The sequence below is a fragment of the Candidatus Limnocylindrales bacterium genome, assembly GCA_035559535.1.
Classification (GTDB): Bacteria; Moduliflexota; Moduliflexia; order Moduliflexales; family JAUQPW01; genus JAUQPW01.
Genome location: DATMBG010000037.1, coordinates 1 through 57,671 on the forward strand (window position 1 = coordinate 1; position 57,671 = coordinate 57,671).

Here is a 57,671-nt window from a genome sequence, read left to right on the forward strand (position 1 = left end):
TTTTCATTTCAGGGGATTAATAACTGGTTTAGCTATCTTGCTGGTTGAGTAGCGAAATGCATTGAATCTCCTTCGTGAGGGCAAGCTCCCTCTTTTTGCAAGGTGGGTCAACCGGGACGGTTGACCTACTAACCGTTTTGAGCCCATCCTCCCAAATCGAAAAATGTGGGTAAAGATAAGACACAGGAGAGGGGGAGCGAGGGGGTGAGGGGGCGCCTGATTGAGCAGGAGAGGATAAACTAGACGTGGAAAGTTATTTTATTCTGGGGCTGATACTGAGCGCAGCTATTGGGTTCTCTCTCGGATTGATTGGAGGAGGTGGCTCGATTATCACGGTACCTGTTCTCGTTTATGTCCTGGGTGTTGAAGCCCATCAAGCGGTTGGAATGTCCCTTGCGGTTGTTGGATCAACTAGCCTTATTGGAGCCATGTTTCACTATCGGCGAGGTACCGTGGATCTAAAAACTGGAACCTTCTTTGGTGGGTCAGGAATACTGAGCGCTTACTTCGGATCCCACCTGACACATTTTCTCTCTCCGGCCGTTTTACTCCTCTCATTCGCGGGGCTTATGCTTCTTATCGCAATACTCATGCTAACTAGAAAACAGACCGGTGAAGGGGAAACAAACAACAAAAATAAAAGTGCTTTAAAGGCTGTAGTTACAGGTTCAGGTGTTGGATTTCTAACAGGTTTCCTCGGCGTAGGTGGGGGTTTTCTTATTGTACCGGCCCTGATGCTGTTTGGTGGACTTTCAATGAGGCATGCCATAGGCACATCTCTGATGGTTATTAGCATCAACTGTGTTGCCGGATTGTTCGGACATCTCTCTTATGGGGGCTTCGACTTTTACCTGACTTTTCTGGTAACCTTGCTTGCTGCAATGGGCACCCTCCTGGGAACTGTTCTTTCCCATAGAACCTCTCCAACCTATTTAAGAAAAGGCTTTGCTGTATTTGTGATAATGGTTGCCTTCTTTTTAATCACAAAGAACTATACGGCTCTGTTTTAAACGGCCTTTTATAAAAGGGTTTATTTCCGAGAGCAAAAATCACAAAGGAACTTTGACTTCTTTTTAGATGGATAATTTAAAGCCTCGAGGGAAGTTTCTCTTCCCTTATACTCCCTTTCTTTGTTAGAAATATAGCAGGGTTCTGAAGCCCTCGTGGGGCTGCAATAACCTACCTCCTTCCAAAATGCAGGATTGGCTCTAAACGCTTTAAACAAACAAAGCACAAATCCTTTTTTCTTGTGGAAAGATTCCTGATGTAAGGAACCTCCTTCAAGTAAGGTTTAGCCTCTCAGAAGAGAAAGCTGTAATAGCCTTGAAACAGGGCAATGGTGTGGAACTGCTCTCTTTCTAACCTCAGCTTTCCATTTTGGAGATTTGGTATATTACTTGCTATTTACTGATAAATAGAGGGAAAAAACAATATCACCACCCCTACAAGTCAGATGAATTAAGATTATGACCAACGCACGAATTCTGATAGTCGAGGATAACGCTATCATAGCAAGGTATCTGGGGAGTATGCTATCCAGAGCAAATTATGAAGTTGTTGGAATAGTTCCATCTGGAGAGGAGGCCATTGAAAAAGCCATAGAAACCCATCCAGATTTAGTATTGATGGATATTACCTTAGAAGGAAAGATGGACGGCATAGAGGCAGCCGAGCACATCTATGCCCGTTTTAATATTCCAATAATTTACATAACTTCCCTTGAAGACTCCTCTACGATCCGACGTATAAAAGCCTCCCAAGCTTTTGGATATATTTCTAAGCCAACTAAGGATACCGAATTACTTACAGCTATTGAAATGGCTCTCCACAGGCTTAAAACTGGCACAAATTGTTAGTCAATGAGAAAACCTCAAAGTATTTTTCTCTCTATTCTTCTCCCTTAGAAGGGGAGGTAGAGGAATAAAAAGGGGAAACCAGATTTTGATACCAGGCTTGTAATCTCAATTCCATCTGTATGAGGATGTTATATTAGAGCAACCCACCGGGTTGCTCTAGATTCTATAGAAAAATCGTACAAAGTTGTCCTTGCGGTTATACGGTATTTCCCTGTAGAAACCTTCCTGATCCTTAGGAATACTATCCAGAATGAAAAGCCTCTGGCTCAAACGAATTAAATTACTTCGGAACACACAAACAAACAAAATTCCTTTGAGCATATTCTTTTCCATTAAAAGGGACTAAACAGTTAAAAGTATCGGTGACATTCTTCCCGGGAACATAGCCCGAAGAGTACTTTCGTCTTCCCCTTTTTGCTGCCGTAGAGACGCCACAGACAAATAACTGAGCCGTAGCACCTGATTTACTTCCTTCAGCTCCTGCGTATACAGGATCCATCCCCTGCCTCGTACAGGTTGTATCACAGTTAGTCCCTTGAGGAGCAGGTATCCAGCTATAGTTAGCGGCCAGGATGGAATCGGTTACTATAAAAAGTCCTATTAAGAATAGGACTAGAGAATTGATTAAGATTTTTATTTTCATAGGTTGGGTTGATTTTGAAAAAGTAGAAATGAGTTTAGTCGGAAATAACTAAACTTCTTTCTACCTATCATCAGGTAATATTAGATTCCTAAACAAAATGGAGTACTCAAATTTTAATATACTTCGCAATTAATATACCACCTCTACGAGGTAGAACCTATCAGACTGATTTTCTTGGTTAGAAGAAACGTTTCTTTGATAGATTTAATCTTCTTTGATAAATAAGATCAAGTAAATTTAGTCTGAACCATAAAGTAATGGGGGAATTTGTCTTTTGTCTTAATTTCTGACATCCTTTGATATGTCTTATATAAAAAAGGTTTTTAACTTTATTGTAAGATTTTAAGACGAACAATATCTAACGCATAAATCGCAAATAACCGGTAACAGGTTTCTAATTTCTTATTTTCGACTCTCAATCTTCGATTTTAAAGACCTGGTATATGGATTGCCTTAGAAAAAGATTGGAATTAAGGACTCCGAGATGAGGAGTAAAAGTAAAAATTCTTACCAAGAAAGGAAGTGATTTTATGGAGGTTAATTATAAGGTCAATATCAATACCGCGGACGATAAAGAGCTTCTAAGTGTATTTAAAACTGAAGAGTTAGTCTGGGCAGTTAAATCTGGCCGTCCTTATAACAGTATTGAAGAACTTTATCGGGTAGAAGGGATTGACGAGGACCTCTTTGAGAAAATCCGAGATAGGATTATCGTGGAAGACTTCTCAGAGCAAGGTTTTATGGGGGTTGCCGATGTACGGGAAAGTGAAGAGTTGCAGGAAGGGGTTATTCCGGGATTTGATATGGAAGAGCCGGAGGAATTTACCGGAGCTAAGGACCTAAGGATTGCGGTGGGAGAGATCAACGACGAAGAAGCCGAGATGAAGGAAATGTTCAGGATTATAAAAGCACCTTCCGAATTGGAACGGCTGGAGGAAGAAGAAGAACTCCTAGCTGATCAAACTATAGAGGAAGAACGAGAAATAATTCCTGGCTATGAAGCTGAGACCAAGAAAATGCAAGAGGAATGGGACTCAGAGCAGAAAGAAGATAAAACCGGAGGAAACCACACTCCAGGAAGAAAATCTAAGGTTCGAGAAAAAAAGTCAGATAAAAAGCCTAAAGGATCCATTTCTAAAACTCATACAAATGATGAATCATAAGCTGTGAATATAAACTGATTCCTGACTCATGATTTATCGTTTCATGACTCATCATGTATCGATCAATTCTTGTACCACTTGATGGATCGACGTTGGCGGAACAAGCCTTACCGATAGCACGGGGTATTGTAAGCAGGATAGGGGCAGGAGCAAAACTTCAGTTGGTGTTGGTACACGTACCCACCCCCGCCCGGTATGCTGATGGGGTACTCATTTTCGATGAAACCCTGGAAACTCAAGTCAGGGAGCATGAACATAACTACCTGAATAATGTGATAAAAAAACTAGCATTAGGTCCAGAGGTTTCTGTCACAGCGGAAGTACTAAGTGGGAGGATTGGAAAAGTTGACGAAATACTCCATGACCATATTGTAAATACAGGTGTAAACCTGGTGGTGATGGCGACTCATGGGCATGGCCCACTGGCTCGTTTCTGGCTTGGTAGTGTCACGGATAAGCTGATACGCCAATCAGTAAAACCTATTTTACTGGTGCCTGTACGGGAAAAGACAGAAGAAACGCCAGACCTCACCCGTGAAGAGATCTTTCAGCACATACTGATTCCTCTTGATGGGTCAGCTTTTTCGGAACAAATACTGGAACATGTGGTAGGACTTGGTAAACTGATGGAGGCCGACTATACACTCTTACAGGTTGTGGAACCAGTGGTGCAGGTTGGTTATTCAATCAATGAAGAAATCATTCGACTAAACCAGATATTGCGGGAACATATCCAGACTGAAGCCCAAAAATACCTGGATAGTGTGGCCGAACGGTTACGAGTGTGGTCCCTTCAAGTTCAGACAAGAGTCATTATCGATCGGCATCCAGCAACAGCTATTCTTGAAGAAGCAAGCAGGCAGGGAATAGATTTGATAGCTATGGAAACACACGGTCGAGGTGGTTTAACTCGACTTCTTATAGGGAGTGTAGCTGATAAAGTATTACGGGGAACTTCTATACCGGTATTACTCCATCGTCCGCGCAGTGAGCCCTAAAATTCTGATTTTAAAGCTATCGGAGCATGGGTTTATTTCAAAAGGGACGATCACGCAGGATTGTTCTGGGTATATTATGTCTTCTCTTTGACAGATTGATTAAGTCCTAAAACTTAGGATTTATATTAAAGGAGTGTAGCCATGGCAGAAAATAACTCTACAACCCCCTCTTCTCCAAAAGAAATTAAGGAAGTTCCCTTGGGAACCCTTCCTCCTTTGAAGATGGAAAAAATCCCCCCATTTAAAGGGATTTTTGCTTATATCGGACCAGGCATTTTATGGGCGGCTTTGGCTCAAGGTTCTGGGGAACTTATCTGGTGGCCCTACTTAACCGCTAAGTATGGAGCTGCTTTTTTGGGTCTCCTGATCCCGGCCTCCTTACTTCAATACTGGGTTAATCTAGAAATCTGTAGATATACCGTTGCAACGGGGGAGACTCCGATGACAGGTTTTACGAGAATAAGTCGCCTGTATGCCTGGATTATGTGGGTCGGGATCTTTATTGAGAATGCGTGGCTGGGTGCCTATGCAACCGCCGGGGGCACTGCTCTGGCGGCTTTGACAGGATTTCCAGCAGGTTGGACAGCTCGGGGTCAGTCTTTATTTTGGGGTTATTTAACCATCAGTATCTATATCCTTGCAATGGTCTTGGGTCGAGTGGTCTATAATGTGATTGAGAAAATCTCGATGGTTGTTGTAGTTATTACAATGACCGGTATTGTTTTTGCCCTATTTCAACAAAAGGTCCTTGCTGTAACCTGGGATTTCTTCGCAGCTCTGATTCCCCATTTTACAATGCCCAGTAGCTTGCCAAACTGGGATCCCAAGGATCTGAATGTCTTGGTTACGAGCATTGCCTATGCAGGCGCTGGTGGTTTCGGTCAGTTGTTTATCGGCTACTGGATGCGGGATAAAGGAATCGGAATGGGAAAACTTATTGGACGTGTTACCTCGCCTATAACCGGGGAAGCTGAAACGATTCCTGCAACGGGGTATGTTTTTGCCGACACAGAGGAAAATAAACGAAATTATAAAGGCTGGGTTCATTATTTTAGTTTTGAAAATTTCATTGGGGTCTTCTTAAATCTCCTGACCACTATTATTATGTGTTGGCTCGCTTTTGCTCTCTTGTTACCGGAGGGTAAAGTCCCGAAGGGTTGGGAAATTGCAGTAGTTCAGTCGGCGTTCTTTGAGGTAGCCTGGGGTCCCATCGGTAAAGCCCTGTTCCTTATTGTTGCTGCAGCCTTCCTTTGCGATGCCTGGCTACAGAATACAGATGGTTTTTCTCGTGTTCAAGCCGATTTTTTCTACGCCAACATCCCGGGAGCTCAAAAGCTTCATTTTCGTACCTGGTATTACATCTTTCTGGGTATCTTCAGTGTAATAACGATGACCACCATGGTTATGGCACAACCTGGCGTCTTGATCACGATTCGAGGAGTTGCTTCATTTCTGGCTATGGGTCTCTTCTGTCCTGGACTTGTCTACCTTAATTATGTGATGTTACCGAGAGTTTTCCCTCAATGGATTAAACCTCATCCTATTACACGAATTCTTATGATTCTGGCTACCTCAGCTTATATTGTCATGGGAATTATGTACCTTTATTTGAACCGGGAACAGTTGATAGGGTTGTTCAGGTAGAAATGGAAGCCATTACAGCTCTCTTAAACCTGTCGAATACCCTATCCTTCCATCTATAGATGGGGTTTATTAATATCTGGCTATATTTCAAAAAGGGACCTGACCCCTGATTTCCTTCCCACGTCGGGGAAAGGTCCTGTTAGGTTATGCGTAATAATGCAAGTGGAGATAAAACGTGCCTGAAAAGCAATAGAAATGGTGAATAATATAAGATGTATCCATGAATCCGCTGCTAGCTATTTCAAGAGATGTTGCTTAAACCATTGAGCCGCCAGGCGAGCTACCTCCTCCAGGGCACCTGGTTCTTCAAACAAATGCGTAGCACCAGGTATAATGACTAATTGTTTTTCCGTTCTCAGGTACTCATAAGCTTTCTGATTGAGCTCAATGACAAGGTCATCGCAACCTCCAACGATCAACAAGGTAGGCGCTTGAACCCGATCAAGTATGGGAATTACAAGATCAGGACGACCTCCCCGTGATACTACAGCCCCAATTATGGGGCCTAGACTAGCAGCTGCTTGGAGAGCCGCCGCAGCCCCTGTACTGGCTCCAAAGTAGCCTATAGCAAGATCTTTTATTTGTGACTGCTCCTTTAACCAGTGGGTAATAATTTCCAGCCTCTTAGCCAGCAAGCTAATATCAAACCGTGTTTCGTAGGTCACATCTTCTTTTTCAGTTAGTAGATCAATCAGTAGAGTACCCAGCCCTTCTGCTCGCAATACTTTGGCGACAAAATTGTTTCTGGGACTATGTCGGCTACTGCCGCTACCATGGGCAAATACCACTATAGCTTGTGCCCCGGCAGGGATATCTAGCATACCTTCGAGTCCAACAGAATTTATAGGAATATAAACCAGATGCTCAAAATTGTTCCGAAACATAATTTACCTCTTGGTTATATAATACCAAATCTGATGGAGAATGTCGTATTCAAAATAAGGAGGGGTGACCGATCAGTCACCCCTCAAGGGGCTATGCGGCATATTCTATCAGAATTGATATTAAATATGTCTGAAAAGTACGACCTCTTTCCATAGAGAGTATTTAGTTTCAAGTATGAAAAGTCTATCTTATCCGGAGCGGACAAGATTTACATCGACTTATTAAATACTTTTCAGATATACTCCAATGTCATTGTTTTAGAAATACCTTCTGCAATTTTCTTTCCTTGATTTGAAGGTCCTTTGTTTCTTACTAACGAAGAGTTTTTAAAAGTTAACTTTTCTGTAATTTGTCTTAATTCCTGACAACCACGAATACGTTTGTAAACAAAGATCTTTTGCCATTATTGTAGGATTTTAGGACAATAAGATATCAGAAAGACTGAGGCCCATCTACCTGACCTCTCCTCTGTTCACTTTGAGCTCTTCGATAAGCTTGGAACAGGCTTTTAGGGGACGAATATTCCTCTGCTTATCAAGTCCTCTCTTGAGTTTATCGAAGGGGTTTAGTACAAACAGGGAATGTTTAGCTTATCCAGGATTAACTTTACAAGGTAACTAGCATGGGGATCGTACAGAAACAGCCGGGATAAATTGTTTGTAGGCTTTAAAGCTTGGTATATTAATTGCGTTACTTCCGTAATGAGGAGTTAAGACGAAGTTGATAAACTCAGAGGGGAAATTCCATGCCAGAAAAAATTTTAGAATCTTTTGAAATCCGCCGCCTGGAGATCCTGGATCCGAAAGGTGAGGTTGATGAGTCTCTAATGCCTTCCTTATCTGCCGATGAGATAAAGAAGATGTATGAACTAATGATTCTTTCCAGGACCTTTGACCAGCGTGCCATAGATCTTCAGAGGGAAGGGAGATTGGGTACCTACGCATCTATTTTGGGGCAGGAAGCGACTCAAGTGGGGAGTGCTTTCACTATCCAGAAATCCGACTGGATATTTCCGTCCTTTCGGGAAATGGGGGTTTACATGACGTTAGGTTATCCTATTCATCAGCTCTATCAGTACTGGGCGGGGGATGAAAGAGGCCTTAAGGCGCCCGAGGATCTAAACATCTTTCCTATTTGTGTTCCCATAGGAACTCAGATGCTCCATGCCGCAGGAGCTGCTATGGCTGCAAAATATAAGCGAGATCCCATAGTTGTGATAACTTACTTTGGAGATGGAGCTACTTCCGAGGGTGATTTTCACGAGGCTTTTAATATGGCTGGGGTCTTCAAACTACCGGTTGTTTTTATCTGTCAGAATAACCACTGGGCGATATCCTTGCCCAGGGAACGACAAACTGCTGCCAAAACCCTGGCTCAGAAAGCTTATGCCTACGGTTTTGAAGGCATCCAACTGGACGGAAATGATATCTTTGCAGTTTATAAAGGGACAAAAGACGCGATAGAGAAAGCCAGACGCGGTGAAGGTCCCGTCTTTATCGAATGTGTTACCTACCGAATGTCGAGTCATACCACGGCAGACGATGCCACAAGGTATCGATCTAAAGAAGAAGTTGAAATGTGGAAACTTAAAGACCCTATTTTGAGGTTGAAATTATTCATGGAGAGAAAAGGACTCTGGACGGAGCCTTACCAGAAAGAGATCGAAGAGAGATCCAGGCAGATCATCGATGAAGCCGTAAGGGTTGCAGAATCCGTAGAACCCCCCCATCCTGAGGATATGTTCACCTACACTTACGCGAAGCCTACGTTCCGACAACTCAAGCAAATGGAGGATTTCTGATATGCCGCAGTTAAATATGGTTCAAGCCATAAATCTGGCTTTAAAAGAGGAAATGATGCGGGATCCAGATGTGGTGATATTGGGCGAGGATGTTGGAAAAAATGGCGGCGTATTCCGTGTTACCGAAGGACTTTGGGAACAATTCGGCTCGGAACGGGTGATAGATACGCCTCTTGCAGAATCCGGTATTCTGGGAATATCCATTGGTATGGCCGCTTATGGATTAAAACCTGTTGCAGAGATCCAGTTCGTAGGATTCACCTATCCGGCCTTAGATCAGATTTTCTCACATGCCTCACGTATCCGTTCTCGTTCGAGAGGAAGATATACCTGCCCCTTAGTTATTCGAACCCCCTATGGAGGAGGTATCAAGGCTCCGGAACTCCATGAAGAGAGCCCGGAAGCCCTCTTTTGCCATATGCCGGGAATAAAGGTGGTAGTACCTTCAACCCCTTACCATGCAAAGGGGTTATTGGTTTCTTCGATACGAGATCCAGATCCTGTTCTGTTCCTGGAAGCCACCCGACTTTATCGTCTTATAAAAGAGGAGGTTCCGGAAGGGGACTATACCTTCCCCCTTGGAAAGGCAAGGATTGTTCGGGAAGGTAAAAATATCACCTTGGTTGCATGGGGAAGCATGCTTCATAAGGTTTTACAGGCTGTAGAAGGTTATGATGATGTTGAAGTGATCGATTTAATGACGCTTCATCCCTTTGATGAAGAAACTCTATTTAAATCAGCCAGAAAGACCGGAAGAGTCATCATCGTACACGAAGCTCCTAAAACTTGTGGGTTTGGTGCAGAACTATCGGCAACTTTGGCCGAGGAAGCTATGCTTTATCTAAAAGCTCCCATTCTACGGGTTACCGGTTATGATGTGGTCATGCCTTTGCCTAAGTTAGAAGATTTCTACTTGCCCACCGTACAACGGATTAGAAAGGCCATGGAAGACATCATAAAATATTAAAGGAGTGTGGAGAATGGCTTTTGAATTTGCGTTACCGGACTTAGGAGAAGGAATCACAGAAGGTGAGATCCGAGGGTGGCTGGTCAAAGAAGGGGATTTTGTTAAAGAGCACCAGCCTGTTTTGGAAATCGAAACGGATAAAGCAGTTGTGGAAGTTCCATCGCCTAAAGCAGGAAAAGTTTTGAAACTCAGTAGAAAAGAAGGTGAGGTCGTCCGGGTTGGGGAGGTTTTGATGATCCTTGGGAGAGAAGATGAGGTTATAGAAGCTGTTGAAGAATCTGTTTCCGTGGTAGGGGTACTTCCAGAAGGAGAAAAGGAAGTCCTCGCCGTTCCAGCCGTCAGGGCCCTGGCTAAAGAATTAGGCGTCAACCTAGAAACCCTTCAGGGTTCTGGTCCTGGGGGAAGTATTACGAGAGAAGATGTGATCCAGGCCTCCGAAAAGGCTAAAAAAATGGTCACAGACCTCTATGGGCCTGTGGAAGTAAGGCCAATTAAAGGGATAAGAAAAACCTTGATCAAAAACCTTCTAAAATCTAAGGGAACAACTGCTTATGTAACCAGCATGGACGAAGCCGATGTAACCGATTTGTGGAATCTTAGGGAAAAGGAAAAGGAGGTTCTTCTTAAAAAAGGTATTCATTTAACCTTTTTACCCTTTTTTATAAAAGCTGTACAACATGCCTTGATAGAACATCCTCTTTTTAATGCCTCCATAGATGAAGAAGAAGGAAAGATTATCCTCAAAAAATATTACCATATAGGTATTGCCGTAGATACTCCAGACGGATTAATGGTTCCTGTGATCAAAGAGGTAGATAAAAAGACGATCTTAATGCTGGCTGAAGAGATCCATAATCTGGGTGAGAAAGCCAGGCAGAGAAAGATCAGGCTGGAAGAAATGCGAGGCAGCACTTTTACCATAACGAACTATGGAAATTTAGGCGGAACCTTTGCAACCCCTATTATTAATTACCCTGATGTAGCTATTCTGGGTACCGGGAAGATCTCCGAGAAACCATGGGTAAAGGGGGGAGAGATTGTAATTCGGAAAATTCTACCCCTTTCCTTGACGTTTGATCATCGAATAACCGATGGAGCTGAAGCAGCAAGGTTTTTGACAAAGATAATCCGTTATCTTGAAGATCCAACATTGTTATTTATAGCAAGCGCATGAACCCCCTGGAATCTCTTTTTAACCCAAAATCCATTTCCCTTATTGGAGCAGCCCATACAGAGGCAAAATTCGGTGGGATTATACTGAAAAATCTGCTTCGATTCAAAGGTAAAGTTTATCCGGTTAATCCAAACTATACCCACCTGATGGGCCTGAAAGCTTATCCATCTGTGGAAGAGTTGCCTGAATCGGTTGATCTTTCTATTATCATAAGGCCAGCACTCGAGGTACCTGAGATTTTGAAGGCCCATAAGGACAAGGCGAAATGTGTTATTATTATAAGCTCTGGCTTTGCAGAAATCGGGGAGAAAGATCGTCAGGATGAGATCTTGCATATAGCCAGAGAACTCAACATTCGAATCCTCGGCCCTAACTGTATTGGTATCTACAACCCCTACCAGAGGTTGGATACCTTGTTCCTTTCCTATGAAAGATTAAAAAGGCCTAAAAAAGGGAATATAGCCGTAGTTTCTCAGAGTGGTGCGATTTTAAGTTGTCTCTTTGGAGCGATCCGAAAGGCGAATATAGGTTTATCCAGGGCTATCCATTACGGTAATGCAGTGGATATTGATGAATCAGATATCTATGAATACCTTGCCAATAATGATGAGACAAGGGTTGTGATCTCTTATATAGAATCGGTAAGAGAGGGAAGAAAATTTATAGATCGAGCCCGCCTATTATCCGAAAAGAAACCTTTGTTAATCCTCAAATCAGGAAAAAGTTCAAGAGGCCAGGTCGCAGCCTACTCCCATACGGGAAGACTTGCAGGACGATACGAAGTATTTCATTCCATTTTGAGACAATTCCACATAAAGGAAGTGGAAGATTTTGACGAACTGATGGACGCAGCCAAAGCCATTTCCTATCAAAAACCTTCTCCAGGTCAGCGTGTTCTTATTCTCACCAATGGAGGCGGTTCTGGAGTACTGGCGGCAGATGAGTGTATGCGGCAGAAGCTAGAGGTAACTCCCTTACCAGAGAAGAGCTTAAAAATCCTTAAACCCTTATTTCCTTCTTTCTGCGTACTCAACAATCCCCTAGATCTCACCGCCCATGCCCGAGATGAAGACTATCTGACCGCACTCCATGAACTCAAAGAGGATTATGATGGTTTTGTAGTTATTTCCCTAACAGGGGTTACTGGAATTACAGAAAGGTTTATAGACCTGTTAAAAGACTTTAAAATAAGTACACCTAAGCCCATCGTTTCCCATATCGCCTACGATAGTATATCCAGAAAATTAACCCTTCTTCTGGAAAAAATCGGAATACCCGTCTATCCGTCACCGGAAAGAGCTGTACGGGGATTAAAAGCACTTTTAAACCCATCACCATGCTAAAGGACTTTATCGAAAAAAATAAAGGTAAGATGGTCTTTTTGGAACACGAAGTGAAAAGACTCTTGAAAGAAGCAGGGATCTCTGTGCCAAAAGGTTTATTTGTAAGTAAAGAAAAGGCAGAACAGCTTTCCACGATAGTCGATCTCTCTTACCCCCTCGTAGCTAAGGTTTCCTCTACAAAGATCTCTTCAAAAAGTAATGTTCAGGGAGTACGAATCGGACTAAAGAATGCGTGTGAGTTGAAAAAAGCTGTTACAGAACTTCTTCAAATAAAGGACGCAGAAGGTGTTCTTCTAGAAGAAATGGCTCCCCAAGGACTTGAGGTTATTGTAGGTGGTATAGAGGATGAGCTATTTGGTCCTGTTGTTATGTTCGGCCTGGGAGGTATTTTTGTTGAATTGTTTAAAGATGTAGCCTTTGCTCTCGCACCTCTTACTGAAGAGGAAGCACTCTGGCTGATCCAGCAGGTTAAAGGTTATCAACTCCTGGAAGGCTATAGAGGAAGACCCTCTGTAGATAAAGATACGCTTTTAAAGATTATAGTTACCATTTCTACGTTTATAGCAACAGGCCTGATCAAGGAAATAGATTTGAATCCCATAGCCCTCTATCCAGAAGGGGCAATGGTTCTGGATGCAAAGATGTTAGTCAACGCTCAAATTGGAAATCTGAGACCTAATAATAGTAATACCAACTCTCCCTGAGACCCCCTGCAGGGGCAAGACCTGTCCCTGACGGAACAAATTAACGGAGCTCATGCGGATCTGTATTCCCCTCTTGGAAAACCTGAAAGCCTGACTGATATTCCATTAACTTTAACTCTTAACTCTTCGGCCTATCTCCTTTATCTGCTCTTCGTTCAAACAGATTTGGGCCATAGGATAAAGTATCTGCTCTTCTCTGCGGATATGGGATCTGAAGGAGTTAATGAATTCAAATAGAGGATATTGGAGTCCTGAAACCTTCTCTGGATCCCATAAGTTATCCTTCCAATGGCCGAATATGCCAAGTAATTGAAAACCACGCTCAAGGATTTCTCTGTGCTCATCCCGCATAATGGTCGTACATCTCCTATCGAATAGGTTGTCCTCCATGACCTGAAATAACGCCTGTTCCTCCTTATAAAAATGGGAGCGGATCTTGTTATGCAGGCAACGAGCCAGCTCCATCATCTCATCCAGTTCTTGTTCGTTCGGGGTAAAGCCTAAAGCCTTATCTTGAGTCTGTCGAAGAACCATCTCAACTCTATCTTGTAAAATATCGATGTCCCTGGTTATCTCTTCATGTTCAATCAATAAAACCTTTATAGGATTTAGATTCTCCATTACACCCTCCCATCGCTTTTTTAATCCTACCTTTTTTTCCTATCGGAAGACAAAATTACCAGTTCCCATCGCTGTAACCAATCGTCAGAGTTTAAAATACCGAAAGAATTTATCAATTTAGTACGGGAAAAAAGAACCATCCCCCTGCCCTCCCGGAGGGATTTAGTTTTAGTAAGGAAGACGTGTCGTAAGTCCCTCCCCTTTTTGAAGGGATGAGGTTACACTTACTAAACGGATATAGATACCGTCTAGGTTTTATATTAAACTTTATTATAGTGCTTTGTAAAGTTAATTCTATTTATGATGTGAGGTTTTACCGGTCGATTTTAATACAGCATGGCCCGTGTTTGCAAGGAATAGCAGCAAAGCAATTGCATTAAGCAGCCCACCCCACTGACGTCCCGGTAACCAGCCGGACAGATCCCCAATTACTCGCAAGAGTAGTGAAAAATGCAACAGAGCCAGGTGGAGGTAAAAGGCCAACCGAAAAGGTACGGGTAATCTTGTTATTGCAGGGAGGATGATGGGAGCATGACCGAAAATCATGGCAAAGACAAAACCGAGGAAGGTAGAGTGGAGTATGGCATCGTAATGCGGCCCGGCTACAACTCCGCCGAAGAGTAGGGCTAGCAGTCCGCTCACTCCCAGCCAGACGTAACCAGACAGCAGACATAGGGCAGTAAATCGGGTTAATCCGCTGTGATGTACGGTGCGCCGGGCGATGTCGTAGAACAGCAGCCATAACATCAGAGCAATCATCCCTATTCCTGCCAGACGGACTCCCATGTCATAGGTGATAGGGGTCAGGATAAGCCCGATCAGGAAGAGGCTGCCAGCTAACAGAAAAGCTCCCTGAATCCTTCGAGAAAGGAGAAGGAGGCGACTTAATTCCAGTCGCTCTCCAGCAATGGTTAATACCAGAAAGCCGATCCACCAGAAAACAATATGGTAAATCGGCCAGCCGATGAGCCACAAGATATTACCTGTCCACCAAACCAACGTCCCAAGTCCCGTAATAACTGTGAAGAGGGTGGGTTGGTGATAGATGATTTTCACAGAGGCAACTACCAGTCCTAAGCTGCCCAGGGTCATAAGTAAGGGGCCGGGTAAACCCGGTAATCCCATGATCAAGGCCAGGGCTCCTAAACCAGTCAGCAGGGGCGCTGCATAGACCCAACGATGCTTCAAGGCTACCGCCCGCTCTAAGCCAATAAGGGTTCCCAGGAATCCGGAAACCATCAAAGGACCATGGGCCGACAGTAAGGCAGGCTGCAGGAAAGGCAACTCCCAACCCAGACGTACTAATCCTGTCCCCAGTCCAACCAGCAGGGAGAATATCCCCAAGACCATGAGGGGAAAACGGGTACGATGGGGGGGTTCTGGAGAGACATGGCTTGTGGAGTCTCTACCCGTCAGAGGATTATATCTGTCCATGTCGGCTTTGCTTTTAATCGGAGAAGCGACTGGTGGGTCCTCCCCTCTCCTGTTGTACGACCAGATCTGATAGAGACTGTTGTATTCAAATGAGTAGGGGCGACCGGCCAGTCGCCCCTACTCTTCCATCAGAATGGGTATAAGCAGTTAGGGTAATCCTTCCAGATACGAGTTCAAAATCTAGTGAAGGGAACTGGCCTGTTGAGTTTTTTCGTCGATATTCTGAGCGCCTTCCGGTCCTAATCTATGAAATACTTCAAGATTCTCCGGCCCTTCGGCCATCAGGAAACCTACCAGACCCCGTTCTAACCGCGAGAGGGCGTGGTCCACTAAGATGTAACGTCCAGGAACTTCCAGTTTAAACTCTACCATGGCCGCCCCCCCGGGGGGTACCAGCGTTGTCTGCACATCGGTCAGGGGAGGAGCCGTGAGGGATGCCTGGTTATAAACCCGATCAAAGATTTCACCAATCACATGGAAGGACGAAGTAAAGTTGGGACCTCCGACGCCAAAGAAGATACGTACCGTCTCCCCTACCTTGGCTTGCATAGGATATTCCTTGGTGAGAGCTCCAACTGCTCCATTCAATACGAAGTATTCAGGCGTTTCCGCCAGGAGTTTCTCTACACTGAATTCTTGATACCCATGTTTTCCAAAGGGATTTTGAGTATAAATCTCACCCTGCATCACATAAAACTCACGATTCACTTCAGGTAAGCCACCTTCCGGTTCTACCAGGATAAGACCGTACATCCCATTGGCAATGTGATGGGCTACCATGGGGGTTGCACAGTGATAGACGTAAAGGCCTGGATTCATCGCTTTAAAAGTAAAGGCTTTCTCTGTATTGGGAGAAGCCTGTGTTACGGCTGCACCTCCGCCGGGGCCAGTCACTGCATGGAAATCTACCGAGTGGATCATTCGGCTATCTCCATGGTTTTTCAAATGGACTTCCACGGTATCGCCCACACGTACCCGTATAAAGGGGCCTGGAACCTTGCCATTGTAAGTCCAGTAGGTGTAGGTGGTACCCTCTGCCAACTGCCCCTTCAGCTCTATAGTTTCTAGATCTACCCGTACTGTCTGAGCAGGACGGGTTCCAATGGGAGGGGGTAAATCCGTGGGATTACGAACGACGCTTACCCCCGCAGGAGAAATGATTTCTCCGGCTTCTCCAACAACGATTTTACCTTCCATTCCAGCTTGCCGATGACCGGGTAATGAGCAAAAGTAGGGGAACTCTCCTTTCTTAGTCACCCGGAATGTAATTACACTACTGGCTCCTTTACGGGCAATCTCTTCAGACTTGGCATTAAAATCGGGAAAGGTAATATCATGTAAAACCCCATCCCCGTTAATCAAGGTAACCTGTACCACATTATCCAACATAACCGGCAGGGTGGGATTCACAACCCCATCAATAGCTCCTCCTACGCCGATAAAGACAAGTTTTTCCTCGGCAAGGCTCGTCTTCAATGTGAAGGTAACATTAGGTGTGTAAGAGGTAGGACTTTTCTCTGTAGCAGAAGTATTCTCCCCACTCCTGGAGGCAGAGTCTGCGGGTTGGGATACAGTTTTCACACCTGTATCCGCAGATCTCGGCAGCCCTAAGGCATGTTCGTGGATCCCAGTACTTGTAGTACCCTTCGTGTCAAGGGTGGAATCCGCCGACTTGGATAAAGTTTTTACCTCTCTATCTGAAGATTGTGCAGAAATGGGAATATTCGTATTACCGAGATTATAAAGAACAATAGCAGCCACCACAAAGGCAACAAGAACCCCCATGGCCAACAGTGAAAGAATCCGATCATACTTATTGGCGTTGTTCATATCTATCTCCCTCCTCATTTCAAATTTATCCATTTGAAAGATTTCTGCAACATATCTTATAACGCTCTTCAGGTATATTCTTCATAGCTGCAAAAATTGCTTCCCTCTCCGGATCAGAGAGGGATTTATCAATGGTGGGATAAAGAATATACTCCTCCTTTTGGTTATGCAAAGAAAGTACCGATAAAAGCATTTGCTCTTCTTCCTCACTATCAGGATCCTGCTTTTGAACCTTTTCATGAATCGCTTCTAAATGTTTTCTTATCTGCTCATGTTCTATCCGCATGACCCGGGTGGGACCACTGTAAGCCATACCGGTTTTTTGTTCAAACATGAGGAAAAGAATCTCCTCTTCCCAAACAATATGTCTTTGCAGGCCAAACTTAAATTCCTTGAAGAATTCTTTAGCTTTTGGATAATCCACCTTTTTAAGCCTTTGAAAATTTCTAAAAAGCTCATCTAAACGGTTATGGTCTTTTTCAAAGTAGGTCTTAATACTCTCTTCCATGATTATGATTCTCCTTTAGCTTGTATCCATAGCAAGACAGGCAAATAGGATCATCCTGCCTCTACTTCAACCAGCTTGTTGCTTGCCTGTTTGTTTATTTCCTGACTTACTTACCCTCATAGATAAAACTTATCCGACTTAATCTCACCAGAGTGAAAGGTCAGAAAGAGATACGGTATCGCTTTATCTTCCTATAAAGCGAGTCCCGGGAGATACCCAAGATCTCAGCCGCTTTGGATTTGTTTCCCCCGGCCACCCTTAAAGCCTGTTCAATGGCAAACTTCTCCACCTGTTCCAGGGAAAGCGCGGAAGTGCCATAAAGCGTAGCCTCTCTTGCCTGTTCAAAGTCTCCTTCCGATTTATGTTTCTTAAACATTGTTTTAATATCCTGCACCGTGAGATTCTCTTTTTTCTCCCCGGCTGTTGCTATAATTCCTTCCATCATGCTTTCCAATTCCCGGACATTGCCGTAAAACGGATAGTCTTGAAGAAGGCCGAATACTTCCTTTTCTATCCTTAACCGGTGTCCATATTTCTCTCCATATTTCCTTACAAACCTTTCCGCCAACAAGGGGATATCTTCCCTTCTCTCCCGCAAAGGGGGAATAACAATGGTCAACGTCGATATCCGATAATAAAGGTCTTCACGGAGGTACTGACCTTTAAGCTCCTCCACAGGTCGATTAGAAGCTGATAAAACCCGAACATCCACTTCTATTTCTCGGGTATCTCCAATGGCTCGCACTCTCCCATCCTGAAGTACTCGAAGCAACTTAACCTGAGCGTCTTTAGGCATCTCGCTGATCTCATCCAGAAATAGAGTCCCTCCGGTAGCCGATACAAAAAGTCCTTTATGATCCCGGATGGCCCCTGTAAAAGAACCCTTCTTGTATCCAAAAAGCTCGCTCTCAATCAACTCTTTAGGTAGGGCTCCACAATTGATTGGCACAAAGGGTTTATCCCTCCTCTGACTCCTGCGATGAATTGCCCTTGCCAAAATCTCTTTGCCGGTTCCGGTCTCACCGATTATCAGCACCGGGATGTCGGATTGGGAGGCTACCAAAGCCTTGTCAACAACCTCTCGCATCTTCCTAGAGATAGCAACGATTTCCTCAAACCCTGATATGCTATCCACCTGATCCTGAAGCTTGGCCACTTTCTCTCTCAATTCGCACATCTCCACAGCCCGTCCTACCTTTTTCAGAATCATATTCTTATCAAATGGCTTTAAGATGAAATCGTCGGCTCCCCGCTTTATGGCCTCAACAGCTGTCTGGATGGTGCCATATCCGGTCATGAGAATGACGGCTATGTCAGGGTCCACCTCCTTGAGCTTCTCCATGAGGGCAATGCCATCGATCAACGGCATCATGAGATCTACCAGTGCCAGACTGATAGTACCCCCGGTCTTAAGGATCTCAAGAGCCTCCCCTCCAGATAGAGCCACAGAAACACCGTATCCGTTCTTTTCGAAGAGGCTAGCAAGGGTCTCGACCATCTCTCTATCGTCATCAACAATTAAAATTTTAGGCAATTCCATTGATTTTACCCTCTAAGTTTTCATACTGGAAAAGTGGAAAACGGATACTAACCGTAGTCCCTTTTCCCTCTTTGCTAACCACTGTTATCGAACCATCATGTTCTCGGACAATGTTTTGAGCTATGGATAAACCCAGTCCGGTCCCCTTCCCGGACTCCTTAGTGGTATAAAATGGTTCAAAAATATGTGGAAGGTGTTTCTCGGGTATACCTATGCCGTTATCGGTTATGCTGATCTCAATCTGAGGGTTACCCTGAGCCTGGTGAAACCTGTTCTGAGCTAAGTCGAAGGATCTGTTTTGAGCAGGATCGAAGGAGGTTGAATTCACGAGCCTAGAGGCCACCCGAATTTCACCTCCATCAGGCATTGCGTCAATGGCATTCATGAGAATCGCTGACAGCAAAGCTTCAATCTGGCTTCGATCTGCCAGGATCCTCTTACCTCGCAACTCACTCTCATCCAAAATAACATTGACCTTTCTAACCTTTAAAGTGGGCTTGAAGAACGTAATCACAGAATCCACCAACTCTCTAAGTTCCGTGCTTTTTTTCTCCATGCTCGTTCTACGTGCAAACTGAAGGAGCTTTTGAACAAACTCCTGACAAAATTTTATTCCCCCTTCCAGCCTGTCAAGCTCCGGTTGTAGTAGCGGATCTTGAAATCTTTCCTTTATCATCTGGACTCTAAGAAGCATTGAAGTTAAAGGAGTATTTAAGTGGTGGGCGGTTCCAGCAGCCATCTTACCCATGGAGGTGAGTTTTTCCATTTCAATCAACCATTGTCGTAGCTTGATCTTCTCGCGGATATCTTTGGCTACTTCTATGAAATAAGGTTTGTGAGTCTGGGGATCATGGAAATACGAGAGGTTGATGCTTACATCTATTTCCTCCCCATTCCTTGCCAGTCTCTTAGTTTCAAGATCGTATACCTTTTCACCATTTTTGACCCTATCCATGAGCATCTTAAACTCTTCTTCCCTGCCCCTGGGTATCGTCTTTAACAACCTCCCAAGAACTTCCTTACGTCCATAACCGTAAAGTTTCTCTGCGGTTGGGTTCCACTCTATGATCCTTCTGTCTGGATTGAATAAAACTACTGCCTCGGCAGAGAGTACCAATAACGAACACGCCCCGCAGGTAGGAGCGAGTCTCGGCTCCTCAAACCTTCTTTTCATTCACTCTTATCTTCAGGCTGTACCAGGTCAAAACTGATTTTTAATCGTTCCAGTCCCCCGGCGAACTACTCTAATCCCCTTTATCAAGACCCTAAACCCAGCCTGCCTTTCCTCCTTCTAAAAGAATAACCTCTTCCTGTTCGCCCTTGGAAATGACTTTGATCCATGACTTTGATAGGAGAATATCGCAATGAATATGCCAGACTTTACAAAGTCTTGATATCTCCTTGCAAGATGCCATAGTGCAAATGATTATCAATATCCCATTAGGCTTAGGAAGAATATGTCGTACGCTTACCGAAAGGTAGGAATTCCAGGGGATTGTCTTAAAATCTTACAATATTAATCCAAACTTAATAATCATAAAGTTTATCTAATATCGTCCGAAGTTAAGACAAAAGACAGATTCTCTGAAGGACCCGCCGGGTCCTTCACTGGTTTCTACCGTTCAGGCTATCATCCATCTGAGCGGCCTTTTCCGGTCATTTACAATAAGATTACCCCAGCTACCGAAACGATTAAAAATTACAGGCGTGCCTTTTGCATACCCCAGAGGGTTAGGGTGACTGTCAACGTAGATTGCGGAAAAGGAGTTATTCAGGAAAATATCACAAAAGTGAAGAGATAACTTTATGGATTTTAATGATCGTCCCTTTACAGTGGTGTGGGAAACGACAAGGGCCTGTGATCTGGCCTGTCTTCATTGTCGAGCCGATGCGGTCGTCCAACGTAACCCTTTCGAACTTACAACCGAAGAAGCCTATCAACTCATCGGCATGATCAAGGAATTTAATCGGCCTTACCCCTTGTTCATTTTAACAGGAGGCGACCCCCTCAAACGGCCTGATATTTATGAAATTATTGCTTCGGCTACTCAGGAAGGTTTACGGGTTGCCATGACCCCTTCGGCAACTCCCCTGGTTACAAAGGATGTCATAAAACGCCTGGCTGAGGCTGGTCTAACTCGTCTTGCTTTGAGTCTGGATGGGAGTATGGCCGAAGTTCATGATGGATTCAGGGGTGTCTCCGGTTCTTTTGCCCATACCTTACATATCGTAGAATGGTGTCGAGAGTTTGGTATTGAAACCCAAATTCATACCACCGTTACCCGACATAGCCTGGAAGACCTACCTCGTATTGTAGATAGGATTGCCCCATGGGGTATCAAGCTATGGGCTTTGTTCTTCTTAATTGCGACCGGACGTGCCGCCCGTCCTGAAATTCGAAAGCTCAATATTCGTGCCAATGACTTTGAACGGGTCTTCAACTGGCTTTACGATTTGAGTAAATCTGCCCCCTATGATATCACCCCTCGGGAGGGATACCATTACCGGCGGGTCCTGTTACAAAGGCGAGCTCAGGAAATGGGTATACCCGTAGAGAGGCTCCTTAAACAAATCTCCCAAAAGCCCACTACGCCCGGGGAATTAGTGTCTGTCCTAAACCGACCTCAGATCCCTCGAGCCCCATTGGGGGTAAACGATGGAAAAGGAATTGTCTTCATCTCTCATACCGGAACTGTACAACCCAGTGGTTTTTTACCCCATGGGGGGGGTAATGTACGAAAAAACCCTCTGACTGAGATTTACCGTCACTCCCCCCTATTTACCCAAATCCGAGATTACTCTCAACTCAAAGGTAAGTGCGGAGTGTGTGAGTTCAAGGATATATGTGGAGGGAGTCGGGCCCGTGCCTATGCGGTAACAGGAGATTATATGCAAAGCGATCCTTATTGTATCTATCGCCCTCAAAAACCCAAAGAGAGTAATAATGGTTCCTTAATTAGGTCTGGTCAGCCTCGGTCGGGCTTTTAGAAAATGTTCTATTAACTGGATTGAAGAGGTCGCATAACCTGCTGGGAGGAGAATATCTTTCTCACCCCCTCATCCTTTCCCCTCCTGTAGATGGGGAGGATCTTGGTCAGATTTAATAGGATCAATGCCCGGTATTTGATGATTTTCTTACAAATTGTATGATTTTAAGACATATGATCTAAAATTGGTTGAAATAAACCAACGGTTTATTTCAACCAATTTATTTACCCTTCTTCTCCCCTCTCTTATCCCTTCATCTTCCCTCGTAGAGACCCCATGTAGAGCGTCTTTTAAACACTTCTCATCCCTTTCTGTTCTGCTGGTATGGTTGTTGCTTTTCAGAAGGGAGGGATTTGCCTGCTTCATCTATGAGTCGCATAGGGCTAAGAGCAAGTCTCCCTTCCAGACTCGAGTCGTTTAGGGATCTTAGCGGATCTCCCTTCCAGACCATAGTAGATGAGAAGCACGTTTACATTTAAAGTGCCGAAATTTTCTACCAAGCTACGTTATACAACCAGGTTATAACCTTACCATTAACCAAATTTGTAAGGGTGTTCTATGCGATTACCCTTAAACGGGGCAGTTCCATGTAACTGTACTCTGAAGGGCAAACAAGTGAGGTCTCAAAGATGAGGAAAAGTTTTTTTAATCCATGTATGCTATTTCTTCTGATTATGAGGATGGTTATGTTAGGGATGGAGCCCTTAAGGATTCAGGCAGTAGAAGCACCAAAAGAACCGACTAAACTGGAACCCGTTATCGTTACTTCGACACGAATCGAACAACCCCTGGTTAAAGTTCCCGCAGCGGTTGGAATTGTTGAAAAAGAGGATATTCAACTCGGTCAACAGACTGTGGGTTTAGAAGAATCTTTAGAAAAGATCCCAGGGCTCCTCTTTCAAAATCGGTTTAACTTTGCTCAGGATTTGCGAATTTCTATTCGGGGATTTGGAGCCCGGGCCGGATTCGGAATCCGTGGAATCAAGATCCTGTTAGATGGAATTCCAGAAACTTTACCTGACGGTCAGGGTAACCTGGATAGCATTGACCTGGGTTCGGCTGAACGGATCGAGGTTATTCGAGGTCCTGTTTCTTCCCTCTATGGAAATGCATCGGGAGGCGTAATTAGTGTCTTTACAGAAAGTGGACCGGAGCAACCGTTTCTAGAAAGTCGGGCCTCATTGGGAGAATTTGGCTTTCAACAATATCGATTGAAATCTGGAGGTGAGTGGGGGCCCATGAATTATTTGGTGAATTTAACCCGCCTGGAACTGGATGGATGGAGAGAGCATAGTGGAACGGAGAATACATTATTTAACAGTAAATTTCAGTTTACCCTTAACGAGGCTTCCAACTTAACAGCACTGGTTAATTTTGTTGATACGACTTCAGATAGCCCGGGCGGCCTGACCCAGGCTCAGGTTGACTCAGATCGCCGGCAGGCCAGTAGCCGTAATCTGCAATTTGATGCCGGAGAAGAAGTAAACCAGGAACGGGTAGGTATGGTCTACCGAAACCAGTTTACTCCAAACCATGAACTTACAGCCACTACCTATTATACTTCCCGATCTTTGGATAGTAACCTTCCATTTCAGAGCGGAGGGGCTGTAGATCTGGAACGATTTGTGGTGGGAGGGGGAGTCAAATACATTTACTCCCGTCAGATCTTCGGTAAACAAAATCGGCTGGTAGTTGGGATAGACCTGGAGCATCAAAATGACGATCGTCAGCGGTTTAACAATGACAATGGAAAGCGTGGCAGTTTAACCTTTGACCAAACCGAAAAGGTTAGTACGGTGGGACCCTTTGTCCAAAACGAGTTTAGTTTCCTGGAAAATCTGACTTTAACCTTAGGAGGCCGTTATGATCGGGTTCAATTTGAGGTGGACGATCATTTCCTGTCCGATGGGGACGACTCTGGGGATCGGACTCTGGATAAATTCAGTCCCAGGGTTGGGTTACTTTACAGTTGGTCTCCATCCTTCAATTTGTATGGAAACATCTCAACTACCTTTGAAACTCCAACTACCACAGAATTTGCCAACCCTTCAGGAGCCGGGGGGTTTAATCCGAACCTGGAACCGATGACCGCAGTCAATTACGAAGTAGGGGTTAAAGGGGACTTCAAAGGAAAGTTACGTTACGAACTGGCCGCGTTTACCGTTCGAGCTAAGGATGAACTGATTCCCTTTCAATTACCGGACTTTCCAGGTCGTACCTTTTATCAGAATGCAGGAAAATCGACACGGAATGGAATGGAATTAGGTCTCAAGGCAGAACTCCTTAAAGGTCTCACCCTCACCGGAGCTTATACCTATTCAGACTTCTTTTTCGAAGAATTTCAGACAGCAGAGGGGGTATTCGATGGCAATCGAATCCCGGGAATCCCTAGAAATCAGATATATGGAGAAATTGCTTATTTTCATCCTTCAGGGTTATACGGGGTTTGGAACGTTTTATTTGTAGATGAAGTTTTTGCAGACAATGCTAACACGGTAAAGAGTGATGCCTATACGCTTTCCGATTTACGCCTGGGATACACGAAGCACTCTGGGAATTGGGAGTTCTCTCCTTTTATTGGACTGAACAATTTATTTGATGAGGAATATAACGCCAATGTGATCATTAACGCCGGAGGGGGGAGGTTTTTCGAACCGGCACCGGGTTTCAACGTATATGGGGGAATCCAGCTAGGTTATTCTTTCTTCTAATTGTTTCAAACTATAGCTGACCCATTCCTGCTTATAAGGAGGCGAGAAATATGATGAGAAAGCTTGGTTATCTGGCAGTTATCCTGATTAGCTTAATCAGCTTACAATTATTCCAAAGCGCTCAAGGCGAAGAAGTAACCGATGACCGCTTATTAAATGCCTATCAGGATAAAAAAAATTGGCTCCTGTACGGGCGGGACTATGCGAATCAGCGATATAGTCCCCTCGATCAGATCCATGTCCATAATGTTAAAGACCTGACTCTCCGATGGATCTATCAGACAGGGAAGGTAGGATCTTTTCAGACCAATCCCCTGGTGGTGGATGGGGTGATGTATATTACCACCCCTTATAATCACGTTATTGCCTTAGATGCCCGAACCGGCAAGCAAATCTGGCGGTATGAGCATAAACTTCGCACGGAGAAGTTCTGTTGCGGACCTGCTAATCGGGGAGCTGCTGTAGGTTATGGGAAGGTATACATGGCGACCATCGATGCCCGATTGGTTGCCCTGGATCAAAAGACTGGTAAGGTCATATGGGATGTGGAAATCACATACCCTGGAGAGAGAAAGAGTGAGGTGCCAGAGCCCTTGCTGAGAGACAAAGAGTTACAGGGAGGAACCATTATAGGAGCTACAGGATACAGTGCCAATATAGCCCCTTTGGTCTATAAGGGGAAGGTCATTATAGGGACCACAGGTGCCGGCTATGGCTTACATCTCAAGCTCAAAGAAGGGGATCAAACTATCATTTCGGTGGGTGGGCTCTCAGGAGGAGATCACGGCTCTCGCGGTCTCATAGTTGCCTATGATGCCCAAAGCGGAAAGGAGATTTGGAGGTGGTATAGTGTTCCAGAAAAGGGCTGGGAAGGGGAGTGGCGAACTACAACACCGGATGGTTATGATCTCCACCGGGATATTGAAGCAGAAAAGGAAGCGTTTCCAAAATACCCGGATGCCTGGAAGGTGGGGGGAGGTTCCATCTGGTCGAGTCCTGTGGTAGATCCAGAATTGGGCCTGCTCTATGTGGGAACCGGAAACCCTTCTCCTCAGATGGATGACACAACCCGTCCTGGAGATAATCTTTATACCGTGAGCTTGGTAGCTCTGGATGTGGAAACGGGTTTACTCAAATGGTATTATCAGCAGGTCCCCCACGACCGTTGGGATTACGATGTAGCCAGTCCTCCTATATTGTTGGAGGTAACAATAAACGGACAAAAAATCAAGGCCGTTGGGCAGGCAAGTAAGCTAGGGTGGTTTTATATCCACGATCGACAGACGGGCAAGCTCTTGCTGAAATCAGAACCTTTTTTACCCCAAGAGAACTTGTTTGCTAAACCTACCCCCCAAGGGGTCCGCATTACACCCGCCGGTGCTGAAGGTGCCACCTGGTCCCCGGTGGCCTATAGTCCTCAAACGGAGGCGGTTTATATTTCTGCCGTCCGGATACCTTCCCGATTTATTTCCAGGACCCTAATACCTGAAGAAGGCAAACCCTGGAAAAGCTATACGTTCTTTATCCCTACTCAAGAGGAGCGCTCAGGTACCTTCACAGCCATTCATACTTCCACCGGGAAGATTCTGTGGCAGAAAAAAACCGAGCAACCTATGGTAGGTGGAGCTCTGGCAACGGCGGGTGGTTTGGTCTTTACGGGCGAAGGAAATGGATATTTTGACGCTTTTGATGCCAGGACCGGAGAGCTCCTCTGGAGGTTTCAGTGTGGGGCCGGTGTAAACGCTCCACCTATTTCCTATGAGATAGATGGAGTTCAATATATTGCTGTTGCCGCCGGAGGAAATACCCTTATGGGATCTCCCCTGGGGGATGATATCCTGGTTTTTGCCCTCCCGGAGAGGAATGAAAGGTAGGAGATCAGGAACCAGACCGAGATCGAAAAGATTCTGGAGTTGAGCCAGATGAGCTGTACCTGAGAATTAATGGCTTCTAGGGTTTTAGGAAGTAGGGTCTGGGATCCAGGGTCAAGTACCTTAGAGACCCTAAACCCTCAACTTTGGTAAGATGATGGACTTTATAATACACGGAAATGGTTTAATTGAATTGATCATAAAAGGCGGGATCTTAATGATTCCTATCGGGTTATGTTCTATCCTGGTTGTTGCCATTGTTCTTGAACGGATGTATCGATTTCACCGGGCCAGAAGTTATTCTGAGGATTTGGTTCCTAAACTGAGGGATTTAATCGCTGCGGATAAATTCGAAGAGGCTATAAGATTATGCCAAAAATCTCGAGGTATTGTAGCCCGGGTTCTTGAAGAGGTAATCCATAACCGTCACCGATCCGTTGAAGATATCGAAACAAGGATCTCAGTCCTCGGATCTTGGTACTTAAGAGACCTATCCCGGTACCTTCGAGGGCTGGAAGTTATTGGGAATATAACCCCGTTAATGGGCCTATTGGGAACCGTGTTTGGTATGATCAAAGCCTTTATGAAGGTAGCCGAGTTAAGCGAAAAGGTAAATCCCAGTGTTCTGGCGAGTGGTATCTGGGAGGCTTTGTTAACCACGGCTGCTGGCTTGATTGTAGCTATTCCAGCTTTACTGGCTTATCATTATTTTGAGGGAAGAGTTGATGAATATGCATTTCGTATGCAAAACTATAGCATGGACTTACTACAAACCTTGAAAGGACAGGAGTATGATCAAGTTTACCAGGAGAAAGCGGGTCGAAAACAGCCTGAATATGGCTCCTTTGATTGACATGGTATTCCTCTTGCTGATCTTTTTTCTTCTGACTTCCACTTTTATGCGCCTTGATCCGGGTCTGGAAGTAAACCTGCCAGAAGCTCAATCTTCCCATGTACAGGAAGCAGAAGAACCTGTTGTGATCTATTTGACCAAAGATAACCAATTATTTCTGAACGCTAAACCGATTTCCTGGGAGGATTTGAAGACGTATCTCCAGAAGAGCTTAGCCGATAAACCGAATAACGCTGTGGTCCTTAAAGCCGATGCAGGGGTACCTTTTGGGCTCTTCGTTAAAGTGATGGACATCTCGAGGCAAGCTGGTGTCTTGGATTTAACTGTTTCCACCCGTATTCCTCAGGGATTTCATTAATTCTTTTTTGGAGATTTGGTACAACTCCTATGAAAATTGCTCTGATTATCTCTATCCTGATTCACATAGGCGTTATCATCTTTTTAAATAGTCGGTCGTGGATTCCCGATCAGCAAAAACCTCCATCCCTTCAAATACGAGTTTCTCTAAGAAACGAAGAACAAAAAGGGGTCGGGGATAATAAAGAAGTCCAGATCCTTCCAAAACCCCTAGAAGTCGGGTCGAATCCACCCTCTTCTTTCCCCCGACCGCTCGATTTCGACTTCCCATCTGTTCCTCGACCTGAAGTAACCCATCCCTTTCAGGATAGGCAATTTGTTGAGGATACCCTCCAACCTGTCAAACCTGAATCCAGAGGTCAGAAGAGGGTTCCGGTTCTAGAAGAAGCCCCATTACCTCCAAAACCCCCGGAATTATCCAGGGTCCTGGAAAAACCGGATAGGTCAAATCAGACGATCCCAGAACCTCCGGTGAAACCGGAAATCTGGAAACCCGAACAGGTTCCCATGCCCCCCAAACCGATTCCAACGGTAAAAGAAATCGCTCCACAGGCAAAGAAGGCGGTAGTCAGGAACCTTAAACCGGCTCAAAAAGTGCAAAAACCCAGGCCAACAACAACTCCAAAACCGACTACGCCCGTTCCGCCTTTGTATAAACCGATTGAGCAAACCCTAACTCAAAAGGTAGAACAAAACATTCCTTCTGACAAGGAAGTTTCCAAAGAGGTGTCAACTTCTATCATTCAAACGCCACCCCAGGACTCCGGGTCAAAGATTCTAGAAACAATTCCTGGAGAGGGGGAAGATTATCTGCCCCCTGAACAGGTTGGTATGACCACCAGCCAGGTGGGTACGGATTTTCCTGTGCCTGCAGGTCAACCATCTGCTGAAACTAAACCAAAGGAACCCGCCTCCCCCGCAGATATGAAATTTGACTCGCTGACCGATCCTGTTCCACGCTATAATCCACGCCCTGAGTATCCCCGTGAGGCCAGAAGATTTGGATGGGAAGGAACCGTACTCTTAATCATACAGGTTCTTCCTGATGGAAACACCGGGAAAATCGAGATTAAAGAAAGCTCCGGATATTCAGTTCTGGATCAGGCAGCCGTACAGGCCATTCGCAGGTGGCGGTTTACACCAGCCCAGCGGCAAGGAATATCTGTTCCTGCTACCATAGAACTTCCTGTCATCTTCAAGTTGAACTAATAACCTGTGATTTCTGGATCGTAAGGGGCATTTACCTCATTGTTGTTTTTCCGATTTAATGGCATCACTGATCCACGTCAGGGCCCGTATGGTCGCGGGGAAACCCAGCGTTGTGACGGCCAGTACCGCAACGTGTTGAAGCTCTCTGGGCTCGATCCCAACGGCCAGAGCATTGCGCACAGCCGAATGTGTTGCACCCTCAAGCCCTGCACCAACGGCCAGGGCTAGTTTGACAAGGCGTCGGGTCTTCTCATCCAGGGGTCCTGCTTCGTGGCAGCGATCCCCTAGTTGCGTGAAAGCGTTCCACACATCGGCATAGTTATTCTTAAACTCTTCAACGGGTTGTGGTAGTTTATTTGACATAGCTTAGTTCCTCCTTATTCAGATTCAGGGCTACAGGAAAGGAAACGCTCCTTCTCCACACCCTGCAGCACGTTCACATAGTATATAGAAAGATTCATTATCCAGAAGGGAGCGTAGGAGTCCAGGAGTGTGGAAGACTCAACACTCTTACTCCTATCTCTATACTCTACTCTACTCTTTTCTATCTTTTCGCCATTTGTTCGTAAAAATGCCAGCGCTCTTTGACTGTTTCCTGAGCTTCAGCCAGTAACTTGGCGGCGACTTTGGGATCACTTTGCAACAGCATGCGGTAGCGGGCCTCATTGTAAATGTAATCCCTCAGGGGAATCTTCGGCTCTTTGCAATCCAGTTGAAGCGGGTTCTTGCCTTCCGCTTTCAAGGCCGGATTGTAGCGATAGAGGAGCCAGTAACCGGACTCAACCGCCAGTTTTTGCTGACTCATGCCCTTGCTCATATCAATGCCGTGAGCAATGCAGTGACTGTAGGCGACAATCAATGAAGGCCCTTCATAGGCCTCAGCTTCCAGGAAGGCCTTGACGGTCTGGGCATCGTTGGCACCCATGGCTACCTGAGCGACATAGATGTTACCGTAGCTTATAGCCATCAAGCCCAGGTCCTTCTTAGAACAGGTCTTGCCTCCCGCAGCGAATTTGGCCACCGCGCCCCGTGGGGTAGCTTTGGAGGCCTGGCCGCCGGTGTTGGAATACACCTCGGTGTCCAGTACCAACACGTTAACGTTATATCCGCTGGCCAGTACGTGGTCCAGACCGCCGTAGCCGATATCATAGGCCCAACCATCGCCACCTACAATCCATACGCTCTTCCTGACCAAAACATCAGCGAGGCTCAACAAATCCCGTGCTGCTGGCTGATTCACATCGGCTAGTTTAGCTTTCAACTCTGCCACGCGCCGGCGTTGGGCTTCGATGCCAGACTCGTCAGATTGATTAGCCTCCAGCAGGGCTATGGCCAGATCTGCACCGATGAGATCCTGAAAATGACTCACCAACTGACGTGCGTATTCAATCTGCCGGTCCAAAGCCAGGCGCATGCCCAAGCCAAACTCGGCGTTGTCTTCAAAGAGTGAATTACTCCAGGCTGGACCCCGACCTTCTTTGTTCTGAGACCAGGGCGTGGTGGGGAGGTTGCCACCATAAATGCTGGAGCAACCCGTAGCGTTGGCAACAAGGGCCCGATCTCCGAAAAGCTGCGTGAGCAGTTTCAAATATGGAGTTTCGCCACATCCAGCACAGGCTCCCGAGAACTCAAAGAGTGGCTGCAAGAGTTGTACATCCTTGATGCTGTTGAATTTTAAGACCCCATGCCGGGAAACTTCCGGCAGGCTCAGGAAGAAGTCCCAATTTTTTCTCTCTTGCTCCCGCAGAGGTCGTTGTGGTTGCATATGGATGGCCTTGCGCCATACCCGCATTTTATCTTTCACGGGACAAACTTCCACACACAAGTTGCACCCTGTACAGTCTTCTACCGCTACTTGCAGTGTATATTTTTTGTTCGATAGCTCCCGCCAACGGGCATTGGCAGACTTAAAAGTCTCTGGTGCATTGGTCAGCATGCTCTCGTCGTACACTTTGGCACGGATGGCAGCGTGGGGGCAGACCAATACGCATTTGCCGCATTGGATGCAGAGGTCTGGCTCCCAGACAGGGATTTCTAAGGCGATGTTGCGCTTTTCCCATTGGGCGGTTCCGGTAGGGTAGGTCCCATCGGCTGGCAAGGCGCTGACCGGCAACCGATCACCCCGACCAACGATCATCTCGGCGATTACCTTTTGTACAAATTCCGGAGCAGTAGCCGGCACCACCGGCGGTAATGGGACAACACTGGTGACCCGATCGGGTACCTTTACTGGATAAAGGTGGGCCAAGGTCTCGTCCACAGCAGCATAATTTTGCCGTACGACGGTTTCCCCCCGCTTGCCGTAGGTCCTTTGGATGGCCTGTTTGATCTTAACGATGGCCTCATCCTGTGGTAGCACGCCACTGAGGGCGAAGAAGCAGGTCTGCATAATCGTATTGATGCGTACACCTAAACCCAGGGCCTTGGCCACTTTGTAGCCATCAATAACGTACATCTTGAGCTTTTTGGCGAGGATCTGCTCCTGGACAGGCCTGGGTAGATGATCCCAGATTTCGTCTGGGCCGTAAGGACTGTTGAGCAGGAAGATGGCGCCCTCTTCGACGTTTTCCAGCACAGGATAGCGCTCCAGGAAACTGAATTGGTGGACGGCTACAAAGTTGGCCTGCTGGATCAGATAGGTACTATGGATAGGTCGGGGGCCGAAGCGTAGGTGAGATACGGTAACGGCACCAGCCTTTTTGGAGTCGTAGACGAAGTAACCCTGGGCGTAGTTAGGTGTTTCTTCACCGATGATTTTAATGGTGTTCTTGTTGGCACTCACCGTACCATCGGAGCCCAGGCCCCAAAACACAGCTCGTACCTCATCCTTCGGTTCAGTCATGAAGTTGGGATCGTAATCCAAGCTGGTGAAGGTCACATCATCTGAAATGCCAATGGTGAAATGGCTTTTGGGCGTAGGTTGGGTCATTTCGTCGAAGATACCTTTGATCATGGCCGGTGTAAACTCCTTAGACGATAGGCCGTAGCGACCTCCAATCACCCGAGGCATATCAGGGAAAGGGGCTGTGCCGTTGGTCATGGCCTCAAAGATGGCTGTGACTACATCCTGGTAGAGGGGCTCCCCAGCGCTACCCGGCTCTTTGGTGCGGTCCAGAGCAGCAATAACTTTAACCGTGGCGGGTAGAGCAGCCACCAGATGTTCAGCCGAGAAGGGGCGGTAGAGGCGCACCTTCAGTAAACCTACCCTTTCTCCTTGGGCTATCAGAGCATTAACGGTTTCTTCAGCGGCTTCGCAGCCAGAACCCATCAGCACGATCACCCGTTCTGCGTCCGGCGCACCCACATAATCGAACAGGTGATACGAGCGACCTACCCTCGTGGCAAATTTGTCCATGATCCTCTGCACAATAAGGGGCGTGGTCAGATAGTAGGGATTAACGGCCTCCCGGGCCTGGAAGTAAACATCCGGATTCTGCGCAGTACCACGTAACACCGGTCGATCCGGGGATAGGCTGCGCAAGCGGTGAGCCCGTACCAAATTATCATCAATCATGGCCCGGATGTCTTCTTCCGACAGCTTTTCGATCTTCATCACCTCGTGGGAGGTGCGAAAACCATCGAAAATGTGCAAAAAGGGCACCCGAGCCTCCAGGGTGCTGGCCTGGGCAATGAGGGCAAAATCCATCACTTCCTGTACTGAATTGGCGAAGAGCATTCCCCAGCCCGTGGCCCGGGTCGCCATTACGTCGCTGTGATCACAGAAAATGGACAAGGCCTGGGTGGCTAGAGAACGGGCTGCAATGTGAAAGACCGTGCTGGTCAGTTCACCAGCAATCTTATACATATTGGGGATCATCAACAATAAGCCCTGGCTGGCTGTGAAAGTGGTGGTTAAGGAACCTGCTTGCAGTGCTCCATGAACAGCACCGGCTGCGCCCCCTTCAGACTGCATCTCCTGGACTACGGGTACAACCCCCCAAATGTTCTTCTCCCCCGCAGCTGCCCAAGCGTCAGCAAGCTCACCCATAGGCGTGGAGGGTGTGATGGGGTAAATGGCAATCACCTCATTGGTCTTATAGGCTACGTAGGCTGCCGCTTCATTGCCATCTATCGTTACTTGGTTACGTCTCATAGCGCTATCTCCAATCCTAATCAGTTAAATACCCGGCTCCTACCTTCGACAAACCAGGGACTCTACTTTTCTGCTTGCCAAACCTTCTTAATAGATAACTTGAGCTCTGAACAGAAAACCAGATTCAGTCTCTTTATGGCTATCTTGAGGTTTGACAATATCATAATCAAACATAAGTCGTACATTCTTCTGAAAATAAAGATTAAACGCAGGCGTGATTAAGGTCGCCCCATCATCCCCTACCTCCCTATTCGGATCGGTGAAATCTACCCGAAAAACAGGTTCAAAGGCTACCAACCGCTTGGTATTTTGAACCGGAATACGATAGGCGACTACCGTGGTAAAACCCACAAAGGTGGCGGTCTTATCTCCCCTTAAAAACCCACCTGATGGGTTATCAAAATTATCTCCAAAATCCACCTCCCCTATCAGCCACAGCCCCTGCTCTGAGTTGGGTCGATACTGAACATCAAAACCGAAAGCCTGCACATTGGTAGAATCCACCGCATTACCCGAACTATCCCGGATGGGGTCCCCATTGAGAGTGTTGTTAACAAAATCGGCTGCCAGATCCAATCCCTTTAAAGGGGTGACCACCACCCGACCGACTATCTGTTTTCCATTATTAATATCAAACTTATTAAGCCCCTCTCCATTGAAAACACCAACTTGATAAGAAATATTGGTCCCCTTGCCCAGAAGGTCCTTAAAGCTTCCCAACACCGTTATGCCAATATCCCGCTCGTTATAGCGGAGGGCTTGTAGGAGATTATCCAGAGCTTTCTGTCCCACCCCTTGAAGGCGAATCCCCCTTTCCACAGTTGGATAGGCTGTATCAGCGATGAGCTGGACGACGCTAAAGGGCTTTTTATATTGACCCAATTTTAATTGGAAGCCCGGTTCAAATCCTACATTCAAAAAAGCATCTCGAAGAATACCTGGTTGCGTGCCATCTTTATTGGGAGCTCCATCCAGTTCAAAACGTCCCGTGATCCAGTCATTAAAATTAGCTATAGCTCCTATGCGGGCCCGACGTATTTCAAAGGAATTACTTACGGCATCGTCCACGGTACTGGTTGTGTATTGGAGTTGAACGAAGCCGGTGATAGTTATTTTATCTGCAAATCCAGGAATAACCTGAATTTTGGGAGTCTCTTCTTTTTTCTCCTCTACTTTCTTTTCTTCTGCAGCACCCACCATCAAGGATAAAATTAAACTCACCAGGAAAGCTAAAATAGAGCTGTAAAGGGTTTGCATAACTTACTCCTTTCTAGTTAAAGCTTTATTAAACGGTTTAAGCTTTTCTTCAAGCGACAAGTCGAACAGAGGGCCAGCATAGGGGGTTGGGAATTCTTCTCTGAAAGTCTGTTTTGTACCTTCGCAAGCATTTTTGCTGGAGCGATCTCTTCCTTGCACTCTCGACAATAGATTATTTGGTCTTTAGTTAGAGAGAGGGGGCCTTTTTGCAGAAGCTCAAAATCGAGCCCTCTTTCAAGACTCAATACCTGTTCTGGGCACTGGCCAACACACTCCCCGCAAGCTACACAGGAGGCATGAGCAAAATTCAGATTATATTCTCTTCCTTCCTCTTCTATGGTTAAAGCCTGAGTGGGACAGACGCTTGGACAAATCCCACAGAATGTACAGAAGGAAGGCCCTTGAAGGGCAAGAAGACCCAGGGGAGCCTCCTTCTCAACGAGTCGCTCATGCTTCGGGGAAACTGAACCTAGAAGGACTTTGAGAAGGGAGGAGAGATCAAAGGTGGCAAGGAGGGCCTTTCGTAAAGGCTCTCCTTGAGGAAAGGGGAGAGAGGACTGTTCCAAGGTTTCGAGAAATATTTGAAGCTTTCGGGAAAGTGCCTCTTCAGATCCTTCTCCAGCATTTAAAGAACAAAGCCTTGATCCTTCAACACCCAACGCTGCAAAGAGAGCCTCAGCGAAGTGGAGCATATTCTGAAAACGAGGATTATGACAGGCACAGGTTTGGGTAGTGCAGGACAAAAGAGTAATTCCAGCCGCTCCCAAAGAGAGTGCCTTAAGGAGTAGAAAAGGGCTTAGAAGAGCCAGGGAGGGAAGACGAAGATCAAGGATCTGTAAAGAAGAAGTGGTAAGAGGAGCTATTATCCGTTCCAAACCTTTTCCAAGGTGTGGGGTAATCTGCTGACAGGTAAAAAGGAGCATCTTTTTGGTTGTTTCCTTCTCTCCATCCCTCAGCAGCAGAGCCAGTTGGGCATCAAGTTCTTTAGGACTGAAGGGAGGAAAAAGAATAGCTTGTTGAGGGCAGATGGAGACACAGAGCCCACACCCTGTACAATCTTCCTTTTTAATTAACACATGCCCTTCCTGGAAGAGAATAGCCCCTTCAGGACAACTGGGGAGACAGAGCCGACAACCGGTTGATGCCATACAGGAAGAAGCCTCTACAGCAGGGATCACTTCATAATGTCGATGTAAAAGAGAGAAGAGGAGGTCCCGGCGACTGAGGGTTTGCCTATCTGGCAGTGGGGTGGACTTGAGGTAATCTGGTGTAAGACCGGCCCGTGCTTTGGCCCGCAGGGTGGCTACTAGGGTGAGGGATACAAATGTCTCTGTTCGCTCCTGGCTTTGTGAAAATTGGTCTGCTTTTTTCAATGGTGGGGTAAGGAGTTCTACAGAGAACAATTGGAAACCCACTTGTTCCAGGAGGGAAGTGAAGGAAGAGGGATTTTTCTCCTGACAACATTGAGACAATACGAGGGCCCGGAATTCCTGGATCGCTAATCGTTTCACCTGTTCGGGGAATGTCGTACACAGATCCTGGATGGAAATAACTTGCAGGGCAGAATCATAGTTCTGGAGTGCATTGACAACCTCCTCCAGGAGGATCCCTTCTCTCCTGATACAGCCACACAGAATTACACCTACTTTCATTTGTTCCAATCCTTTGTTTGTTGCCTGTTTTCCCTAATATGGGAGGGAAGGATGGAAAGGCAGTGGAGGGATAGGATTCAGGATACCCTCTCACTACCTCCCCACAAACAACAGATCCCTTTCGATCAACTATGGCCTACTATTTGCTGCCTTTCGTCTATGTACTTGCCTCTAACAGATCAATAAGAGTGTGGAGATAGTCATTCTCACACAGGAGATAACCTACCGTTACCTGGGCCAGGCCCCGATAGAAAAAAGAAGAGCTTGTTTCTGATACCTTTTTGGTAAACGTGGGAACCCACTGCAGTAGATGCCTTGCTAAAAAGCTCTGTTCAACCTGTATCACTCCGGCTATGAGGGTTTCTTCCCTCTGCCATAATGCGGCTTCTTCTTCACACAGGAGGGCGAGGAACTCTAACTCCACAGCAACATGATCGGGAAGATCCTTTAGATCAGAAGAGAGGACTCTTCCGGCTTCTTCATAGGCTTTAAGTACCGAGAGGGTTGTTTCTCCCATCACCATATACCCGGCTTCTCGATAAATCGACTCATAAGGGGGTACAAGCGGAGGGCCGGGCCCAACAAACAAACGGGTGTACTCGGCCTGTAATTCCATGTAAATTGCTGAACGTGTTCTTTCTCTTGCTTCCAAAGTGAAACTTTCTAAAGTGAGCATCCCGGGAGAATATCTCAAGGGAGGAAACAGGTTCTCCTTTAGAGAGGACATAAAATACCCCTCCTGGATTCCTTCTACCAACTCATAAGTTGGCGGGTAAAATCCAGAGGTGAGCAGGTTATATACCAGGCTCCGCCGGGCGGCAAGCCATCCTAACTCTTTGCCTGCTTCAGCTTCCATACCCTTTGTTAATCCTGCAGGACGTGAGGTTAACAGGGGAGATTGGGAAAGGGCTTGTTTCATGATTTCTTCACCTCCGCAAGAGAAGGAACTCCCTCTTCAGGGGAAGCGCCTTCTTCTTCTATTTCAACCAAAGGGAAAAGCTTGGCACAGATGGCGAAGAAGAGAACTCCCAAAGCATAAACTCCTGCGACCAGGGAGTACTCTACCCAGGTGAGGTTATAAACGCCGTGGGGATAAGGGAGGAAGTGATCGGCATGCAACTGGGAAGGAATTGTGATGTTCCAGCGCTCGGCCAGCACTCCCAGCACCACAAGAAGAGAGGCAACCCCCACACCGAAATCGGTACGAGTTTGTGGAAAGGCCAGAATAACAAAGGGTACCAGTAATCCCAGGATCAGGTTGAACCAGAAGACGAAGGCGAAATGTCCATAAACCATCTCCTGGAAAATGCCAAGTGCTGCTGGTTCTCTGGCAAAAGTGACGGTCAACAATTCAGCAAAGAGAAAATAGCCTAGGATAGGAATCGTAAAGAAAAGGAGACTTCCGAGTGCCTTCACTACCTCATCCTTGATCGCTAACTTCAAGAGCTTTCTCCCCAGCACGACAGCCAAACTTACAAGGGCCAGACCCGAAACGGTGGCCGAGACCACAAACAGAGGTCCAAGGAGAGCGCTGTGCCAGCCGGGACGTGCTTTAAGAAGCCCCATAATCCAGGCAGTAACAGAGTGAAGTGCCACTGCCAGAGGAAGAGCGATAATGGCCAGACCTCTTAAAATCTTACGATCCCTTTGTAACGCTTTCTCAGAAGTATCGGTATATCCCAGGGCGAGGAACCTATAGAGCCCCCGCTTCTGGGGGATCGCTTCCATACATTTCACCAGATCTGCACGGGTTCCGAAATAGCCATAAGCGAGACCCACCAACAGATAGGTTGTGATGACGATAACATCCCAGATCAGAGGGGAACCCAGCCGCCCATAGGCCAAGAGATGCCAAATCCGATCCGGTCGCCCAAGATCAAGGGTAATAAAAATGGTGGCCAAGACCAGGCAGCCAATGGCTAAAAGCTCTGCAATCCGGGCCACTGATTTGAATTTCTGAATATTAAAGGCGTGTACCAGAGAGGCTACAATGACACCACCGGCACTCAAGCCGATAAAGAAGATAAAGTTGACGATGTAAAACCCCCAGTAGGTTGGTGTATTCATCCCTGTGACGCCTAATCCATAGATAAGCTGATAGGAATAGGCATATAGGGCCCAGGCAATAATAAGTCCAAGGACGACCACAGTGAGATAATACTTTGACCCTGTATGCATCAACGGTTGGAGATATTTTTCTTCTAAACGATTCATAATTATCCCTCCCCCAGATAGATCACCCTTGGTTTTGTCCCTAACTCTTCCAAGAGTCTAAAAGCTCTTTGTTCTTTAGCCAGTTTGGCCACCTGGCTGTTTGGATCCTCTAGATCGCCAAAGTAGATGGCACCACCGGTACACGTTTGTTGACAGGCCGTTTTCACATCCCCATCCCGCAGTTCTCTCCCCTCCGCCTGGGCTTTAACTTTAGCAGCCTCTATACGGTGGACACAGAAGGTACATTTCTCCACTACTCCTTTAGGCCGGAGGGGCACATCGGGATTAAGATTTTCTGTAGTGGGATACTCTGGTTGCTTCCAATTAAAGTAGCGTACTCCATAAGGACAGGCTACCAGGCAATAGCGGCAGCCAATACAAAGGTCGTTATTCTGTGCCACAAGCCCATCGTCCCGTTTATAGGTAGCTCCCACCGGGCAGACCTGCACACAGGGGGGTTCATCACAATGCATGCAGGGACGTGGGAGGAAACGGGCTTTTACAAGAGGATATTCCCCCTCCACGATGGCCAATACCTGGTTCCAGAAGATATTTCTTCCCTTCTGGCTTTCTTCCGGGCCAGCCACCGGTTGATTATTTTCTGCCACACAGGCTACAGTACAGGCCTGACAAGCAGTACACCTATCCAGATCGATCACCATTCCCCATCTAGCCATATAACTCACCTCCCTCCACCTTGTAGATTTTCACACGGGTAGAGAAAAAGGCTGCAAGGCCTCCCAACAAGTCATTTTCGTGAACCAAAATTTCATTGGGATTAACACCCCGTCCCTTTGCCCAACGACCATAGGCTTTATGTCCCAACTCATAGGGGATATTGACCACGTAAGGCATCGCTCCAGGATAGAGCTTGGCACGCGTTTTGATCCTACCAACCTGGGATTCCACCCAGACCCAATCACCGTCTGAAATTCCCAGCTTCTCTGCCGTCTTCGGATTGATCTCTACCCAGCTATCCCAACGCATCCCTACATGCAAGCCAAGGATCTGTTGCAACCAGGAAGCATTAGCTCCTCGCCCTTCCGCGTGAGTCATAAGCTTGTACGTATTTAGGAGGAATGGATATTCTTTCTCATCCCCGACATGGCGAATTGGTTCATAATGAGGGAGATAAACTTCATCGCCACGTGCCTGAAGTTTTAAACCCTGAAGCATCTCCTCCATTGCCTGCTCTTGGCTAATCTTCCGAGCTTCGGCGTCTTTCTTGGCCAGATCTTCTAGTTTATGCTCCAGATTTTGGGAGAAAAACTCAAACTTTTTGGAAGGGGTCTGGAACCCATGGGCCCAATCCCGAAACTTATAAGGGGGATCCGCCCAGAACCCTTCTTGTTTGAAGCGCTCCCAGAACTCTTCGAACGTTGCAGCTACAATAGTTCCTCTTTGGGCCTCAAAGAGTCCTTTTACTTTATCTTTGATCAACTCTTCGTAATTCTTCCAAGGGAAAGACTCTGCCATTGTTCCCCCCATGGTATGGGCAATCTGGATAAGGACATCGCCGGTGCTCCGGGTATTGTAAAGGGGTTTGACCACGGGCTGACGCAGGCTGATTACCGGATAACCCAGACTCGGATAAATCACATCGTCATGCCAACGTTCCAGATAAGTATGATCCGGGAGGATGAGGTCTGCAAATTGGGCCGACTCACTCATGAAGGGAGTAAAATCCACAATGAAGGGAACTTCTTTAAAGGCCTTGTAGAAGCGATTGACGTCAGGTGTAGAAAAGAGAGGATTTGTATAGTAAAGCAGAAGGGTATCAGCAGGATACGGCCCCTCACCCAGGAGGAATTCCGGGAGATCCTGGTAAACCTTACCGGCCAGGGGAAAACGTTTGGTACCCGCATAATCGATACGGGGTTGCTTGTTTCCCCTCTTGGCTAGATCGTCTTGTACAATATCCGGCCATTTGCTGAGGGGGGGATTGTTCTGAACGATAACCCCCCCTGGCACCTCTAAACTCCCCACAAGGGCGTTAAGAGCATGGATGGCCATTCGGTTGTAGACCCCGTTGGACTGCATGCTGGCTCCCCGTTCCCCGGCCGCAATAGCAGGCTGGGTTGTCGCAAATTCTCGAGCCAGGCGTACAATCGTCTCTTCAGAAACGCCCGTAATGGAGGCAACTTTCTCGGGTGGATAGTCCCTAAGAACGAGGGTTTTGAAACCTATATGCTCTTTGCCCGTATTTTCATCGGTCCAATCTTCAAAGCCAAAAGTATGCTCTGTAATGAACTCTTGGTTATAGAGTCCTTCTTTAATGATCACATGGGCGATACCCAGGGCTAGAGCACCGTCGGTACCTGGATTGATGGGCACCCATTCATCTGCCTTAGCAGCAGTGATGGAAAGACGGGGTTCGATTTGAACAATCTTGGCCCGGATGGGACGTCCTCGACGCATATGGCCATAAGCCCGAAGGAGTCGCGTTGTGGGTCGCCAGGCCTCAATAAACCCCCCCCCAAAGCAAAGGAGATAGTTGGTATGATCCCAATCATATCCTAAATATGCTTTGACTCCCTGAGTCAGATAATGGGCTTGAGCACTTCCATCGGCACAAATACTGCTGTGCCCCACATGATTGGGAGATCCATAGGCAGCCATAAAACGGTCAATGAGACTTCCCATCTGTCCCCGATTGCGACCGCTCATGAAAATGAGTCTATGGGGTTCCCCCTTCTCTCTCAGAGCTTTGAGTCTGTTGACTACTGTGGCAATGGCTTCCTCCCAACTGATCTGCTCCCAATTTCCTGAACCCCGTTCACCTATTCGACGTAAGGGTCCTTTGATACGATCAGGATCGTAAAGGATCTGGAGACCGATGTGCCCTTTAGGACAGAGCCGCCCTTGATTAATTGGGTGGCGGGGATTCCCTTCAATCTTAACCGCTCGTCCATCAACAACCCGAACCAGAATCCCACAACCGGCAGGACATTGAAGGCAAACACTGGGAACTTGATGCTCCTCTCGAATCCGTTGAGGTGGCGCAACTCCTCCTTGCACAAAGTTCTTGGAAAGGTATCCTGTCGCCGCCATAGTTACGCCTCCTGCGAGAGATGTTTTAATAAAGGCTCGTCGTGAGAATTGCATAACCTTTTCCTCCTTCTTTCTCTGTTTTATGACTTCTGCCTATATTGCCTGAACTAATTAAGAAAGACCGCAATTAGTATGCCAGATTCAAAATATGGAAACTCTCTCCTAAGAGGTAACCACACCGGAGGGTTCCAAGCTCTGGACGAGGTATAAGCATTGTACCCTGTTCCTGAAAAGCAAAAACTTATAGCATCTGTCTTAAAATCTGATAATGCTAAAGGAAACCCAATGTTTATAAATATATAAAGGAATGTCAGAAATCAGGACGAGAACAGATTAAACGGATTCACCTTTTTAAGGAAGATCCTCTTGTTCCCCGTTCCTTCTAACTGATGGGTGATTCCTGACAACAGATCACCAGGTTTTTCTAAATTCGTTAATTAACCTGGCAATGTTATAAATTACCGAAAAAAACTCCGGTGGGATGGTCTGTCTGTAGCTAATGCGGCCTTGCTTCCGGGTCTTTTAACTCTGTAGGACCTGTTTATAAAAAACATTGTCAGATTTTACAGGCTATGGGTTCCAGGTATATAGCTGTTACTACAAGCAAATGAGATAAATTTCTGAAAAAGAAAAGGGTATCAAATTTGTCTTTTGTCTTAATTTTTGACATAATTTAATAACTTTTATAAATCTTAAATTTCTACGAATACTGTAAGTTTTTAAGACACATGGCTTACATCCTGCCTTTTAATTCAGAGGTCAGCCCGAACCTGTAACTCTTTTTATGATAATATCTTAAATCTGAGTTCAATATCTTGTGAAGTCTGGCATTTGAATTGCTAATTTATATCTAATCGGTGCCTGTTCATAGGACTTTTATATAAGAGAGATCTTGGAAGCCGAGGTTGTGCCCGCAAATAGTTTCCCGATTGCCATAATCGAATATCTCAGCTTTTGCATGTGGCGGCTCATGGATAGGTACCAGGACTCCAGATCTAAAACAAGCATCAATCATTGAGAAAATGGACCTTATACTGGCCATTCTAAGGCTGCTTGCGAAGAAGGAGATGTGTAGGTATTGCATCTGACAGACCCTTGCAGCAATAAAGCCAGGGAGAGATAAAGCTTGAAGCAGAGGGAAGTTGTATCCTTCTTCCCCATCATCTTAGGAGGCCGAGATAAGCGTCTGGCTTGAACAGGGAGGTACGTATGTGGCTTAGTAAGAAAGACTTACGTAAAGTGGTAAAAGCAGAGACCCATGCTTTCCGCTCGCCCGCGCCCACCCAGATGATATCAAGTGGGGAGTTTATGCCCCTTGCCCAGACTCCGGCGCAGTGCCATGTAGAGCAAAGAATCAAGGAGATAGCCGATATCCATGGCAAAAAGCTTGGGCTGAACCGACGGCAGTTCCTCCGGACGAGTTGCGGTATGGCTGCAATGTTCCTGGCGATGAACGAAGTGTTCGGCCCCCTTTTCCATATTGATCCAGTAGAAGCTGCGGATCCGGAAGCTGCTGAGGAGCGCCGGGCATCCCTGGCCGGTGAGTTCATCTTCGATGCACAAACCCACCATGTTCATAATGCCTACTCCTGGGGGGGTATCCTGTTCCTGACGCAGTATGCTCAAGGGAAAAATCCACAGAAGAAAGCCTGGAACCCTAAGTTAGGGACTATGCCGCCGACCTTGGATTGGCTGAAGTTTGACCAGTATGTCAAGGAGATTTTCCTGGACAGTGATACTAAAGTGGCACTCCTCAGTGGGTTTACATCTGAAACACCGGAAAATATGGCTCTGACATCGGACCAAATTGTAGAGAGCCGCAACCGTTTCAATGAGTTCACGGGAACCCGACGGATGCTGGCCCATGGCCTTTTCTGGCCAGGTAAAGAAGGTAATCTCGAAGAGATGGACCGACTGGTGAAAGAACTCAAAATTGATTCCTGGAAGGGATACACGGTGGGTGACCCGTTGTACGGGGAGTCCAAGTATCCCTGGATGATGAATGATGAGAAGATTGCCTTTCCTTGCTGGGAGCTAGCTGAAAAGTCAGGGGTCCGGAATGTATGTGTCCACAAAGGGCTGATGCCTCCCGATTATGAGCAGAGCTTCAAGAACTGGCGTTATGCTGGCGTAGAGGATGTCGGTGAGGCAGCCAAGGCCTTTCCCAACCTGAACTTCATTATCTACCACTCGGCCCTCAAACCACTCCTGGATGTTGAAGAAACAGCCGCAGAATTTGAAAAGACCGGTTATATCCCCTGGATTACCGATCTGGCCCAGATTCCGAAAAAATATGGTGTGGATAACGTTTATGCCGAGTTGGGAACAGTTTTTGGCTCAACGGTAGTTACCCATCCCCGACTGGCAGCAGCTATCCTGGGACAACTTATCCAGGGTTTTGGGGTAGACCATGTTATCTGGGGGACAGACTCAATCTGGTATGGAACACCCCAGTGGCAGATCGAGGCATTTCGACGGCTTGAAATCCCTGAAGATCTGCAAGAAAAATACGGCTTTACTCCTTTGGGACCCGCCACAGGCTATGTCAAGCGTGCCATCTTTGGCCTTAATGGAGCCCGAGTGTTCAAAATAGACCACACGGCCAAGCTCGATCCGGTACCGCCAGATTTCAAGGATAAGATTACCACCATGAAGGCCGAATATCAAGAATTGGGCCCAGAACCCAGTAATACTTACTACGGATGGATCCGGAAACGAGTTTAGGAAAAGAGGGACAGGAAGAAAGGGTGCAGAATTCCCATGAATTACAAGACGATGATTTGAATAACACCGATTCCACATGATTACTTCACCCAGGAGGTCCGGTTTCTCCTTTCCCCTGTCAATGGGAGGAACCGGTTCCCCTAAAGTTGAAGTATTTAAGCGTTGGTATAAGGTCCGAGGAGAAGCTATGAGAGTATACCCCACGAGATGGTTAGCTGGATGGATGATGGTCACAGGATTAACTCTTATGATCTGGAGGGTAGGGTTTGCCCAGGGGGTTTCCTGTTCCAAGCCCATAGCACCTTGTAAAGCCTGTCACACCTCGGCTGCTGTGATGAGGGAGTTGGTGGGATGCATGGCTCAACCCTGGATAATCCCACCCGAAGCGAAAGAAGCGAAAAATCCGATTCCAAGTTCCCCTAAAGTCCTCGAAGAGGGCAAAGGGCTTTATAAGGTCAATTGTGAAGGTTGCCATGGAACCCAGGGAGGTGAATTAGGCCCCATCGCAGTGAAATTTACCATACCTGTTCCTAACCTCGGCGCTCCAACCGTCCAGGCCCAGACGGATGGAGAGTTATTTTGGAAGATTTCCAATGGGAAAGGTATCATGCCTGCCTGGAGCACCATTCTGAGCGATGAAGACTGCTGGAAGCTGGTGATCTTTATTCGGACCTTCCGGAACCCATAACAGGGTTGTAGGGGCGAAGAGATAGCAACAGCCATCCTTAGTTGATCAAAAAATTCCGATGTCAGATGATATTCTTTGGACAGAAGAAGCTTTGCAGCGAGTTCAGAACGCACCGGATTTCGTACGGCCGGGTATCTACAAACTCATGGTCAAGCGAGCTCGAGAGCGTGGATATAAAGTCATCACCTCTGAGTTTTTAACCGAGATCCGAAATGAATCCATGATGCGAGTCTCCAAAGTTATTAAGAAGTTTGGGTTTGAAGAACTCAGCATGGGCGCGTTTGAAGTGGCCAAAGAAAAAATGCAAAAAAATCCTCGAAAGGTAAAGGTGATTGAAGAGATTAAGAACTTTCTAAAACAACGTACGGAGAAAAATGAAAGGATTCTGGAGAAATTCAGAAGCTATATAGAGACAGTTCCAGAACGGGGTCTCCCTTGGACAGAAGAAGCCTTAAAGCGCATGGAGAGAGTACCTCCTTTTGTCAGATCTATGGCCGAAAAAACCATTGAAACAGAAGCCAAAAGGCGGGGGGAGAAGGTTGTAACCCCGGAGGTTGTGGAAACCATTTTTCACCAACTTATTCCGGATACCGTTAAACAGGCTTTAGGGATTAGAAGGACAGAACATTCTTCCTAGGAAGGAAAGGGCAGGTGTTGTACAAACAGATCGTTGAAGCGGGGATCAGAGGAAAGCTCTAAATACTCCACAGAACGGGCGATAGAAGCAACGGTTTTCCTGAAATTTCTGTGGCAGAGGACCATTCGAGCACCGACACCGGCAGTATTTCCAATGCATACGATTCTCTCAAGGTCGATAGGTACTAAAAGTCCTATACGGACGGCTGCGCAAGGATCCAGGGAAGTGCCAAAGGCGCCACACAGGTAAATCCGATCCAGTTGATGGGGGGATAAACCGGCATATTCCAGCAGTCGTTCCACACCTGCGGCGATGGTAGCCTTGGCTGCTTGTAGTTCCTGCACATCCCTTTGAGAGAGAAGAATCTCCTTTCCTTCATTAGATGCCACTACCAGTTCAGGTCCATCCCTTGTGTCCCTGAGCCGGGAAGCTAAGAGGGAACCAGTATCCTTATGGAAGCGGCCTGAGGGGAGCAATATCCCCACGTCTACCAACAAAGCAAGTAAAGAAATCAGTCCTGAACCGGAGATGCCCCTGGGTTTGTTCTCACCCAGTACCTGATACTCCAACGAACCTCTCTCGGAATTGTAGAAGAATCGACTTATAGCGCCGGGCTGGGCCCGTATACCACAGCAAACGCGACCTCCCTCAAAGGCAGGCCCGGCGGCTACCGAGCAGGCTAAGAGCCTTCCTTGATGGCACAGAAGTACCTTGGCATCAGTTCCTATATCTACTACAAGACAGGTGTCTTTCCGCCTCTCCATATCCAAGAAGAGAGCTGTAGCTACAACATCAGCCCCCAGATTACCTGATATCAGTGGAAGGGTCTCCAGTCTGGCCTCATCCAAAAGCCCCTTCAAGGGTAAATCTTTGAGGGGAAATATCTTTCCTTCAGTGAAAGAAGGCTTGAAGGGAGAGACCTCTATAGGATCTATTCCTAGTAGAAAATGTAACATAACAGGATTACCTACTACCACCAGGTGAAAGATATCTTCAAGAGCGCAGCCCCCTAGGCGAGTCAACTGAAGGATGAGCCGCCACACGGCAGATAGACAAAGGAGCTGGAGTCGGCATAGACCCTTGCTGCTGGAGCGGGTGTAACAAATGCGGGAGAAACCATCGAGTCCATATGCAACCTGGGGATTTCGGGTACTGAGGGCCGCCTTTTGAACTCCCGTCTTCAGATCTACCAGATAGGCGGCCAGGGTGGTAGTACCTATATCTAACACGATCCCCATAAGGGGATCATCCAGAGCCTGGCGTACCTGTAAAAGTTCGTCATCAAAAAAGATTAGCTCCTGGTCCCCTTCTCGCCGTGAATATACCGAGGGTCGCAACTCCACCGTAACCTCCTGGAAGACATCTAAACATTTGTAGGTAGGTCCTACATCCAAAAAAGCCACCTCCACCTGGGTATCTTCTTTCACATGAAAGAAACAGGCCAAACGGTACCCTGCTTCCAGATCTGAGGAGGCTAGAAGCCGCAAGTCTCCAGAACTGGGGGGAAAAGCATGATGGATAAGACGAACTCGGCATCGACCACAGGTTCCCCATTCAGCACATTCTGGGAAAAGAGGAAGTGAGGTGCTCCGATAGGCATCCAGAAGAGTGCTTCCCTTCGGAACCTGAACCGTTACCCTCTGGGGAAGAAAAGTTACATTGACCATAGGAAGTATCCCAGGCCGGTACCAAACCCCGGCCAGGGCTTTATATCACTGCTCATGTTGAAATACCTCTGATGAACCCTGTAAACTGAACCCACAGCAACAAATTCCGGAGCATATCCAGCAAACTCCTCCAGACCCAAGTCATAAACTTCCAAACCAGCTTCTTCCAGTATCTTATGAAAGGCAAATTGATATTACTACCAATTCTGATGGAATAGGTCGCATCCTGGGGGGGGAGCAACTCTGTATGGCCCTTATGCAAGCCGTCCTTCCCTTCCTTCCTCGCCGGCGAGGAGGGTTAGGGTGGGTCCATGCTTGCTTTACCTTCCCTTTCAATACTGACCTCCTATTAACTCCCTCTCAAACGTTAAGGAAAGTTGCAATTTATATTCCAGGCTTCATAAAACGCCGGGGTTTTCCCCAGGACGTTGGGATATCTCTAATTATGGATATTAAGCCGGATGCAGGTGTAACACGATATATTCTCATTGGAAGGGAGGGATTAAAGAGATTGTCCTAAAGTTCTACAACTCCAATAGAAACCCAATATCCATGGGAGATATCAGATGATGTCGGAAGTTAGGGCAAAAGACAGATCCGGTACCATTTTAAAGATTACAGTATCTTATCTATCCTGGTCAGGAGCGATGGGAGCTGAAGTCCTCGGCGAAGTAAAGCCGTCTTTGCTCACATGGGCCTAGATGAGCCCATATATGACCATACCAACAGATCTTAAATATCTTGCTTTCGCAATACCCGGTCTGAGATAAGGAGGGGGGTAGCCACCCAGACCCCGAGGGCTGAGATCAGAAGCAGGCTGCTGGCCATCTGACCACCCAGGAATTTTACCAAAGCCGCCCCGGCAGCACCAAAAATGGTCGTACCATTCAGCAGGATGAGGCTGGAGACCCTGACCATATCAACTGGGTTGCCGAAAAGTGAAAGGAAGATAAAGATATTAGCGGTTCTTTCTTTGAAAACAAAGGTAAGTCCGATAACAAGCAGGTCATACAAGAGTACAAAGAAAAACCAGAGAAAAAGTGAAAAGCCAAAGGCTTTTGCTTTCTTCCCGGATAAAATGGCAACCATAGCCGAAAGGGATAGGAATACCAGTGCAAGGAGAAGCCCAAGCCCAACAAAGGCGAGGAAACGGGTCAAACCCTCCGTTCCTACCTGGACAGCAATGACGAACCCCGCCAATCCAAAGCCGATGAAGGTTGCCGTTGTAATAGAAAGGAAAAGACCAAGGATTTTTCCCAGCAAGATTTCGCTGCGAGTCACCGGCTGAGAGAATAAAAGTTCATTTGCGCTTTTCTCACCGGTGAAGCTGAGGGTTCCCATCATGAGTGAAACCACGGGAATGAGATAAAGCACAAGATTAAGCAGGCTGGCGGAAGTCCTTGTGAATCCTTGAAAACCTACAAATCCTGCGGTTACAAGCCCGAAATATGAAATCGTCAGGGCAATAATCCCAAACCCTCCGGCAAAAACGAGTGTCCATTTAGCCCGGAGGTTGATCTTAAGTTCCTGATGTGCAATGGTAATAACCGTATTGAGATCCATAAGCTTAATGTTTTCACCTCCGCCAAAGATCCTCAAAGGTGAGAATCTGCCCTCGATATTTCCTTGAAAATTCCTCGGCCTTCAATCTATCTTTAAAGGCAACCAAGCCACTGGCCATGGGGCTTGGTATCGCTTCTGATTTTACATAACTGGAGGGTTCGGCGTTGAGCCACTTTAGGTTGTCATAATCTGTGACGAAGTAAACCGCTATTTTATCTTTTAAACCACGTTCCTGGATGAATCGGATCATACATCCGATATCATCAAATTTGAATACTGTGCCATCTTGATCAATGAATTCTGCCGCGTATCGCTTCTCAGAGATGGCCATTTTACAAAACGAGCACATATCTCCAGCCTCAATATCAACCGGCTGGAGTTGCTGGCTTTGACAGGCTATCAGGATTATGAGTAAGAGTAAAATCAGGAGAATTTTCTTCATAAACATACTTTAAATAAATTTCTTCAAGGGGTGGTTCCTCTGTCGAAAAATGTTCGATGATCGCACCGGCCTTTGAAAGGGCTTGCAGGATAGAAAGGCGATCTTCGGGCTTTGAGGCTACGACCAGATGAGCATCAAGGAGTTTTGCTTCTGTAGCTCCGGCATCGAGGGCTGTCTTAATAAAATTTTCGTTTGGATTGTTCAGTAATAAGCGCATACGTGAATTGACCCTTATGGCATTTTTTAAGATTTCCACCGACTCAACGGCTGCCAGCTTACCACCGACAAGTATTGCCACTCTATCGGCCAACTGTTCGATATCAGAAAGAACATGGGAAGAAAACAGGATCGTCTTACCCTCTTGCTTAAGCATGGCGATCAATTTTCTGAATTTTATTGCTCCTTCAGGATCAAGACTGGCAGTGGGCTCATCCAGGAGGAGGAGAGGCGCATCGGGCAGAAAGGCCACAGCTATGCCCAGACGTTGAATCATTCCGCCGGAAAATTCGCTGACTGACCTGTCAGCAAATCCATTAAAGCTGAAGTGGAGTTTTTCAAGCACCCGATCAATCCGATCCAACGGCAGTTTCCTTAAGCGACAATAGAACTCAAGAACTTCTCGAGCTGTGAGGTTTTCATAAAAAGCGACCCGCTGGGGGAGATAACTAAGTAAACTTTTCGCTTCCCACGAGTTTTTCCAGACATCTATACCGTTAATCCGTATATGGCCAGAAGTTGGCGACATGAGACCGGTAATACATTTCAGAATGGTTGTCTTGCCGCTTCCATTCGGACCCAGTAGGGCAAAAGTCTCTCCGGTCTTTACCTGAAAGGATATATCCTTCACAGCAGTAAAATTACCGAATTTTTTGGTTAACCCTTTTACCTCGATCATCGCTTTTTTCCCTTTGCAATCAGGGTAATAGATACCCCCAACATGACAAAGGGTAAGATCAAGGAATAGCGCTTAAACCGGAATCCTCCATCCAACTCTGGCATCTGGATAGACCATACCACTGGTTTCATGAGAGGGTAAAAATCGAATTCCCTGGATCCCTCGATCACCGGGAAAGTCTTTTCAGCCAAAGCAAGGGCTTGAGACGCCGGGCTAAAAAGGTAGAGTCGGAGTCGAGGATGATTTCCTTCCAGATACTGGAAAATGTTTTGAATCTTGAAGGGTATGTCACCTATGCCGTCAGCATCTAAATCGTAGCCATCATAATCGCTCCAGTAATTTCCAACTCCTTCATGGCTCCATTGTGTTGTGGTATTTTTGCCGATCACCTGTATGGGGCTCAGGTTATCCACAAAGTTATTCCTCTGAAACACATTTCCCGAAGCGCTGGTAAAGATCTGAATGGCGGTATCGTTTGCTGCAATGAGATTACGTTTAAATAGACTATTTCTCAGTGCCTCCATAAATATGCCAACGGCATTATCCAGGATCAGATTTTCCTCGGCCAGGCAGTCATCACTGTCCTGGAACAGGAGGCCAAAAGAACTGAAACCCCGATTATGGATAAAAATGTTTCGTCTAAATTCAATCCGCCGAGAATACATAATAGCCGCACCGGCAACATTGTTGTAAAATAGATTTTCTTCAAACTTATTGTCATCGGAAAACATATAATGTAAGCCGTAGCGGAGGTCCGATACACGGTTTCCACGAAGGATACTTTTATATGCATTTTGCAGATACATTCCATCGCGAGCCTGTTTGATGGTGTTTCCAACAATGGTGTTGTTGGTGGCGTTCCAGATGTGAATGCCGCTACCTCTTTCACCGGGTTCAAGAAAATCCCTGCCATGGATTACATTCCCTCTGACTATATTATCACTGGAACCAAAGAAGTAGATTCCGAAAAGCACATCACGTAGTTTATTTTCTTCAATTCGGTTGCCATTTGACTTGAGTAAAATACCCGAATCTTCATCAACCAGCATATTCCCGCTATGTTCAATAATGAAACCTCGAACCACACAGCCATCGGCATTTACTGTTATGACGCTTCCCCGGCCATCTCCTTGAAGGGTGGGGTTATCTATGCCCTCGAGAACAACTTGTTTATCGAGGATAAGATTGCCTTTATAAATTCCACTTTTGACTCGAATGGTATCCCCTGGAGTTGCATAGGTAAGAGCTTCCTGAACCGAGGTAAAAGGTTCGTCTGGGCCAACGATGAGAGTTTTGGCCTTTACTTCCAGAGGTAAACCAGAGCCGGCCAATCCCAGCAAGACCACCAGAAAAATTCGCTTGGGCCACAAACACAGCAAAGTACGGAAATCAGATAAAAACCCTTTTAAGATTTCTAGAGGTTTAAAACTCATATTCAAGTGTCTAAGGTGCCTATGGGAGCGAGGAATACGGAGGTGGGGGGAGGGAATGAGCCTCTATACTCTCCCACTTCCACATCCCCCCACTCCTACTTTAGTTCACTTTAGGGCACTTAAACGCTTATAACTTTTTTAGGTGTCTTCCCGATAATAAAATAGAAACAAGCAACAACAGGAGAAAACCAACCAGAAAATAGGAAGCCGGGCCAGGATAGCTGTAAACGGTAAAGTTCGCAAGTTGTTTTGATCCAATAATGGGGGGCATGAATGGGGGAACTTTTACCGGAGCTTTTGGGTCCAGGTTATGACCATACTGATAAAGTCGATTATAAAAACTCCAAAATGAGAAGAGGCTGAAGTACATAAAAAGAACCGTCGTATCCACCAGGTTCGACATCTTGCCCAATACGATTGTGCGCAGGGTAAGGATGAAGAAAATACCGATCATCAGAGGAATCCATCCAAACTCACTGAAATCACTTTCAAGCAACGGACGCATACCGATATAGTGATTAAGGGTATTGATCTCTTGCAAGTCATTTCTCCCCTCAGGATGACCGCCGTCAAGGGTGTATGAATAGATGTAGAGATTCAAGCCATCGGGAAATTGATTTGCATAAAGTGTCATGTTCCAAAGGGGGAAGATAAACGTTGGAATAAGCAGCACTGCGGCGATCAGGATAATGAGGCGGCTCTGTAGCCTTAGGGGGAGATCAAAAAAAGCGTTCGCCTTCTCCAACCACTTTTCCATGTCGAATTTCCCCTCCAGGGGTTGAATAGCCGATTCCTGCCTTGAAATAAAATCTTGTAGGTTTGACATAAGTTATTCCGTCTAAAAGTAACTGATGGGACAGTTATAAGATATCCCCACCAGGAACCTTACAGTCGATTAGCCTAGTATCTAGAGATGGCGTTTTCACATCCCTTCTTCTACCAAATCCGGTTGTAAGGGCGACCAACCGGTCGCCCTTACTAGCGAATCATACCTGTCGATGCGCTTTGTTTCGGTTTTACCAGAAGATATCCTTGCATTTCTTGATGCAGTGCTGAACAGAAGTTTGTACAGTAAAACGGATGAACACCGGGTTTGTTCGCCACAAATTCGATGGTTTTAGTCTCTCCTGGGTCGACCACTACGTTGATGTTGTACTCATTCAAACCAAAACCATGGAGCATATCCGTCGTCTGTTCGATGTTTGTGAGGTGAATTGTCACATGATCCCCCTCATTGACCTCGATCTTCCAGGGTTCAAAACTACTGCGTACTGCTATCATCTTCACCGTTACGTGGTTCTCATTTCGTTCGACCTTTGCGTCTTTTACATCCCAGATTGCTTCTGGATGCTTATTATCTTCCTTCTTATAAACCTCAATGGGTTTGAGTTTATCGGCTTTGATGATTTGTGCATAGTGCGGTTCAGGTTCAGTGAACGCATCATAAAGGAGTTTCATCTTCTCGCCGGATATATCAATTAACTGAGAACTCTCTGGCTGCGATGGACCCACACTGATGTGTCGTCCATGCGAAAGCTTGTTCAATGCCACCAGATATTTTCCCTTGGGGTTTATGGTATCTCCCTCGGCAGCCGCAAGATGACCGATATTGTAGGAAACAGGAATTTTGTCCACGACTTCCCACGTACCGAGTTTCCACTTAGCAATAGCGCTCTCAACATAGAGGCTTGTATAAGCATAGCCTTTATCATCGAACTGGGTATGTAGGGGTCCCAGGCCCACATTGACTTCTGCCTCCTTAACGGCATCATAGTTAAGAACAGGAATGCCGTCTTCGTTACCGGTGAAGTCCTTGTTTTGAATTGCCGTTAAGATCTTTTCCATATTGAAAGCTGTGGTAATAGATTGAAGTTTACCACTCCCAATGATATACTTGCCATCCGGACTTACATCCACGCCATGTGGGCTTTTCGAGCAGGGAATCAAATAGACAATGTCCGGGACTTCCTTTGGATCAATTACCTTCACACCCCCGATCATCTTGAATTTACCATTTTGGATTGCCTGCTCTGCCGCTTTCCAATTCACCGCGGCAATATAATCGCGGTCCTTTTGCGTTGAAGTAACCTCCAGTTTACCAGTGGCACGTTCGGAGTTATAAGAGGTCCAGAATGCCCAACCGTAGCTCGGTCCTTTCCCTGCATCACCAAGGTCGTAATCGAACGGTGGCATAAGGATTTGCCAGCCCACGCTCATTTCACCGGTTTTGGGATCCACAGCAATTCCCGCCACGACCCCCTTATAATCCGTTGCATATTGCTCAATGGGCGCATAGGTTCCTTTAGGCAGCGGAATGGAGAAACGAGATGCCGCCAGGATATACTCTGTATTCGGTGTGACAAATGCTCCCCCATGATAACCAGAAACATTCGGAATCGGTCCCAGAATCTGTTTGGTTTTGAAATCTCTCAGATCAATTCGTGCCATGCGATTGTTTGCATTGTCATTGACGAAGAGCCAGCGTCCATCGTAGTTCCCATTGGTCTCGCTGAGGGAAGGATGATGTACGTCTCCCCAGGTGAATTCACCAAGCATTTTCCTGGTTTCTTGGTCGAATCCATAGCCTGTCGAGGGATAAAGTGAGAAAACCGGAATGGTGGCAATGTGTCGCATCGAAGGAATCCCCGCAACAAACACATTACCTGAATGCCCCCCGGAGTAAAAAAGATAATACTCGTCCATATCACCGGGAGCGATATAACTCGCAACTGCAGCTCCAATTGTACTACTTTTCTCAGTCCCCTTTTCAACCTCGGGTTTCCTGGAACAACCTGAAAACAGAGTCAGGCTTAAAATTCCTATTAAACCAAAGGTACTGATCATTCCTTTGAATATAATTTTTTTCCTTACGTTCTCCATAGGTGTATTCTCCTGTATCGGATCAAGACTCGCTACAAATAGCAGCGAGAATTTCCGATCTTACTTTTCTAAGAAATGCTCTACAACTCAGGTCTACCTTTCCTTTTAGGCTGGTTTTGACTTTTCTTGCCAAATTCCCTTTAATCCTTCCCATCGTCATGAGCTCCGGCCTGATTTTCCTCTTTAAGCTTTTTTTGATAGGCTAACTTAAGCTTTTCAATTACTTCCTGTTTCTCAGCCTCGGTAAGCTTAATCTGCTCTGAGAGAATGATGGCCATGGTCCCCGTTGGACTCGCAAAGAACTCTTCTAGAGTTTTACCGAAGCGACTTTGAACATCCACATAGGCGTTCGCCAAATCAGGTCCGGCTTTAGTTAGCGATTTGACACCTAACGAACTTACCTCATGGCAGGTAAAACATCCCTTCTCAACAAAAAAGGCGCCTTCACCGGCAGGCTTTCCGTGTTTTTCCTCGGCTTCTTTGGATGCAGGCAGGTCAACTGCTTTTTTAGAGTCATGCTCAACAGGAAGATCCCTCTGCCTCCAGCTTAAAAATAAGCTTATACCTAAAACCATTATCACCAAACCCAGACCACCGATTAACCATTTGAGCTTGATTTTTTTCTCCATATGAATTTCTCCCTTATTCTGTATGATCAAAACTACCAAAGCACGCCACAAATAGCAGCAAAACGTGCCTGTTTAGTCTTCTGATAACCTTCCATCGTTCGTTGCTAAAAAAATATCGCAATCACTATGCCAGGTTACACAAGGTCTTGACGAAGATGTTACAAAACTTAGGATTCCAGATAACCAACCGGTATAAAGGTTTGGTAAGGTGCAAACTTCAGGGAAAGAGAGAATTTATAGGATCCGTCTTAAAATCTTACATCCCTGACAAAAACCAGGGAATTAAAGCTCTAAGTGATAATGTCGGAAATTAAGACAAAAGACAAAATAACAGGTATTTATAAAGGGAAGGATCTTTGAAATCTTGAAAATTCTGGATTTTTATAGGGGTTATCCGGGCCAACCTCGTACCAACATAATTCCCAAAGCGATTACCAACAAGGCCAGGAGCAAGTTCAACCGTCCAAGCCATCCGGCCTGGCGACGTAACCGTATCACTTCAGGTGAGGTGGGATTTGCCTGCCACAGAGCCATGGCCCGTGGACCAAGGATAAAATCGTGTAGGGCACTGGACAGGAGAATCAAGGCTACCACTAATAATTTGATGCCTAAAGTATGACCAAAGGAACTTTGCCAGAATAGATCATTCTGAAGATCCTCCCAACTAAAACCTCGATAGATCAGGTTAGAGATACCACTCAGGAGGAGCAAGATCAGACAGATCCAACCTACCCAACGGAAACGCACGCCGATCCAATGGATGAAAGAAGCTCTGATATCCTGGTACTCTGATCGGCGGATTACCGGAACCAGAACCAGAACTAGGAAAATCATACCACCAATCCAGGTTACGGCAGCCAGAATATGAAGCCAGACCGAGAACAGGTAGAAGACATTCATAAGATTAAGGGCTGAAGGGCCAGGGGTAAAAGCCATTATTCGCTTTCCACCTTTGACCCTTTAGAACAACTCTAAAAATTATCAGGTATCAAATCCGATTCTACGGTGTCCGATACCATCCGTTGAAGCCATCGGTGGTCCTACCGTTACCGGAGAGGTAAAGGGTGCCCGGATCTTTATAGGTAACCCCTACTATGCTCATAATCCCCAACATAGGGAGCACCGATTCCTCTTGTTTTTCGCTATCCAGTCTTATATAATCCCCAGAGCTGAAAATACCTTACTCCCATGACTCCTTGCTGAAAATCTGTTCCTTAGAAGGAATAGCCATCGCTTGAGCTGGTTGTTTTGAGGAAGGTGCCTGGAAGGGACTTGGGGATAGAAATTCCCCCCATTTAGTTGATATAAGACTTAACCGGTTTGTTTAGCTTCGACTAAAGAACGGGCTTCGTACAAATCTTTACACTGCCAACAAAGGGGTTCCTGAGGGTTCCATGCCGGATGCTCTTGTTGGATTTGGACTAACAAATCGGCAGAAAGATCGACGGGATTTATTAACTGAAACGAAGGAAATTGACATAAAGCACACCTTCCTTTGGAAGAAGGAGTAGATGTGAAGCCCCTTCCTATATCTGTTGTTCCGGCAAGCCACTTTTCAGGATTTTGAGCAAACGATAATAACTCCTGATGGGTGTGGGGGCCCTGGTCAAAAAAATAAGAAAACAAGTTCTCCAACTCCCCTTGCAGGGATGGAAAGGTGCGGCTAAAAAGCATCTTGTGGGTTTCTCGCACGGGGGGTGGAAGCCATCCTTTTTTATATAACCGCCCATCAACGGTGATATCCCAAAGAATTTTATATCGTTCTTGAAGAACGCGATGATAGGGGCCCAGGGATCTGTTGGGAAAACCGGACTCATATCCAAAGTAAGGATCCAGCATATCCACAATATGCAGCATTTCACGTTGAAGAAAAACAAGGAATTGGGGGGACTGGCATAAAAGTTCGGGGGTTAACTGAACGACTATAGTGCGTTCAGTTCGACTAAGTTCAGGCTGGTCACTTTTTACACGAGCAAGGTACAAATCTGCTCCAATCTCCCTGGTAGATCGAGCTTTTATAAAGAGGCAGCGATGTGTTGAGGTGGTAAGGATTGGCCATAGTTTAAAAACTTGCTGTACCGGCTCTCCAAGATTTAAATGGTTGAACCAGCGTTCATGAAATTGTTGAAAAGCTTCCTCCCGCCCCTCTGGATCGGTAAACTCGTAGATGCGATTCCTTTCTTTTCTAAACAGGCCTTCCTTCGGATGCCCTCTGATAATCCGAAGAACAGCTTCTTCAACGAGTTGAGGATGATATTCTACACAATAGGATTTACCGTGAGTTCTGAAGTCAACGGATGTCAGGTTTTTCATAATAAAATAACCCCTTCACTTACCGAAGCAAATGGTTACAAGAATTCCTCCTTCAAGGGAAGAGATATTCAGTTAATTTAAGAAGACTTTTGCTTTAAAGACAAAGCCTGAAATCCCTGGTTTCAAGGATATAGCAATTGACAAATCCCCCCCCCTTCCCCATACGTGCCGGAATAAGGCTTAGCTGGGAGTACGACTGTTTGCCTTACTTCCCTTCCTCCTTCCCTGAAATTTCAGGAAAAGGGAGACGAGGGCATAAGTGTCAGGTTAAGGCACCCCACCCGGTTCCTTCCCCTGCAAGGCGGGGGAAGGCCAGGAAGGGGGAGGCCCTCAGGTATCTCACTCTTATCCTGGCGCTTGAGATGCCCGCGCTCCCAGGTTACAGGATAAGCTTTTTTATCTTATTTTGGCCCGTATAGGATAAGGAATATCT

The 57,671-nt window shown here is 46.2% G+C and carries 45 protein-coding genes; 19 read left to right on the plus strand and 26 right to left on the minus strand.

The genetic code is table 11. The features are described from left to right. The first annotated feature begins 245 nt into the window (after positions 1-245). Together VNM22_12600 and VNM22_12605 are read left to right on the plus strand one after the other, a co-directional pair. Positions 246-1,010: a sulfite exporter TauE/SafE family protein gene (locus tag VNM22_12600; GenBank protein ID HWP47996.1), complete on the plus strand. Its 765-nt coding sequence runs from the start codon at positions 246-248 to the stop codon at positions 1,008-1,010. 456 nt (positions 1,011-1,466) lie between these two features. Next, positions 1,467-1,856, plus strand: a complete 390-nt coding sequence (locus VNM22_12605) for a response regulator (GenBank protein ID HWP47997.1) — start codon at positions 1,467-1,469, stop codon at positions 1,854-1,856. A 280-nt stretch (positions 1,857-2,136) separates the two neighbouring features. Here VNM22_12605 and VNM22_12610 read toward each other — a convergent pair whose 3' ends face one another. Then, complete coding sequence (locus VNM22_12610; GenBank protein ID HWP47998.1) at positions 2,137-2,499, minus strand: hypothetical protein; 363 nt, start codon at positions 2,497-2,499, stop codon at positions 2,137-2,139. Positions 2,500-3,029: 530 nt separating this feature from the next. On the opposite strand from VNM22_12610, the gene VNM22_12615 reads away from it, so the two are divergent. The 3 genes from VNM22_12615 (at position 3,030) to VNM22_12625 (ending at position 6,304) form a co-directional block, all read left to right on the plus strand. Beyond that, the gene (locus VNM22_12615) at positions 3,030-3,662 is read left to right on the plus strand and encodes a helix-hairpin-helix domain-containing protein (protein HWP47999.1); all 633 of its coding nucleotides are present in this window, start codon (positions 3,030-3,032) and stop codon (positions 3,660-3,662) included. Between the two features lie 53 nt (positions 3,663-3,715). After that, positions 3,716-4,660 carry a universal stress protein gene (locus VNM22_12620; protein ID HWP48000.1) on the plus strand — a complete coding sequence of 315 codons (945 nt, stop codon included), beginning with the start codon at positions 3,716-3,718 and terminating at the stop codon, positions 4,658-4,660. A gap of 141 nt (positions 4,661-4,801) precedes the next feature. Next, positions 4,802-6,304, plus strand: coding sequence for an Nramp family divalent metal transporter (locus VNM22_12625; GenBank protein HWP48001.1), 1,503 nt, complete (start codon positions 4,802-4,804; stop codon positions 6,302-6,304). A 236-nt stretch (positions 6,305-6,540) separates the two neighbouring features. Here VNM22_12625 and VNM22_12630 read toward each other — a convergent pair whose 3' ends face one another. Then, a complete protein-coding gene (locus tag VNM22_12630) occupies positions 6,541-7,188 on the minus strand; it encodes a dienelactone hydrolase family protein (protein HWP48002.1) in 648 nt (215 codons plus the stop codon). Positions 7,189-7,934: 746 nt separating this feature from the next. Here VNM22_12630 and pdhA point away from each other — a divergent pair. From pdhA to VNM22_12655, 5 genes are read left to right on the plus strand one after another with little or no spacing between them, the layout of a single operon-like run. Next, on the plus strand, positions 7,935-8,990 hold the full coding sequence (gene pdhA, locus VNM22_12635; protein HWP48003.1) for a pyruvate dehydrogenase (acetyl-transferring) E1 component subunit alpha: 1,056 nt from the start codon (positions 7,935-7,937) through the stop codon (positions 8,988-8,990). A gap of 1 nt (position 8,991) precedes the next feature. Beyond that, a complete protein-coding gene (locus tag VNM22_12640) occupies positions 8,992-9,957 on the plus strand; it encodes an alpha-ketoacid dehydrogenase subunit beta (GenBank protein ID HWP48004.1) in 966 nt (321 codons plus the stop codon). A 13-nt stretch (positions 9,958-9,970) separates the two neighbouring features. Next, on the plus strand, positions 9,971-11,131 hold the full coding sequence (locus VNM22_12645; protein ID HWP48005.1) for a dihydrolipoamide acetyltransferase family protein: 1,161 nt from the start codon (positions 9,971-9,973) through the stop codon (positions 11,129-11,131). Further along, complete coding sequence (locus VNM22_12650) at positions 11,128-12,474, plus strand: CoA-binding protein (protein ID HWP48006.1); 1,347 nt, start codon at positions 11,128-11,130, stop codon at positions 12,472-12,474. The genes VNM22_12645 and VNM22_12650 overlap by 4 nt, the downstream gene beginning before the upstream one ends. Positions 12,475-12,503: 29 nt before the next feature. Then, the gene (locus VNM22_12655; GenBank protein ID HWP48007.1) at positions 12,504-13,178 is read left to right on the plus strand and encodes an acetate--CoA ligase family protein; all 675 of its coding nucleotides are present in this window, start codon (positions 12,504-12,506) and stop codon (positions 13,176-13,178) included. Between the two features lie 111 nt (positions 13,179-13,289). Here the strand turns inward: VNM22_12655 and VNM22_12660 are convergent, their stop codons facing one another. The 6 genes from VNM22_12660 to VNM22_12685 form a co-directional block, all read right to left on the minus strand. Continuing rightward, positions 13,290-13,799: a hemerythrin domain-containing protein gene (locus VNM22_12660; GenBank protein HWP48008.1), complete on the minus strand. Its 510-nt coding sequence runs from the start codon at positions 13,797-13,799 to the stop codon at positions 13,290-13,292. Between the two features lie 294 nt (positions 13,800-14,093). Continuing rightward, positions 14,094-15,233, minus strand: coding sequence for a hypothetical protein (locus VNM22_12665; protein ID HWP48009.1), 1,140 nt, complete (start codon positions 15,231-15,233; stop codon positions 14,094-14,096). A gap of 180 nt (positions 15,234-15,413) precedes the next feature. Continuing rightward, entirely contained in the window at positions 15,414-17,063 is a 1,650-nt protein-coding gene (gene nirK, locus VNM22_12670) for a copper-containing nitrite reductase (GenBank protein ID HWP48010.1), read from the minus strand. Between the two features lie 25 nt (positions 17,064-17,088). After that, entirely contained in the window at positions 17,089-17,571 is a 483-nt protein-coding gene (locus tag VNM22_12675) for a hemerythrin domain-containing protein (GenBank protein HWP48011.1), read from the minus strand. A 160-nt stretch (positions 17,572-17,731) separates the two neighbouring features. Further along, on the minus strand, positions 17,732-19,111 hold the full coding sequence (locus tag VNM22_12680; GenBank protein HWP48012.1) for a sigma-54 dependent transcriptional regulator: 1,380 nt from the start codon (positions 19,109-19,111) through the stop codon (positions 17,732-17,734). After that, positions 19,098-20,285 (minus strand): ATP-binding protein, encoded by a 1,188-nt coding sequence (locus VNM22_12685; GenBank protein HWP48013.1) that lies wholly within the window; start codon positions 20,283-20,285, stop codon positions 19,098-19,100. Before VNM22_12685 ends, VNM22_12680 begins: the two co-directional genes overlap by 14 nt. A 632-nt stretch (positions 20,286-20,917) precedes the next feature. Between VNM22_12685 and VNM22_12690 the strand changes: the two genes are divergently transcribed. From VNM22_12690 to VNM22_12715, 6 genes are all read left to right on the plus strand, one after another. After that, on the plus strand, positions 20,918-22,099 hold the full coding sequence (locus VNM22_12690) for a TIGR04053 family radical SAM/SPASM domain-containing protein (protein ID HWP48014.1): 1,182 nt from the start codon (positions 20,918-20,920) through the stop codon (positions 22,097-22,099). Between the two features lie 686 nt (positions 22,100-22,785). Then, entirely contained in the window at positions 22,786-24,810 is a 2,025-nt protein-coding gene (locus VNM22_12695) for a TonB-dependent receptor (GenBank protein HWP48015.1), read from the plus strand. Positions 24,811-24,860: 50 nt separating this feature from the next. Continuing rightward, positions 24,861-26,684, plus strand: coding sequence for a PQQ-binding-like beta-propeller repeat protein (locus VNM22_12700; GenBank protein ID HWP48016.1), 1,824 nt, complete (start codon positions 24,861-24,863; stop codon positions 26,682-26,684). Between the two features lie 214 nt (positions 26,685-26,898). After that, positions 26,899-27,534 carry a MotA/TolQ/ExbB proton channel family protein gene (locus tag VNM22_12705; protein HWP48017.1) on the plus strand — a complete coding sequence of 212 codons (636 nt, stop codon included), beginning with the start codon at positions 26,899-26,901 and terminating at the stop codon, positions 27,532-27,534. Then, entirely contained in the window at positions 27,473-27,892 is a 420-nt protein-coding gene (locus VNM22_12710; protein HWP48018.1) for a biopolymer transporter ExbD, read from the plus strand. Before VNM22_12705 ends, VNM22_12710 begins: the two co-directional genes overlap by 62 nt. Before the next feature lie 29 nt (positions 27,893-27,921). Further along, positions 27,922-29,100, plus strand: a complete 1,179-nt coding sequence (locus VNM22_12715; protein ID HWP48019.1) for a TonB family protein — start codon at positions 27,922-27,924, stop codon at positions 29,098-29,100. A gap of 36 nt (positions 29,101-29,136) precedes the next feature. Here VNM22_12715 and VNM22_12720 read toward each other — a convergent pair whose 3' ends face one another. The 8 genes from VNM22_12720 to VNM22_12755 all read right to left on the minus strand — a co-directional run bounded on the left by VNM22_12720 (position 29,137) and on the right by VNM22_12755 (position 41,421). Further along, positions 29,137-29,463 carry a carboxymuconolactone decarboxylase family protein gene (locus VNM22_12720; GenBank protein ID HWP48020.1) on the minus strand — a complete coding sequence of 109 codons (327 nt, stop codon included), beginning with the start codon at positions 29,461-29,463 and terminating at the stop codon, positions 29,137-29,139. Positions 29,464-29,644: 181 nt separating this feature from the next. Then, positions 29,645-33,193: a pyruvate:ferredoxin (flavodoxin) oxidoreductase gene (gene nifJ / locus VNM22_12725; GenBank protein HWP48021.1), complete on the minus strand. Its 3,549-nt coding sequence runs from the start codon at positions 33,191-33,193 to the stop codon at positions 29,645-29,647. Between the two features lie 87 nt (positions 33,194-33,280). Then, the gene (locus tag VNM22_12730; protein ID HWP48022.1) at positions 33,281-34,450 is read right to left on the minus strand and encodes a porin; all 1,170 of its coding nucleotides are present in this window, start codon (positions 34,448-34,450) and stop codon (positions 33,281-33,283) included. A 17-nt stretch (positions 34,451-34,467) separates the two neighbouring features. Next, positions 34,468-36,102, minus strand: coding sequence for a 4Fe-4S dicluster domain-containing protein (locus VNM22_12735; GenBank protein HWP48023.1), 1,635 nt, complete (start codon positions 36,100-36,102; stop codon positions 34,468-34,470). A 157-nt stretch (positions 36,103-36,259) separates the two neighbouring features. Continuing rightward, entirely contained in the window at positions 36,260-37,021 is a 762-nt protein-coding gene (locus VNM22_12740) for a molecular chaperone TorD family protein (protein ID HWP48024.1), read from the minus strand. Then, positions 37,018-38,316 carry an NrfD/PsrC family molybdoenzyme membrane anchor subunit gene (gene nrfD, locus VNM22_12745; GenBank protein HWP48025.1) on the minus strand — a complete coding sequence of 433 codons (1,299 nt, stop codon included), beginning with the start codon at positions 38,314-38,316 and terminating at the stop codon, positions 37,018-37,020. The genes VNM22_12740 and nrfD overlap by 4 nt, the downstream gene beginning before the upstream one ends. Positions 38,317-38,318: 2 nt before the next feature. Next, positions 38,319-38,993 carry a 4Fe-4S dicluster domain-containing protein gene (locus tag VNM22_12750; protein ID HWP48026.1) on the minus strand — a complete coding sequence of 225 codons (675 nt, stop codon included), beginning with the start codon at positions 38,991-38,993 and terminating at the stop codon, positions 38,319-38,321. Continuing rightward, positions 38,986-41,421 carry a molybdopterin-dependent oxidoreductase gene (locus VNM22_12755; protein HWP48027.1) on the minus strand — a complete coding sequence of 812 codons (2,436 nt, stop codon included), beginning with the start codon at positions 41,419-41,421 and terminating at the stop codon, positions 38,986-38,988. Before VNM22_12755 ends, VNM22_12750 begins: the two co-directional genes overlap by 8 nt. Positions 41,422-42,576: 1,155 nt before the next feature. On the opposite strand from VNM22_12755, the gene VNM22_12760 reads away from it, so the two are divergent. The 3 genes from VNM22_12760 (at position 42,577) to VNM22_12770 (ending at position 45,416) form a co-directional block, all read left to right on the plus strand. Next, positions 42,577-44,091, plus strand: a complete 1,515-nt coding sequence (locus VNM22_12760; GenBank protein HWP48028.1) for an amidohydrolase family protein — start codon at positions 42,577-42,579, stop codon at positions 44,089-44,091. 187 nt (positions 44,092-44,278) lie between these two features. After that, positions 44,279-44,779 (plus strand): cytochrome c, encoded by a 501-nt coding sequence (locus VNM22_12765; GenBank protein ID HWP48029.1) that lies wholly within the window; start codon positions 44,279-44,281, stop codon positions 44,777-44,779. 58 nt (positions 44,780-44,837) lie between these two features. Continuing rightward, positions 44,838-45,416 carry a PCP reductase family protein gene (locus tag VNM22_12770; GenBank protein HWP48030.1) on the plus strand — a complete coding sequence of 193 codons (579 nt, stop codon included), beginning with the start codon at positions 44,838-44,840 and terminating at the stop codon, positions 45,414-45,416. Here the strand turns inward: VNM22_12770 and VNM22_12775 are convergent. The 10 genes from VNM22_12775 to VNM22_12820 all read right to left on the minus strand — a co-directional run bounded on the left by VNM22_12775 (position 45,413) and on the right by VNM22_12820 (position 57,238). Next, a complete protein-coding gene (locus tag VNM22_12775) occupies positions 45,413-47,083 on the minus strand; it encodes an ASKHA domain-containing protein (protein ID HWP48031.1) in 1,671 nt (556 codons plus the stop codon). The two genes, VNM22_12770 and VNM22_12775, sit on opposite strands and share 4 nt — an antisense overlap. A gap of 732 nt (positions 47,084-47,815) precedes the next feature. Further along, complete coding sequence (locus tag VNM22_12780) at positions 47,816-48,646, minus strand: ABC transporter permease subunit (protein HWP48032.1); 831 nt, start codon at positions 48,644-48,646, stop codon at positions 47,816-47,818. 13 nt (positions 48,647-48,659) lie between these two features. Beyond that, a complete protein-coding gene (locus VNM22_12785; protein ID HWP48033.1) occupies positions 48,660-49,088 on the minus strand; it encodes a nitrous oxide reductase accessory protein NosL in 429 nt (142 codons plus the stop codon). Continuing rightward, the gene (locus VNM22_12790; protein ID HWP48034.1) at positions 49,012-49,983 is read right to left on the minus strand and encodes an ABC transporter ATP-binding protein; all 972 of its coding nucleotides are present in this window, start codon (positions 49,981-49,983) and stop codon (positions 49,012-49,014) included. The genes VNM22_12785 and VNM22_12790 overlap by 77 nt, the downstream gene beginning before the upstream one ends. Continuing rightward, the gene (locus tag VNM22_12795) at positions 49,980-51,416 is read right to left on the minus strand and encodes a nitrous oxide reductase family maturation protein NosD (GenBank protein HWP48035.1); all 1,437 of its coding nucleotides are present in this window, start codon (positions 51,414-51,416) and stop codon (positions 49,980-49,982) included. The genes VNM22_12790 and VNM22_12795 overlap by 4 nt, the downstream gene beginning before the upstream one ends. Positions 51,417-51,543: 127 nt before the next feature. After that, on the minus strand, positions 51,544-52,242 hold the full coding sequence (locus tag VNM22_12800) for a hypothetical protein (GenBank protein HWP48036.1): 699 nt from the start codon (positions 52,240-52,242) through the stop codon (positions 51,544-51,546). A 152-nt stretch (positions 52,243-52,394) separates the two neighbouring features. Then, positions 52,395-54,296: a Sec-dependent nitrous-oxide reductase gene (nosZ, locus tag VNM22_12805; protein HWP48037.1), complete on the minus strand. Its 1,902-nt coding sequence runs from the start codon at positions 54,294-54,296 to the stop codon at positions 52,395-52,397. A gap of 140 nt (positions 54,297-54,436) precedes the next feature. Next, positions 54,437-54,925: a hypothetical protein gene (locus VNM22_12810; protein ID HWP48038.1), complete on the minus strand. Its 489-nt coding sequence runs from the start codon at positions 54,923-54,925 to the stop codon at positions 54,437-54,439. Between the two features lie 390 nt (positions 54,926-55,315). After that, positions 55,316-55,861, minus strand: a complete 546-nt coding sequence (locus VNM22_12815) for a DUF4149 domain-containing protein (GenBank protein HWP48039.1) — start codon at positions 55,859-55,861, stop codon at positions 55,316-55,318. Positions 55,862-56,236: 375 nt separating this feature from the next. Further along, positions 56,237-57,238, minus strand: a complete 1,002-nt coding sequence (locus VNM22_12820; GenBank protein ID HWP48040.1) for a hypothetical protein — start codon at positions 57,236-57,238, stop codon at positions 56,237-56,239. Between the last annotated feature and the right edge of the window lie 433 nt (positions 57,239-57,671).

Coding starts and splice junctions, on each gene's coding strand:
- VNM22_12605 (HWP47997.1), top strand. CDS start 1,467: ATGACCAACGCACGAATTCTGATAGTCGAGGATAACGCTATCATAGCA.
- VNM22_12610 (HWP47998.1), bottom strand. CDS start 2,499: ATGAAAATAAAAATCTTAATCAATTCTCTAGTCCTATTCTTAATAGGA.
- VNM22_12615 (HWP47999.1), top strand. CDS start 3,030: ATGGAGGTTAATTATAAGGTCAATATCAATACCGCGGACGATAAAGAG.
- VNM22_12620 (HWP48000.1), top strand. CDS start 3,716: ATGTATCGATCAATTCTTGTACCACTTGATGGATCGACGTTGGCGGAA.
- VNM22_12625 (HWP48001.1), top strand. CDS start 4,802: ATGGCAGAAAATAACTCTACAACCCCCTCTTCTCCAAAAGAAATTAAG.
- VNM22_12630 (HWP48002.1), bottom strand. CDS start 7,188: ATGTTTCGGAACAATTTTGAGCATCTGGTTTATATTCCTATAAATTCT.
- pdhA (HWP48003.1), top strand. CDS start 7,935: ATGCCAGAAAAAATTTTAGAATCTTTTGAAATCCGCCGCCTGGAGATC.
- VNM22_12640 (HWP48004.1), top strand. CDS start 8,992: ATGCCGCAGTTAAATATGGTTCAAGCCATAAATCTGGCTTTAAAAGAG.
- VNM22_12645 (HWP48005.1), top strand. CDS start 9,971: ATGGCTTTTGAATTTGCGTTACCGGACTTAGGAGAAGGAATCACAGAA.
- VNM22_12650 (HWP48006.1), top strand. CDS start 11,128: ATGAACCCCCTGGAATCTCTTTTTAACCCAAAATCCATTTCCCTTATT.
- VNM22_12655 (HWP48007.1), top strand. CDS start 12,504: ATGGTCTTTTTGGAACACGAAGTGAAAAGACTCTTGAAAGAAGCAGGG.
- VNM22_12660 (HWP48008.1), bottom strand. CDS start 13,799: ATGGAGAATCTAAATCCTATAAAGGTTTTATTGATTGAACATGAAGAG.
- VNM22_12665 (HWP48009.1), bottom strand. CDS start 15,233: ATGGACAGATATAATCCTCTGACGGGTAGAGACTCCACAAGCCATGTC.
- nirK (HWP48010.1), bottom strand. CDS start 17,063: ATGAACAACGCCAATAAGTATGATCGGATTCTTTCACTGTTGGCCATG.
- VNM22_12675 (HWP48011.1), bottom strand. CDS start 17,571: ATGGAAGAGAGTATTAAGACCTACTTTGAAAAAGACCATAACCGTTTA.
- VNM22_12680 (HWP48012.1), bottom strand. CDS start 19,111: ATGGAATTGCCTAAAATTTTAATTGTTGATGACGATAGAGAGATGGTC.
- VNM22_12685 (HWP48013.1), bottom strand. CDS start 20,285: ATGAAAAGAAGGTTTGAGGAGCCGAGACTCGCTCCTACCTGCGGGGCG.
- VNM22_12690 (HWP48014.1), top strand. CDS start 20,918: ATGGATTTTAATGATCGTCCCTTTACAGTGGTGTGGGAAACGACAAGG.
- VNM22_12695 (HWP48015.1), top strand. CDS start 22,786: ATGTTAGGGATGGAGCCCTTAAGGATTCAGGCAGTAGAAGCACCAAAA.
- VNM22_12700 (HWP48016.1), top strand. CDS start 24,861: ATGATGAGAAAGCTTGGTTATCTGGCAGTTATCCTGATTAGCTTAATC.
- VNM22_12705 (HWP48017.1), top strand. CDS start 26,899: ATGATTCCTATCGGGTTATGTTCTATCCTGGTTGTTGCCATTGTTCTT.
- VNM22_12710 (HWP48018.1), top strand. CDS start 27,473: ATGATCAAGTTTACCAGGAGAAAGCGGGTCGAAAACAGCCTGAATATG.
- VNM22_12715 (HWP48019.1), top strand. CDS start 27,922: ATGAAAATTGCTCTGATTATCTCTATCCTGATTCACATAGGCGTTATC.
- VNM22_12720 (HWP48020.1), bottom strand. CDS start 29,463: ATGTCAAATAAACTACCACAACCCGTTGAAGAGTTTAAGAATAACTAT.
- nifJ (HWP48021.1), bottom strand. CDS start 33,193: ATGAGACGTAACCAAGTAACGATAGATGGCAATGAAGCGGCAGCCTAC.
- VNM22_12730 (HWP48022.1), bottom strand. CDS start 34,450: ATGCAAACCCTTTACAGCTCTATTTTAGCTTTCCTGGTGAGTTTAATT.
- VNM22_12735 (HWP48023.1), bottom strand. CDS start 36,102: ATGAAAGTAGGTGTAATTCTGTGTGGCTGTATCAGGAGAGAAGGGATC.
- VNM22_12740 (HWP48024.1), bottom strand. CDS start 37,021: ATGAAACAAGCCCTTTCCCAATCTCCCCTGTTAACCTCACGTCCTGCA.
- nrfD (HWP48025.1), bottom strand. CDS start 38,316: ATGAATCGTTTAGAAGAAAAATATCTCCAACCGTTGATGCATACAGGG.
- VNM22_12750 (HWP48026.1), bottom strand. CDS start 38,993: ATGGCTAGATGGGGAATGGTGATCGATCTGGATAGGTGTACTGCTTGT.
- VNM22_12755 (HWP48027.1), bottom strand. CDS start 41,421: ATGCAATTCTCACGACGAGCCTTTATTAAAACATCTCTCGCAGGAGGC.
- VNM22_12760 (HWP48028.1), top strand. CDS start 42,577: ATGTGGCTTAGTAAGAAAGACTTACGTAAAGTGGTAAAAGCAGAGACC.
- VNM22_12765 (HWP48029.1), top strand. CDS start 44,279: ATGAGAGTATACCCCACGAGATGGTTAGCTGGATGGATGATGGTCACA.
- VNM22_12770 (HWP48030.1), top strand. CDS start 44,838: ATGTCAGATGATATTCTTTGGACAGAAGAAGCTTTGCAGCGAGTTCAG.
- VNM22_12775 (HWP48031.1), bottom strand. CDS start 47,083: ATGGTCAATGTAACTTTTCTTCCCCAGAGGGTAACGGTTCAGGTTCCG.
- VNM22_12780 (HWP48032.1), bottom strand. CDS start 48,646: ATGGATCTCAATACGGTTATTACCATTGCACATCAGGAACTTAAGATC.
- VNM22_12785 (HWP48033.1), bottom strand. CDS start 49,088: ATGAAGAAAATTCTCCTGATTTTACTCTTACTCATAATCCTGATAGCC.
- VNM22_12790 (HWP48034.1), bottom strand. CDS start 49,983: ATGATCGAGGTAAAAGGGTTAACCAAAAAATTCGGTAATTTTACTGCT.
- VNM22_12795 (HWP48035.1), bottom strand. CDS start 51,416: ATGAGTTTTAAACCTCTAGAAATCTTAAAAGGGTTTTTATCTGATTTC.
- VNM22_12800 (HWP48036.1), bottom strand. CDS start 52,242: ATGTCAAACCTACAAGATTTTATTTCAAGGCAGGAATCGGCTATTCAA.
- nosZ (HWP48037.1), bottom strand. CDS start 54,296: ATGGAGAACGTAAGGAAAAAAATTATATTCAAAGGAATGATCAGTACC.
- VNM22_12810 (HWP48038.1), bottom strand. CDS start 54,925: ATGGAGAAAAAAATCAAGCTCAAATGGTTAATCGGTGGTCTGGGTTTG.
- VNM22_12815 (HWP48039.1), bottom strand. CDS start 55,861: ATGGCTTTTACCCCTGGCCCTTCAGCCCTTAATCTTATGAATGTCTTC.
- VNM22_12820 (HWP48040.1), bottom strand. CDS start 57,238: ATGAAAAACCTGACATCCGTTGACTTCAGAACTCACGGTAAATCCTAT.